At 68.3% G+C, this 54,213-nt stretch carries 61 protein-coding genes, 1 tRNA gene and 2 pseudogenes (1 of these 64 only partly in view); 34 read left to right on the top strand and 30 right to left on the bottom strand.

The window, feature by feature from the left end; genetic code table 11:
* The 7 genes from ABGB19_RS09980 to ABGB19_RS09950 form a co-directional block, all read right to left on the bottom strand.
* Positions 1-976 carry the 5' portion of a long-chain-fatty-acid--CoA ligase gene (locus ABGB19_RS09980; RefSeq protein ID WP_347685744.1) on the bottom strand. The gene continues 548 nt to the left of window position 1, outside the view, so the window shows 976 of its 1,524 coding nt (coding positions 1-976); it begins with the start codon at positions 974-976; its stop codon lies beyond the left edge, outside the window.
* 1 nt (position 977) lies between these two features.
* Positions 978-1,862: an SDR family oxidoreductase gene (locus ABGB19_RS09975; protein ID WP_347685743.1), complete on the bottom strand. Its 885-nt coding sequence runs from the start codon at positions 1,860-1,862 to the stop codon at positions 978-980.
* A 74-nt stretch (positions 1,863-1,936) separates the two neighbouring features.
* Complete coding sequence (locus tag ABGB19_RS09970) at positions 1,937-2,848, bottom strand: 1,4-dihydroxy-2-naphthoyl-CoA synthase (protein WP_347685742.1); 912 nt, start codon at positions 2,846-2,848, stop codon at positions 1,937-1,939.
* Positions 2,845-3,306: a nitroreductase/quinone reductase family protein gene (locus ABGB19_RS09965; protein ID WP_347685741.1), complete on the bottom strand. Its 462-nt coding sequence runs from the start codon at positions 3,304-3,306 to the stop codon at positions 2,845-2,847. The genes ABGB19_RS09970 and ABGB19_RS09965 overlap by 4 nt, the downstream gene beginning before the upstream one ends.
* 10 nt (positions 3,307-3,316) lie before the next feature.
* Positions 3,317-3,769 (bottom strand): nitroreductase family deazaflavin-dependent oxidoreductase, encoded by a 453-nt coding sequence (locus tag ABGB19_RS09960; RefSeq protein WP_347685740.1) that lies wholly within the window; start codon positions 3,767-3,769, stop codon positions 3,317-3,319.
* Positions 3,770-3,785: 16 nt separating this feature from the next.
* Entirely contained in the window at positions 3,786-4,472 is a 687-nt protein-coding gene (locus ABGB19_RS09955) for an HAD-IA family hydrolase (protein WP_347685739.1), read from the bottom strand.
* A gap of 11 nt (positions 4,473-4,483) precedes the next feature.
* On the bottom strand, positions 4,484-5,695 hold the full coding sequence (locus tag ABGB19_RS09950) for an RNA polymerase sigma factor (RefSeq protein ID WP_347686218.1): 1,212 nt from the start codon (positions 5,693-5,695) through the stop codon (positions 4,484-4,486).
* A gap of 116 nt (positions 5,696-5,811) precedes the next feature.
* Here ABGB19_RS09950 and ABGB19_RS09945 point away from each other — a divergent pair, with 116 nt between their 5' ends.
* Together ABGB19_RS09945 and ABGB19_RS09940 are read left to right on the top strand one after the other, a co-directional pair.
* Positions 5,812-6,054 carry a hypothetical protein gene (locus tag ABGB19_RS09945; protein WP_347685738.1) on the top strand — a complete coding sequence of 81 codons (243 nt, stop codon included), beginning with the start codon at positions 5,812-5,814 and terminating at the stop codon, positions 6,052-6,054.
* A complete protein-coding gene (locus ABGB19_RS09940; RefSeq protein ID WP_347685737.1) occupies positions 6,038-6,643 on the top strand; it encodes a nucleoside/nucleotide kinase family protein in 606 nt (201 codons plus the stop codon). The genes ABGB19_RS09945 and ABGB19_RS09940 overlap by 17 nt, the downstream gene beginning before the upstream one ends.
* Before the next feature lie 58 nt (positions 6,644-6,701).
* Here ABGB19_RS09940 and fadD8 read toward each other — a convergent pair whose 3' ends face one another.
* On the bottom strand, positions 6,702-8,312 hold the full coding sequence (gene fadD8 / locus ABGB19_RS09935; RefSeq protein WP_347685736.1) for a fatty-acid--CoA ligase FadD8: 1,611 nt from the start codon (positions 8,310-8,312) through the stop codon (positions 6,702-6,704).
* A 67-nt stretch (positions 8,313-8,379) separates the two neighbouring features.
* On the opposite strand from fadD8, the gene ABGB19_RS09930 reads away from it, so the two are divergent.
* Positions 8,380-8,622 (top strand): DUF3253 domain-containing protein, encoded by a 243-nt coding sequence (locus ABGB19_RS09930; RefSeq protein ID WP_347685735.1) that lies wholly within the window; start codon positions 8,380-8,382, stop codon positions 8,620-8,622.
* Positions 8,623-8,639: 17 nt separating this feature from the next.
* Here the strand turns inward: ABGB19_RS09930 and ABGB19_RS09925 are convergent, their stop codons facing one another.
* The gene (locus ABGB19_RS09925) at positions 8,640-9,107 is read right to left on the bottom strand and encodes a YciI family protein (RefSeq protein ID WP_347685734.1); all 468 of its coding nucleotides are present in this window, start codon (positions 9,105-9,107) and stop codon (positions 8,640-8,642) included.
* A gap of 148 nt (positions 9,108-9,255) precedes the next feature.
* On the opposite strand from ABGB19_RS09925, the gene ABGB19_RS09920 reads away from it, so the two are divergent.
* Together ABGB19_RS09920 and ABGB19_RS09915 are read left to right on the top strand one after the other, a co-directional pair.
* Positions 9,256-10,866 (top strand): amidohydrolase, encoded by a 1,611-nt coding sequence (locus ABGB19_RS09920; RefSeq protein WP_347685733.1) that lies wholly within the window; start codon positions 9,256-9,258, stop codon positions 10,864-10,866.
* Between the two features lie 29 nt (positions 10,867-10,895).
* On the top strand, positions 10,896-12,464 hold the full coding sequence (locus ABGB19_RS09915) for a long-chain-fatty-acid--CoA ligase (RefSeq protein ID WP_347685732.1): 1,569 nt from the start codon (positions 10,896-10,898) through the stop codon (positions 12,462-12,464).
* A gap of 109 nt (positions 12,465-12,573) precedes the next feature.
* On the opposite strand, the gene ABGB19_RS09910 is transcribed toward ABGB19_RS09915, so the two are convergent.
* Positions 12,574-13,191 carry a heme-binding protein gene (locus ABGB19_RS09910; protein ID WP_347685731.1) on the bottom strand — a complete coding sequence of 206 codons (618 nt, stop codon included), beginning with the start codon at positions 13,189-13,191 and terminating at the stop codon, positions 12,574-12,576.
* A complete protein-coding gene (locus ABGB19_RS09905; RefSeq protein ID WP_347686217.1) occupies positions 13,188-13,667 on the bottom strand; it encodes a TspO/MBR family protein in 480 nt (159 codons plus the stop codon). The genes ABGB19_RS09910 and ABGB19_RS09905 overlap by 4 nt, the downstream gene beginning before the upstream one ends.
* Before the next feature lie 217 nt (positions 13,668-13,884).
* Between ABGB19_RS09905 and ABGB19_RS09900 the strand changes: the two genes are divergently transcribed.
* Entirely contained in the window at positions 13,885-15,126 is a 1,242-nt protein-coding gene (locus ABGB19_RS09900) for an NAD(P)/FAD-dependent oxidoreductase (protein ID WP_347685730.1), read from the top strand.
* A 7-nt stretch (positions 15,127-15,133) separates the two neighbouring features.
* Here the strand turns inward: ABGB19_RS09900 and ABGB19_RS09895 are convergent, their stop codons facing one another.
* Entirely contained in the window at positions 15,134-15,625 is a 492-nt protein-coding gene (locus ABGB19_RS09895; RefSeq protein WP_347685729.1) for a DUF427 domain-containing protein, read from the bottom strand.
* A gap of 38 nt (positions 15,626-15,663) precedes the next feature.
* Between ABGB19_RS09895 and ABGB19_RS09890 the strand changes: the two genes are divergently transcribed.
* From ABGB19_RS09890 to ABGB19_RS09865, 6 genes and pseudogenes are all read left to right on the top strand, one after another.
* Positions 15,664-16,632 carry an o-succinylbenzoate synthase gene (locus tag ABGB19_RS09890; protein WP_347685728.1) on the top strand — a complete coding sequence of 323 codons (969 nt, stop codon included), beginning with the start codon at positions 15,664-15,666 and terminating at the stop codon, positions 16,630-16,632.
* 44 nt (positions 16,633-16,676) lie between these two features.
* Positions 16,677-17,630, top strand: coding sequence for an oxygenase MpaB family protein (locus tag ABGB19_RS09885; protein WP_347685727.1), 954 nt, complete (start codon positions 16,677-16,679; stop codon positions 17,628-17,630).
* A 5-nt stretch (positions 17,631-17,635) separates the two neighbouring features.
* Positions 17,636-18,223, top strand: a complete 588-nt coding sequence (locus ABGB19_RS09880; protein ID WP_347685726.1) for a helix-turn-helix domain-containing protein — start codon at positions 17,636-17,638, stop codon at positions 18,221-18,223.
* Between the two features lie 43 nt (positions 18,224-18,266).
* Positions 18,267-19,253 (top strand): GlxA family transcriptional regulator, encoded by a 987-nt coding sequence (locus tag ABGB19_RS09875; RefSeq protein WP_347685725.1) that lies wholly within the window; start codon positions 18,267-18,269, stop codon positions 19,251-19,253.
* A 14-nt stretch (positions 19,254-19,267) separates the two neighbouring features.
* A pseudogene (locus tag ABGB19_RS09870) lies at positions 19,268-19,995 on the top strand (DJ-1/PfpI family protein).
* Positions 19,996-20,051: 56 nt separating this feature from the next.
* Complete coding sequence (locus tag ABGB19_RS09865) at positions 20,052-20,582, top strand: nitroreductase/quinone reductase family protein (protein ID WP_347685724.1); 531 nt, start codon at positions 20,052-20,054, stop codon at positions 20,580-20,582.
* On the opposite strand, the gene ABGB19_RS09860 is transcribed toward ABGB19_RS09865, so the two are convergent.
* Together ABGB19_RS09860 and ABGB19_RS09855 are read right to left on the bottom strand one after the other, a co-directional pair.
* Complete coding sequence (locus ABGB19_RS09860; protein ID WP_347685723.1) at positions 20,545-21,027, bottom strand: MarR family transcriptional regulator; 483 nt, start codon at positions 21,025-21,027, stop codon at positions 20,545-20,547. The genes ABGB19_RS09865 and ABGB19_RS09860 overlap by 38 nt on opposite strands.
* A gap of 54 nt (positions 21,028-21,081) precedes the next feature.
* Entirely contained in the window at positions 21,082-22,260 is a 1,179-nt protein-coding gene (locus ABGB19_RS09855; protein WP_347685722.1) for an FAD-binding domain, read from the bottom strand.
* A gap of 151 nt (positions 22,261-22,411) precedes the next feature.
* Here ABGB19_RS09855 and ABGB19_RS09850 point away from each other — a divergent pair, with 151 nt between their 5' ends.
* Genes ABGB19_RS09850 through ABGB19_RS09840 form a run of 3 tightly spaced genes read left to right on the top strand, consistent with a single transcriptional unit; the run spans position 22,412 to position 25,373 of the window.
* Positions 22,412-23,197, top strand: coding sequence for an alpha/beta hydrolase (locus ABGB19_RS09850; protein WP_347685721.1), 786 nt, complete (start codon positions 22,412-22,414; stop codon positions 23,195-23,197).
* The gene (menD, locus tag ABGB19_RS09845) at positions 23,197-24,846 is read left to right on the top strand and encodes a 2-succinyl-5-enolpyruvyl-6-hydroxy-3-cyclohexene-1-carboxylic-acid synthase (protein WP_347685720.1); all 1,650 of its coding nucleotides are present in this window, start codon (positions 23,197-23,199) and stop codon (positions 24,844-24,846) included. Before ABGB19_RS09850 ends, menD begins: the two co-directional genes overlap by 1 nt.
* A gap of 23 nt (positions 24,847-24,869) precedes the next feature.
* The gene (locus ABGB19_RS09840; RefSeq protein WP_347685719.1) at positions 24,870-25,373 is read left to right on the top strand and encodes a DUF3592 domain-containing protein; all 504 of its coding nucleotides are present in this window, start codon (positions 24,870-24,872) and stop codon (positions 25,371-25,373) included.
* 12 nt (positions 25,374-25,385) lie between these two features.
* Here ABGB19_RS09840 and ABGB19_RS09835 read toward each other — a convergent pair whose 3' ends face one another.
* Positions 25,386-26,057, bottom strand: coding sequence for a thioredoxin domain-containing protein (locus ABGB19_RS09835; protein WP_347685718.1), 672 nt, complete (start codon positions 26,055-26,057; stop codon positions 25,386-25,388).
* 134 nt (positions 26,058-26,191) lie between these two features.
* Between ABGB19_RS09835 and ABGB19_RS09830 the strand changes: the two genes are divergently transcribed.
* Both ABGB19_RS09830 and ABGB19_RS09825 read left to right on the top strand, forming a co-directional pair.
* On the top strand, positions 26,192-27,319 hold the full coding sequence (locus tag ABGB19_RS09830; protein ID WP_347685717.1) for a glycosyltransferase family 1 protein: 1,128 nt from the start codon (positions 26,192-26,194) through the stop codon (positions 27,317-27,319).
* 154 nt (positions 27,320-27,473) lie between these two features.
* Positions 27,474-27,974, top strand: a complete 501-nt coding sequence (locus tag ABGB19_RS09825) for a nuclear transport factor 2 family protein (RefSeq protein ID WP_347685716.1) — start codon at positions 27,474-27,476, stop codon at positions 27,972-27,974.
* Positions 27,975-28,010: 36 nt separating this feature from the next.
* Here the strand turns inward: ABGB19_RS09825 and ABGB19_RS09820 are convergent, their stop codons facing one another.
* Positions 28,011-28,835: an SDR family oxidoreductase gene (locus ABGB19_RS09820; protein WP_347685715.1), complete on the bottom strand. Its 825-nt coding sequence runs from the start codon at positions 28,833-28,835 to the stop codon at positions 28,011-28,013.
* Positions 28,836-28,903: 68 nt separating this feature from the next.
* Between ABGB19_RS09820 and ABGB19_RS09815 the strand changes: the two genes are divergently transcribed.
* The 3 genes from ABGB19_RS09815 (at position 28,904) to ABGB19_RS09805 (ending at position 32,551) form a co-directional block, all read left to right on the top strand.
* On the top strand, positions 28,904-29,590 hold the full coding sequence (locus tag ABGB19_RS09815; protein WP_347685714.1) for a demethylmenaquinone methyltransferase: 687 nt from the start codon (positions 28,904-28,906) through the stop codon (positions 29,588-29,590).
* 85 nt (positions 29,591-29,675) lie between these two features.
* A complete protein-coding gene (locus ABGB19_RS09810) occupies positions 29,676-31,454 on the top strand; it encodes an FAD-dependent oxidoreductase (protein WP_347685713.1) in 1,779 nt (592 codons plus the stop codon).
* A gap of 41 nt (positions 31,455-31,495) precedes the next feature.
* Positions 31,496-32,551, top strand: coding sequence for an alpha/beta hydrolase (locus tag ABGB19_RS09805; protein WP_347685712.1), 1,056 nt, complete (start codon positions 31,496-31,498; stop codon positions 32,549-32,551).
* On the opposite strand, the gene ABGB19_RS09800 is transcribed toward ABGB19_RS09805, so the two are convergent.
* On the bottom strand, positions 32,548-32,772 hold the full coding sequence (locus ABGB19_RS09800; protein ID WP_347685711.1) for a hypothetical protein: 225 nt from the start codon (positions 32,770-32,772) through the stop codon (positions 32,548-32,550). The two genes, ABGB19_RS09805 and ABGB19_RS09800, sit on opposite strands and share 4 nt — an antisense overlap.
* Positions 32,773-32,894: 122 nt before the next feature.
* Positions 32,895-33,326, bottom strand: a complete 432-nt coding sequence (locus ABGB19_RS09795) for a GAF domain-containing protein (protein WP_347685710.1) — start codon at positions 33,324-33,326, stop codon at positions 32,895-32,897.
* 20 nt (positions 33,327-33,346) lie between these two features.
* Here ABGB19_RS09795 and ABGB19_RS09790 point away from each other — a divergent pair, with 20 nt between their 5' ends.
* Positions 33,347-33,571: a hypothetical protein gene (locus ABGB19_RS09790; protein ID WP_347685709.1), complete on the top strand. Its 225-nt coding sequence runs from the start codon at positions 33,347-33,349 to the stop codon at positions 33,569-33,571.
* Here the strand turns inward: ABGB19_RS09790 and menJ are convergent.
* Entirely contained in the window at positions 33,568-34,788 is a 1,221-nt protein-coding gene (gene menJ, locus ABGB19_RS09785; RefSeq protein ID WP_347685708.1) for a menaquinone reductase, read from the bottom strand. The genes ABGB19_RS09790 and menJ overlap by 4 nt on opposite strands.
* A 21-nt stretch (positions 34,789-34,809) precedes the next feature.
* On the opposite strand from menJ, the gene grcC1 reads away from it, so the two are divergent.
* Both grcC1 and htpX read left to right on the top strand, forming a co-directional pair.
* A complete protein-coding gene (gene grcC1 / locus ABGB19_RS09780) occupies positions 34,810-35,817 on the top strand; it encodes a nonaprenyl/(2E,6E)-farnesyl/geranylgeranyl diphosphat synthase (RefSeq protein WP_347685707.1) in 1,008 nt (335 codons plus the stop codon).
* Between the two features lie 76 nt (positions 35,818-35,893).
* A complete protein-coding gene (gene htpX / locus ABGB19_RS09775) occupies positions 35,894-36,775 on the top strand; it encodes a zinc metalloprotease HtpX (RefSeq protein WP_347685706.1) in 882 nt (293 codons plus the stop codon).
* 8 nt (positions 36,776-36,783) lie between these two features.
* Here htpX and ABGB19_RS09770 read toward each other — a convergent pair whose 3' ends face one another.
* On the bottom strand, positions 36,784-37,962 hold the full coding sequence (locus ABGB19_RS09770) for an NAD(P)/FAD-dependent oxidoreductase (protein ID WP_347685705.1): 1,179 nt from the start codon (positions 37,960-37,962) through the stop codon (positions 36,784-36,786).
* 168 nt (positions 37,963-38,130) lie between these two features.
* Here ABGB19_RS09770 and ABGB19_RS09765 point away from each other — a divergent pair, with 168 nt between their 5' ends.
* A complete protein-coding gene (locus tag ABGB19_RS09765) occupies positions 38,131-38,673 on the top strand; it encodes a hypothetical protein (RefSeq protein ID WP_347685704.1) in 543 nt (180 codons plus the stop codon).
* Here the strand turns inward: ABGB19_RS09765 and ABGB19_RS09760 are convergent.
* Together ABGB19_RS09760 and ABGB19_RS09755 are read right to left on the bottom strand one after the other, a co-directional pair.
* Positions 38,670-39,695 carry an NAD(P)H-dependent glycerol-3-phosphate dehydrogenase gene (locus ABGB19_RS09760; RefSeq protein WP_347685703.1) on the bottom strand — a complete coding sequence of 342 codons (1,026 nt, stop codon included), beginning with the start codon at positions 39,693-39,695 and terminating at the stop codon, positions 38,670-38,672. The two genes, ABGB19_RS09765 and ABGB19_RS09760, sit on opposite strands and share 4 nt — an antisense overlap.
* 57 nt (positions 39,696-39,752) lie before the next feature.
* Positions 39,753-40,556 (bottom strand): lysophospholipid acyltransferase family protein, encoded by an 804-nt coding sequence (locus ABGB19_RS09755; RefSeq protein WP_347685702.1) that lies wholly within the window; start codon positions 40,554-40,556, stop codon positions 39,753-39,755.
* 345 nt (positions 40,557-40,901) lie between these two features.
* Here ABGB19_RS09755 and ABGB19_RS09750 point away from each other — a divergent pair, with 345 nt between their 5' ends.
* Together ABGB19_RS09750 and ABGB19_RS09745 are read left to right on the top strand one after the other, a co-directional pair.
* Positions 40,902-41,711, top strand: coding sequence for an ABC transporter permease (locus ABGB19_RS09750; protein ID WP_347685701.1), 810 nt, complete (start codon positions 40,902-40,904; stop codon positions 41,709-41,711).
* A 13-nt stretch (positions 41,712-41,724) separates the two neighbouring features.
* Complete coding sequence (locus ABGB19_RS09745) at positions 41,725-42,570, top strand: ABC transporter permease (protein WP_347686216.1); 846 nt, start codon at positions 41,725-41,727, stop codon at positions 42,568-42,570.
* Between the two features lie 6 nt (positions 42,571-42,576).
* On the opposite strand, the gene ABGB19_RS09740 is transcribed toward ABGB19_RS09745, so the two are convergent.
* On the bottom strand, positions 42,577-43,068 hold the full coding sequence (locus tag ABGB19_RS09740; RefSeq protein ID WP_347685700.1) for a YajQ family cyclic di-GMP-binding protein: 492 nt from the start codon (positions 43,066-43,068) through the stop codon (positions 42,577-42,579).
* 81 nt (positions 43,069-43,149) lie between these two features.
* Between ABGB19_RS09740 and ABGB19_RS09735 the strand changes: the two genes are divergently transcribed.
* From ABGB19_RS09735 to ABGB19_RS09710, 6 genes are all read left to right on the top strand, one after another.
* Positions 43,150-43,232, top strand: a tRNA-Tyr gene (locus ABGB19_RS09735).
* Between the two features lie 180 nt (positions 43,233-43,412).
* Complete coding sequence (locus tag ABGB19_RS09730; protein WP_347685699.1) at positions 43,413-43,835, top strand: hypothetical protein; 423 nt, start codon at positions 43,413-43,415, stop codon at positions 43,833-43,835.
* 123 nt (positions 43,836-43,958) lie between these two features.
* Positions 43,959-44,318 (top strand): hypothetical protein, encoded by a 360-nt coding sequence (locus tag ABGB19_RS09725; RefSeq protein WP_347685698.1) that lies wholly within the window; start codon positions 43,959-43,961, stop codon positions 44,316-44,318.
* A 42-nt stretch (positions 44,319-44,360) separates the two neighbouring features.
* Complete coding sequence (locus ABGB19_RS09720; RefSeq protein WP_347685697.1) at positions 44,361-45,476, top strand: ATP-dependent 6-phosphofructokinase; 1,116 nt, start codon at positions 44,361-44,363, stop codon at positions 45,474-45,476.
* A 93-nt stretch (positions 45,477-45,569) separates the two neighbouring features.
* Positions 45,570-46,397: a patatin-like phospholipase family protein gene (locus ABGB19_RS09715; protein WP_347685696.1), complete on the top strand. Its 828-nt coding sequence runs from the start codon at positions 45,570-45,572 to the stop codon at positions 46,395-46,397.
* On the top strand, positions 46,394-47,356 hold the full coding sequence (locus ABGB19_RS09710; RefSeq protein ID WP_347685695.1) for a 1-acyl-sn-glycerol-3-phosphate acyltransferase: 963 nt from the start codon (positions 46,394-46,396) through the stop codon (positions 47,354-47,356). Before ABGB19_RS09715 ends, ABGB19_RS09710 begins: the two co-directional genes overlap by 4 nt.
* Positions 47,357-47,385: 29 nt before the next feature.
* Here ABGB19_RS09710 and ABGB19_RS09705 read toward each other — a convergent pair whose 3' ends face one another.
* The 3 genes from ABGB19_RS09705 to ABGB19_RS09695 all read right to left on the bottom strand — a co-directional run bounded on the left by ABGB19_RS09705 (position 47,386) and on the right by ABGB19_RS09695 (position 48,918).
* Positions 47,386-47,907 (bottom strand): hypothetical protein, encoded by a 522-nt coding sequence (locus tag ABGB19_RS09705; protein ID WP_347685694.1) that lies wholly within the window; start codon positions 47,905-47,907, stop codon positions 47,386-47,388.
* Positions 47,904-48,473: a hypothetical protein gene (locus ABGB19_RS09700; RefSeq protein ID WP_347685693.1), complete on the bottom strand. Its 570-nt coding sequence runs from the start codon at positions 48,471-48,473 to the stop codon at positions 47,904-47,906. Before ABGB19_RS09700 ends, ABGB19_RS09705 begins: the two co-directional genes overlap by 4 nt.
* A 169-nt stretch (positions 48,474-48,642) precedes the next feature.
* Positions 48,643-48,918 (bottom strand): helix-turn-helix domain-containing protein, encoded by a 276-nt coding sequence (locus ABGB19_RS09695; protein WP_347685692.1) that lies wholly within the window; start codon positions 48,916-48,918, stop codon positions 48,643-48,645.
* 166 nt (positions 48,919-49,084) lie between these two features.
* Here ABGB19_RS09695 and ABGB19_RS09690 point away from each other — a divergent pair, with 166 nt between their 5' ends.
* Entirely contained in the window at positions 49,085-49,327 is a 243-nt protein-coding gene (locus tag ABGB19_RS09690; protein WP_347685691.1) for a hypothetical protein, read from the top strand.
* A 7-nt stretch (positions 49,328-49,334) separates the two neighbouring features.
* Here the strand turns inward: ABGB19_RS09690 and ABGB19_RS09685 are convergent, their stop codons facing one another.
* Both ABGB19_RS09685 and ABGB19_RS09680 read right to left on the bottom strand, forming a co-directional pair.
* On the bottom strand, positions 49,335-49,817 hold the full coding sequence (locus ABGB19_RS09685) for a hypothetical protein (RefSeq protein WP_347685690.1): 483 nt from the start codon (positions 49,815-49,817) through the stop codon (positions 49,335-49,337).
* Between the two features lie 46 nt (positions 49,818-49,863).
* Complete coding sequence (locus tag ABGB19_RS09680; protein WP_347685689.1) at positions 49,864-50,250, bottom strand: DUF2237 domain-containing protein; 387 nt, start codon at positions 50,248-50,250, stop codon at positions 49,864-49,866.
* Positions 50,251-50,342: 92 nt separating this feature from the next.
* On the opposite strand from ABGB19_RS09680, the gene ABGB19_RS09675 reads away from it, so the two are divergent.
* Positions 50,343-51,593, top strand: a complete 1,251-nt coding sequence (locus ABGB19_RS09675) for a KasA/KasB family beta-ketoacyl-ACP synthase (protein WP_347685688.1) — start codon at positions 50,343-50,345, stop codon at positions 51,591-51,593.
* A gap of 6 nt (positions 51,594-51,599) precedes the next feature.
* On the opposite strand, the pseudogene ABGB19_RS09670 reads toward ABGB19_RS09675, so the two are convergent.
* Positions 51,600-52,472: pseudogene (locus ABGB19_RS09670) on the bottom strand (cyclopropane mycolic acid synthase family methyltransferase); the annotation flags it as partial.
* A gap of 80 nt (positions 52,473-52,552) precedes the next feature.
* Entirely contained in the window at positions 52,553-53,497 is a 945-nt protein-coding gene (locus ABGB19_RS09665; RefSeq protein ID WP_347685687.1) for a cyclopropane mycolic acid synthase family methyltransferase, read from the bottom strand.
* Between the last annotated feature and the right edge of the window lie 716 nt (positions 53,498-54,213).

Below are 54,213 nucleotides of genomic sequence, written 5' to 3'. Positions count from 1 at the left end.
AGGGGAACGGCTTGCCGCACGAGCGCAGCAGTTCGGGGTCGTGCTCGTCGAGTTGCGTGATGGAGCCGGTGGTTTCGGTCATCCCGTACACCTGCAGAAGGTCGCAGTTGAACCGGTCGAGCGCCTTGACCAGGACGTCGTCGGTGATCGGCGACGCGCCGTACACGATGGCCCGCAGGGCGGAGAAGTCCGTCGCCTCCACGCCAGGTGTCTCGAGTAATCGCTGGATCACCACCGGTACCAGCAGCATGTTGGTGATCCCATGGCGTGCAACGGCGTCCAGGATCGAAGCGGGGTCCACGTCGCGCAGCACGACGGTGCGCGCACCCTCGCACAGGCCGACCAGCGCCCAGCCCGAACCCGCCATGTGGAACATCGGCATCACCGCGAGGTTCACGCTGTCACCGTCGAAGCGCCACCGCTCGGCGATGCCGGTGGCCTTGCAGAAGTAGTTGTCGTTGGTCAGCATCACCCCCTTGGGTGCCCCGGTGGTGCCCGACGTGTACATCAGGAACGCGACATCGTCGGGTCCCGTTGTGACGCAGGGATCCTCGGCGGGATAGGCGGACAGCCAGTCCTCATAGTCGGCGATCGTCACAACGCGGACCGCCTCGAGAGCCTCCACGTGGCCGAAGAACTCCGCGCCGACGATCACCACGCGCACGCCGGCGTCGTCGAGGATGTGCTGCATCTCCGGCGCGGCCAGCCGCCAGTTGACCGGCACCATCACCGCGCCCAGCTTGGCCAGCGCGCAGACCACCTCGAAGAACTCGATGCCGTTCTTCTCGATGAACGCCACCCGGTCGCCGAAACCCACACCCGCTTCCCGGAAGGCTTGCGCGAGCCTGCTCGACCGGGCGTCGAGTTCGCCGAACGTCAGGGTGCGCTCGCCCGCGATCAGCGCCACGGCGTCCGGCCGTTCGGCGCCGTACACACGCGCGATGTCGGCGACCGTGGCGATGGCTGGGTGGGGCATGTCAGCTATTAGGTTGCACGCGTTGACGTTTCATCACGGCATCGACGACGGCGGGTGCCACGCTGTTCACCGCGTGCGCGGTGACGGCCATCCTCGGAGCGATGCGCACCGGTCGGGTGCGCGCGGCGGTGACCATCCAGTCGGCGGCCTCGGTCGCCGACAGGCCGGGCAGTCCGTCGTAGGCGCGGGTCGGTGCGATCATCGGGGTGAGCACCAGCGGGTAGAACAGCGTCGTCGAGTGCACACCGTCTGCCGCCCATTCGGTTTCGATGACCCGGCTGACCGCGGTGAGTGCCGCCTTCGACGCGTTGTACACCGCGAACAGCGGCGACGACTCGCTGAGCACGCCCCACGTCGAGACGTTGATGATGTGGCCGTCGCGGCGCTCGCGCATGGCGGGCGCGAGCCCGCGGATCAGCCGCAGCGGCGAGTAGTAGTTCAGCGCCATCGTCCGCTCGACGTCGTGCCAGCGCTCCAGCGATTCGGCCAGCGGCCGGCGAATGGACTTGCCGGCGTTGTTGATCAGGATGTCGACGCCGCCGAGATCCTCGGTGACCCTGGCCACCAGCTCGTCGACCGCGTCGAGATCGGACAGGTCGCAGGCGTGCGCCAGGGCGACGCCGCCCGCGCCGGTGATCCGGCCGACCAGGTCGTCGAGCAGCTCCTGGCGCCGCGCCGCCACGACCACGGTCGCGCCGCGACGGGCGAACTTCTCCGCCGCCGCCTCGCCGATGCCCGAGGACGCCCCGGTGAGCAGGATGCGCTTTCCCCTCAGGTCGACGATCTCGCGGCCGGGCTGGAAGGCCAGCAGCTCGGGCACGACGGGCGGGCGCATGCTGGCCAGCAGCAGCTGATCGGCCAGCCTACGCAGCGGGTTTCTGCTCACGGCACGCGAGTCTAGACGAGGGATCTGGGCGTGATTTCGTGCGCTGACCGCACGAAATCACGCCGAAATCACCACTAGAAGTAGCGCGGGAAGGCGGTCCAGTCGGGGTGGCGCTTCTCCAGGAACGCGTCACGGCCCTCGACGGCCTCGTCGGTCATGTACGCCAACCGCGTTGCCTCACCGGCGAACAACTGCTGGCCGACCAACCCGTCGTCGGTGAGGTTGAACGCGTACTTGAGCATCCGGATCGCCTGCGGCGACTTGCCGTTGATCGCCTCGGCCCACTCCAGCGCGACGTTCTCCAACTCGACATGGTCGACGACCGCGTTGACCGCTCCCATCGCGTGCATCTGCTCGGCGGTGTAGGGCCTGCCCAGGAAGAAGATCTCGCGGGCGAACTTCTGGCCGACCTGCTTGGCCAGGTACGCGCTGCCGTAGCCGCCGTCGAAGCTGCCGACGTCGGCGTCGGTCTGCTTGAACCGGGCGTGCTCGCGGCTGGCCAGCGTCAGGTCGCAGGTGACGTGCAGGCTGTGGCCCCCGCCGGCGGCCCAGCCGTTGACCAGGCAGATGACGGGCTTGGGCATGAACCGGATCAGACGCTGCACCTCGAGGATGTGCAGTCGCCCGGCGCGTGCGGGGTCCACGGACTCGGCGGTCTCACCCGAGGCGTACTGGTAACCGCTGCGGCCGCGGATGCGCTGGTCGCCGCCCGAGCAAAACGCCCAGCCGCCGTCCTTGGGCGACGGTCCGTTGCCGGTCAGCAGGATGACGCCGACGTCGGGCGACATCCGCGCGTGGTCGAGCACCCGATACAGCTCGTCGACGGTGTGCGGGCGGAACGCGTTGCGGACCTCGGGGCGGTCGAACGCCACCCGCACCGTCGGCCGGTCTGCGCCGTCGACCACGTGCCGGTGGTAGGTGATGTCGGTCAGATCGAAGCCGTCGACGGGTCGCCACAGCGACGGGTCAAATGGGCTGGGGCTCATGGGCCTACCGTATCGACCCGGAACACCGGGCAGCGTCCGGCCAGCTTCTCGAACTCGTCGGGATTCGGTCCGGTCACCAGGCCGGCGTTCTTCATGAAGCCGACGCCGGTGGGCACCTTGATCGGGAACTCGCGCAGCAGCGGCCGCGCTTCGTCCACCGGAATCTCGACCAAGCGAACGCGTTCGATGTGGCGGCCCTTGCGCACGGTGGCCTCGTCGGCCGCCCGCGCGTTGGCCGCCCAGTCCGAGCCGGGCAGGCCGCCGACAATGTACTTGGTGCCGTCGACGGTCATCGGCGTGACCGGAGTGTCGTAGAGCTTGCCGGACTTGCGGCCCGGGACGGTCAGTATCTCCGGGCCGTCGGCGCCGAACGACACGCCGCGCCGCTGCAAGGCGACCATCACCTTATTGACGTACTTCAGCCACCACGGCGGCCGGATACGCGAGCTGTCGGACATAGCAGCGACGCTACGTGATCTCCTCGATGCGGAACACGGGCAGTCGGCCCGCCAGGCCCTCGAGCTCGTCGGGAGTACCGGTCCTCAGCACGCCGGACCGTTTCATGAGGTCGACGCCGGTCTTGACTTGCGTGGGCAATTCACGCAGGACGGGCCGCGCCTGGTCCGGTGGCAGTTCGACCAGGCGGACGCGCTCACTGCGGCGGCCCTGAGTCAGCGTGACGCGGTCGGCGGCGCGCACGTTGTGCACCCAGTCCGCACCCGGGTAGCCGTTGACGACGTAGCGGTGCCCGTCGACGTGCATCGGCGTCACCGGCGTCGAACGCAGCCTGCCGGTGCGGCGCCCCGGCGCGGTCAGCACCACCGGCGACTCGCGCCGCGAGATCGGCACGCCGAGCCGCAGCAACACCATCAGCAGCTTGTTGACGTGCTTGAGCCACCGCGGCGGAGCGACGCGTGCCATACCGTGACCGTACTGCTCACACCGCGATACCGGACTGGCTCAGCGCAATTCGCAGACCATCGGTCCGTTCTGCGGTCGGCAGCGGGTCGACGAGGGCGAAGCCGCAGCCCAGCGCGCGGGCACCGCCGTCGGCCTCGTCGCTGTCACCGACCATGACCGCCCGCTCGGCAGGCACCCCCAGCCGGGTCAGCGCGGTTTGAAAGATCGCGGCGTCCGGCTTGACCGCCCCCACTTCGAACGACAGCACGAACTCGTCGACGAACTCCGCGGTGCCGATCGACTCGAAGGCCGGGCGCACGTCGAACGCGATGTTCGACACGACCGCGGTCTTGACGCCCTGCCGGTGCAGACCCTCCAGCACGCCGGCGGTGTCGGGGTACGGCGTCCAGTTCAACGGGTCGATCACCAGGCCGTACAGCGATTCGGCGTGCTCGTCGGCCAGGCCGGATTCACGCAGCACGTGCAGGTAGGCCTCGCGATGGAGATGCGGTGCGAGGTCGCGGTTGATCCACGCGTGGTAGGCGTCGGGGCCCATGTCGACGTGTTGGCCGGTCGGGGCGGTGAGCCTACGCATCAGTTCGGCCTGCACGTGCCCGTCGACCTGGCGGTCGTCGACCTCGATACCGTGAAACCAGCTTTCGTCCTCCTCGAGCTTGAACAGGGTGCCGGAGTAGTCGAACAGGACGGCGTCGATCTGAGTCATCACGAACCACCCTAACCGCGTGCCTGAGCGGCCTTGTCGCGCAGCACTTCTCGTTCGCGTTCGTTATCGGTCATGGCCGCGGCCCTGTCGAACTCGTCGGCGGCCTCGCCGGTGCGACCCAGTCGGGCCAGCAGTTCGCCGCGCACGCTGGGCAGCAGGTACGAGCCGTCCAGACCGGTCAACCCGTCGACGATCGCCAGCGCTTCGCCGGGGCCGGAGGCCATCGCGACCGCCACCGCCCGGTTCAGTCGCACCACCGGCGAGGGCGCCACCTGTACCAGGCCGTCGTACAGCACGACGATGCGGCGCCAGTCGGTCGCCGCCGCGGTCGGGGCGGTGGCGTGGCATTCGGCGATCGCGGCCTGCAGCGCATACGGACCCCAACCAGTACCCTTGCGCTGCACCGCCTTTGCAGCACGTTCGAGGGCGGCGACGCCACGCTGGATCTGGGCGCGGTCCCACCGGGCGCGGTTCTGGTCCTCCAGCAGGATCGGCCTGCCGTCGCTGTCGGTGCGCGCGGCAAAGCGCGACGACTGGAACTCCATCAGCGACACCAAGCCGTGCACCTCGGGCTCGTCGGGTACGAGCGCGGCCAGCACCCGTGCGAGCCGCAGCGCCTCGCTGCACAGTTCGTCGCGGATCCAGCGCTGCCCGAACGACGCCGAGTAACCCTCGTTGTAGATGAGGTAGATGACGGCCAGCACGGCCGACAGTCGCCGCGGGTACTCGGCGCGGTCGGGCACCTCGAACGGCGCGTCGGCGGCAGACAGCGTCTTCTTGGCTCGGGTGATGCGCGCGGCGATCGTCGGGGTCGACGCCAGGAACGCGCGGGCGATCTCCTCGGTCGTCAGACCGCCGACCACCCGCAGCGTCAACGCGATCTGTCCTTCACGCGAGAGCACCGGGTGCGTCGAGATGAAGATCAGCCGCAGCACGTCGTCGTCGATGCGGTCGGGGTCCCACGCCTCGGGAGAGTCGCGGACCTGGGTCTCCAATTCGTGCGCCATCACCGCGTACTTGTTGTCGAGGTTCTCCTGGCGGCGCCAGTGATCGATCGCCTTGCGTTTGGCCACCGTGGTCAGCCAGGCGCCTGCGTTGCGCGGAACCCCGGTGCGCGGCCACTGCTCGAGCGCGTCGACCAGCGCGTCGGCGGCCAGGTCCTCGGCGAGACCGACGTCGCCCACGGCGCGCGTCAGCGTCGCGACGATCTTGGCGGCCTCCATCCGCCATACCGCGTCGACGGTCTGCTTCAGCTCGTCGGTCACGTCGCTATTGTGCCGGTCACCCGTTCCGCCGAGCAGACAGAGAATCGCACCGACACGCCGACGCGAGTGCGATCGTGCGCCTGCTCGCGGTGGGACAGTTAACGGCGATGGCGCATCGCTTGGTTACCGCTTACCGGGAAGGCCGCAAGGCGTTCCCGCACACGCTCGCCAACCCGTATGCGGGACTGGGTGACCGGGCCGTTGCCCGGATGTGGCGGCTCGGCTGGCAGCGCGCCGCTGAGGACAACCGCGGTATTCCCAGCGAACAGGAACGGATTGCTCGGTTCGCCGCCGAGATCGATGCCCTCCTGGACTGACCGCCTTCAGGCGCTGCTGCACCGACACCGCCGGGTGCTCCTCGGCATCACCGGGCCGCCGGGCACCGGCAAGTCGACGCTGTCGCAGTCCATCGTCGCCGAAACCGACGGCGCCGTGTACGTGCCGATGGACGGCTTCCACCTCGCCGACTCCGAATTGGCACGGCTGGGCCGGCTCGAGCGCAAGGGCGCCCTCGACACGTTCGACGCCCACGGCTATCTCGCGTTGTTGCAACGCATCCGGAGCCAACGCGACGAGACCGTCTACGCACCGGCGTTCGACCGCGACATCGAGCAGCCGATCGCCGGCAGCATCGCGATCAAACCGGCCCATCGGCTGATCGTCACCGAAGGCAACTACCTCCTCGACGACGACGACCCGTGGCCCGCCGTCCGTGCGCGACTGGAAGAGGTCTGGTACGTCGACGCCGATCCGGAGGAACGCCGCCGCCGACTCGTCGCCCGCCACATCGAGTTCGGCAAGTCGCCGGAGCAGGCGCAGGCCTGGGTGCGCGACGTCGACGAGCCGAACGCCCGTCGCATCGAATCCGGGCGAGCCAAGGCGGATCTGGTGTTGACTCTGCGCTGAGGGCGCGAAAGGGCGCGTTATCGGCGCCGTGTGCGCAGAGTCAACAGAGTCAGCGGAACTACCCGACAGCGCGCTCGGCGCCCGCCCAGAACTGCGCGCGCACGGCCTTCTTGTCGGGCTTGCCCAGCGCCGTGACGGGCACCGAGTCGACGACGATCACCTGTTTGGGCGACTGCACCGAACCCTTGCGCTCCTTGACCGCGGCCTGGATCTCGGCGGTCATCGTCGCGATCGACTCCTCGTCGGAGGCTGCGTCGGGCCGCAGCACGACGACGGCCGTCACCGCCTCGCCCCACTTCTCGTCGGGGGTGCCGATCACGCAGACCTGCGCCACCGCGGGATGCTCGGCGACCACGTCCTCCACCTCGCGGGGGAACACGTTGAAGCCGCCGGTGACGATCATGTCCTTGGTCCGGTCGACGATGTAGTAGAACCCGTCGGAGTCCTCGCGGGCCAGGTCGCCGGTGTGCATCCACCCGTCGCGAAACGTCTCGGCCGTCGCCTCGGGCTTGTTCCAGTAGCCGCCCGACACCAGCGGCCCGGACACGCAGATCTCGCCGACCTCGCCCTGGGGCACCGGCTTGTCGTCCTTGTCGAGCAGCGCCACCCGCGCGAACACCGTCGGCCGGCCGCACGACGTCAACCGCTTCTCGTCGTGTTCGTGCTTGGCCAGATACGTGATCACCATCGGCGCCTCGGACTGGCCGTAGTACTGCGCGAAGATCGGGCCGAACCGGCGGATCGCCTCCGCCAGGCGCACCGGGTTCATCGCCGAGGCCCCGTAGTACACCGTCTCCAGCGACGACAGGTCGCGGGTGTGCGAATCAGGGTGGTCCATCAGCGCGTAGATCATCGACGGCACCAGCATCGTCGCGGTGATCTTCTGCTCCTCGATCACCCGCAGCACCTCGGCCGGGTCGAACTTCGTCAACACCACCAACTCGCCGCCCTTGATGATCGTCGGCACGAAGAATGCCGCACCGGCGTGCGAAAGCGGGGTGCACATCAGGAATTTCGGCCGCTCCGGCCATTCCCACTCGGCCAGCTGGATCGTCGTCATCGTGGTGATCGACTGGACCGTGCCGATCACACCCTTCGGCTTGCCGGTGGTGCCGCCGGTGTAGGCCATGCCGCCGATGTGGTCGGGCGGCAGGTCGGCCGCGACCAACGCCTGCGGCGAGTACTTGGCGGCTTCGGCGGTCAGGTCGACGGCTCTGACGTCGCTGCCCTCCAACTCCGACGGCACCGGTCCGATGGTCAGCACCTGTTCGAGCGCGGGCACCTTCTCCAGCAACCCCAGTGCCCGCTCGACGAACATCGGGTTGGGGTCGATGATCAGCGACGTGACGCCCGCGTCGTTCAACACGTAGGCGTGATCGTCCAGAGAACCGAGAGGGTGTAGTGCCGTGCGGCGGTAGCCCTGCGTTTGCCCGGCGCCGATGATCATCAGCACCTCGGGCCGGTTCAGCGACAGCAGGCCGGTGGCGCTGCCGGTGCCGGCGCCCAGCGCCTCGAAGGCCTGAATGTACTGGCTGATGCGCTCGGCGAGCTGGCCGCCGGTCAGCGTGGTGTCGCCGAGGAACAGCACCGGCTTGTCCTTGTTGCGCTTCAGAGCGCCGACGGTCAGGTGTCCGGAGTGGATGGGATGCCTCAGCAGCGAGTCGCTCATGGCATCAGATTAGAACGTGTTACAGATTTGGTGGCAAGGGCCGGGGGAGTCGGCTTGACTGGACGGGGTGAACCAACAGCTGCGGGACAAGTTCCTCGAGCTGTCGCGTGAGCGCGGACCGGACAAGAGCATCTGCCCCTCGGATGCGGCGCGCGCCGTCGGCGGCGAGGACTGGCGCGGCCTGATGGACGACGCCCGCGAGATCGCCAGGGACCTGGCCAGGCGGGGCGACGTCGAGATCACCCAGAACGGCGAGGTGCTCGACGCGGACGCGACGTGGCGCGGACCCATTCGGATCCGCGCCACGTAGCCGATTCCGGCCGCGTACTACTTGGCCAGCTTGTCGGCCTCGGCCCGGGCCTGCGCCGCGATCTTCTCGGCGAGGTCGGCCTTCCACTGGATCTCCTTGCGGACCCACGGGTTGTCCATCGGGAAGTCCTGCGTCTCCGAAACCCGGCGCACCTCGAGCCGGACGCCCTTGCCCAGCGGCACCCGTTGCGCCCACTGCTTGGCTTCCTGGATCGACGACACCTCGAGGATCCAGAAGCCGTTGAACAGCTCCTTGGCCTCGGTGTAGGGGCCGTCGGTGACCACCGGCGGGTCGGAGTCGAAGTCGACGACGAAGCCCTCCTCGGGTCCGGTCAGGCCTTCGCCGGCCAGCAACACCCCGGCCTTGATCAGTTCCTCGTTGAACCGGCCCATGTCCTCGATGATCTGGTCGAAGTCGATCTCCTGTTCGGCCATCGCGGCCTCGGCCTCGGGGGTGGACCGCATGATCAGCATGTATCGCGCCATTGTTCGTCTCCTTCTGTCGATGGTGAAGGGGCTCGCTCATTCTTGTCTGCGGTGCCCCTCGCAACTACGTCGAACGGCAGCCGCCTCAAATCGACACCATCGGCGAGAAAACTTCAAAGAAATTTCCCGCGCCTGCGAGTATGACCGTATGACGGCCGCTGACCTGGTCATTCGTGGAACCGTGCTCACCGTCGACGACGCCCAGCCCACCGCCGAAGCGCTCGCCGTCGCCGACGGTCGCATCGTCGCGGTCGGCTCCCGCGCCGACGTGGACACCTGGGTCGGCCCCGGCACCCGGACCCTGGACCTCGGCGACGGCTGTGTCATGCCCGGCCTCGTCGAGGCGCACGGGCACCCGCTGATGGAGGCGATCGTGCTGTCCGAGCGCATGGTCGACATCCGGCCGGTGACGCTGCGCGACGCGGCCGCCGTCGTCGACGCGATCACCCACGAGGTCGCCGCGCAGGGCAGCGCCGGTGCCTACCTCAACGGGTGGGATCCGTTGCTTCAGCCGGGACTGCCCGACCCCACCCTCGACTGGCTGGACGCCCAGGCGCCTGACACCCCGCTGGTGATCGTGCACAACTCCGGGCACAAGGCTTTCTTCAACAGCGTCGCGGCCCGCAAGTCCGGGCTCACCCGCGACACCCCCGACCCCAAGGGCGCCCGGTACGGCCGCGACGCCGACGGCGAGCTCGACGGCACCGCCGAGGAGATCGCCGCGGTGTTCAGCCTGCTCGGCGGCGTCATCGACCCGGCCGACTATCCGGCGATGCTGCACGCCGAATTGCGCAGGCTCAACAAGGCCGGCCTGACGACGTGCTCGGACATGGCCTTCGACCCGGTCTTCTGGCCGGTGCTCGAGCGGGTGCGCAAGGACCTGACCGTGCGGCTGCGGGTCTACGAGGTCTCGACGGCCCAGATGCACACCGAGATGACGCCTGCCAACGGCGACGATCTGCTCCGGCAGGTCGGCATCAAGATCTGGGTCGACGGGTCGCCGTGGGTGGGCAACATCGATCTGTCGTTTCCCTATCTCGACACCGAGGCCACGCGCACCATCGGCGTCGCGCCGGAGTCCTGCGGCCACGCCAACTACACCCGCGCGCAGCTGACCGAGATCGTGCATGCGTACTTCTCCAAGGGTTGGCCGATGGCCTGCCACGTCCACGGAGACGCCGGGGTCGACACGATCCTCGACGTCTACGAAGAGGCGCTGCGGCGCTGGCCGCGCGACGACCACCGGCTTCGGCTCGAGCACGTCGGCGCGATCAGCGACGAACAGCTGCAGCGCGCCCACGCCCTCGGCGTCACGTGCAGCCTGTTCGTCGACCAGATCCACTACTGGGGTGACATCATCGTCGACGGGCTGTTCGGGCCCGAACACGGAAGTCGTTGGATGCCATGCGGTTCCGCGATCGCCACCGGGATGCGCATCTCGCTGCACAACGACCCGCCCGTCACCCCGGAGGAGCCGCTGCGCAACATCGGCGTCGCGGCCACCCGCACGGCGCCCAGCGGGCGCGTGATCGGGCCGGAGCAGCGGATCACGGTCGAGCAGGCCATTCGGGCGCAGACCCTCGACGCCGCGTACCAGTTGTTCGCCGACGACGTGGTCGGGTCCCTGGAGGTCGGCAAGTACGCCGACATGGTGGTGCTCTCGGCGGATCCGCGCGCCGTGCGGCCGGACGAGATCGCCGACCTCGACGTGCGGGCCACGTTCCTGGCGGGACGGCAGGTTTACCCGAAAGAGGACTGACACAACGGTGGCCATGGCAGGCTCGACGCATGGCTGAGCTGGCAGATCCCCGCTTCCTCGACGAACGCACCGCCCACTGGGCCGAGACCAAACCCGACGAGGAGGCGATGACCTACCTCGAGCGGACCTGGACCTGGGCCGAGTGGAACGACCGGGTGCGACGGCTCGCGGGCGCGCTGAAGGAGCGGGGCATAAAGCGCGGCGACGTGGTGGCGTTCCTCGACAAGAACCACCCCGCCTGCGTCGAGCTGACCCTGGCCGCCGCGTCGCTGGGCGCGGCCAACGCGATCATCAACTTCCGCCTCGCCGCCGACGAACTCGACTACGTGCTCAACGATTCCGGTGCCAAGCTGCTGATCGTGGGTCAGGAACTCAAGCCCGGCATCGACAAGATCCGCGACAAGCTCGCCGGCGTCGAGCACATCATCGAGGTGACCCCCGAGGGCGGGGAAGGTGACGAGTACGAGGCGATGCTGGCGGCGTCGACGCCGGTCGGGCGCGCCGACGACGTGGATCCCGACGACGTGGCGATCATCATGTACTCGTCGGGCACCACCGGTCGGCCCAAGGGTGTTCAGTTGACGCATGCAAACCTGATCGCACACACCATCAACGCCCACGAAGGCTTCGACTTCGACGAGGGCGACAAGAGCATGGTGTCGATGCCGCTGTTCCACGTCGGCGGATCGTCGTACGTGCAGTTCGGAATTCACGACGGCGTGCCGAGTGTGATGACACGTGAGGTCGACGGGCTGTCGCTGGCCGGTGCCATCCTCAAGGGCGCGAACCGGACCTTCCTGGTGCCCGCCGTGCTGGCCAAGGTGCTGGAGTCCGGAGAGGACGCCGTCAATCTGTTCGGCGCGCTCAAGACGTTCGCCTACGGGGCGTCGCCGATGCCGCTTCCGCTGCTGCGCCAAGCGCTTCAGGCATGGCCGAACACCGACTTCATGCAGGCCTACGGGCTGACCGAGGTGTGCGGCGTGATCAGCCATCTGCTTCCCGAGGCGCACCGTGACCCGGGCAAGGAGGAGCGGTTGACCAGCGCCGGGACGCTGGTGCCCAACGCCGAGGTGCGTGTCGTCGACCCCGACACCCTCGAGGACGTCCCGGTCGGTGAGCAGGGCGAACTCTGGTTCCGCTCACCGCAATTGATGAAGGGCTACCACAACAAGCCCGACGCGACGGCCGAGGCGATCACCGAGGACGGCTGGTTCCGCACCGGCGACATCGGCCGCATCGACGAGGGCGGCTACATCTTCGTCGAGGACCGCCTGAAGGACATGATCATTTCCGGCGGCGAGAACATCTACTCGATCGAGGTCGAGCGGGTCCTGGCCGAGCATCCGGCGGTGACCGACGTCGCGGTCATCGGCGTTCCGGACGAGAAGTGGGGCGAGGTGGTCAAAGCCGTTGTCTCCGTTGAGGGCGAAGCCACGCCGGAGGAGATCATCGCCTTCTCCCGCGAGCGGCTGGCGGCCTACAAGTGCCCGAAGACCGTCGACATCACCGACGAACTGCCGCGCAACCCCACCGGCAAGATCCTCAAGAAGGAACTGCGCAAGCCGTACTGGGAGGGCCGCGACCGCTCGACGGTCTAGGGCTTGGCCTCAACCGTCACGAGTGTGAACGTGCTGCGAAACCCCAACCGAAATCTCGCAACAGGTTCACATTCGGCGGTCGGAAGGCGGTAGCGAATGCCAGGGTCGCCTACCGCCGCACGGGGATCGCGATCTCGTTGCGCCGCCGGAACGGCAGCGTCCACGGCGGGTCGAAGAACCAGGCCACCGCCTGACCGGTGGCTTCGACGCCACACTGGCGCAGCGTCTCCATGAGCTCCCTGGTCTGCGCCGCGACGGCCTCCGGGCTGCGGTCACCGCTGAAGCGCAGCACGGCGTACGACTGAGCCGGCACCTCGACCAGGGTCACGTCGTCGTCGTCGGGTTCGGGCAGCGTCTCCATGGTCCACTTGGACGGCATGAAGAACCGAATCGTCCAGCGGTTCTCGGCGTCGCGCGCCTGCACGACCGGCGCCGTCATCGCGATGCGCTCACCCGACTGCGCGACGGGCGCGGTCATCGCGATCTTCTCGGCGCGGTGGTTCGCCCCGAAGATGTAGCGGGCCAGCCGGCGGAAGCCGATGTTGCGGGCGCGGTCCTCGTCGGCGTCCACCGTCGTCTCGGCGGCGATCCGTGGCCCGTACCGGCGGATCTCCACCGAGTCGGTGAGCTTCGTGGACAGGTAATGCGGCTCTTCGGTGCCGGTCCGGATGCCGACGATCGAGAGCACCGATTCGGCCACCTGGCCCGGGATGTCGAGGAGTCTCATCGGTTCAGGATCCAGATGTGGGTGGACAGCGCGGTCGCGAACGCGCACCACGCCGCATACAGGCCCATCGGCGCCGCCGACGCGCCGCGCACGGCCACGGCGCGACGGGTCAGATCGGCGCTGCTGACGGCCAGCACCCCAGCGGTGACCGCGGAGGTGCCCAGCATCCGCCGGTTGAAGAACAACCACGACCAGCTGCCGTTCAGCACGAGGTTCGCCGCGAGCGCGGCCAGGTAGCGGCGACGTTCATCGGTCGCACCCCGCCGCTCGAGCTCGTCCAGCGTCGCCGACGACACCAGCGCGATGTCGGCGTACAGCACCGGCCACACGATCGGAAACGCCTGCCGCGGTGGCTGATACGGCGGCTTCTTCAGCTTGGCGTACCACCGCGACTGCGCGGGCCGGCTGGCCAACCCACCAGCGACCGCGGTCGCCGTCACCGCTAGTGCCGACGGGATCAAAGTCTTGCGCTGCACCATGCTCCTAGGGGACTTCTCGTTGTCTTCTTGGTACCGGACGTGGTGGCGACGCCAGAATGGGCTTTCGTCACTTTTCGACGCGGCGTCCAATTGGTTAAGTAACTGAACAGTACCCTCCGGGGAGCCGATCAAACCGCGGGACGCTTGCTTACCGATCTGTGACGTCGGCGGAGCGCATCGGAGGGCGCAGTGGCCCAGGGGTACGTTCGGGCCCATGCAGGGGTCGAGGTGCGACGTGGTGGTCATCGGCGCCGGGCTGGCGGGGCTGCGGTGCGCGACCCTGCTTGCCGCGCACGGCCGCGACGTCGCGGTGTGGGAAGCGGCCGGACACGTCGGTGGCCGCGTTCGCACCCACGATATTGACGGTTTCCGCTGCGATCACGGCTTCCAGGTGCTCAACCCGGCCTATCCGGAACTCAAACGCGCCGTTGATGTTTCGCTACTGAGCCTGCAGCCGTTCGACGTCGGGATCGGAATCCGCCGCCAGCACGACTCCACGCAGTGGATGCATCCGCTGCACCACCCCGGCCGGGTGCCTTCGATGCTGTCCGGCGGCGAAATCGGCGCACGCGATGTGCTGGCGCTGGCGCGCTGGGCCGCACCGGCACTGCGCCCCAAGGCGGTGAAGAGGGGCCGCGACACGTCGCTCGCCGCGGCGCTGGACCGCAGCGGTGTGCGCGGACTGCCTCGCACAGTGCTCGAGCGCTTCCTGGCCGGCGTCGTCCTCGAGGACGAGGGCGCGACGTCCAACGCGTTCGTCCTGCTGCTGGCGAGGGTGTTCGCGCTCGGCGCCCCCGGCCTGCCCACCGACGGCATGCGAGCGCTGCCGCGCGCGATGGCCGCGCCGATCCGCGGTCGAATCACCCTCGACCGCAAGGTGATCGACATCGTCCGGGACGGCGACGGCTGGATGGTCTGCGGGGAGACGCACGCCGTCCGCGCACCCGAGGTCGTGGTCGCCACCGATCCGGTCACCGCGGCGTCGCTGACCGGCTCACCGCCACCGCCGATGCACGGCGTCGTCACCGACTGGTGGGCCACCGAGCGCGTCGTGCCGGGTCCGGCACTGCTGTGGGTCGACGGGCGCGCCGACTCGCCCGGACCCGTCCTCAACACCACTGTCATCAGCAAGGCCGCACCCAGCTACGCGCCGCCCGGACAGCACCTCGTCGCCGCGTCGGCGTTGCTCGGCGCGGACGGTCACGCGCCCGGGGAACCGGTCGTGCGCGCGCACGCCGCCGACATCCTCGGCGCCGACCCGGCCGACTGGACGCCGCTGACCCGCCACGTCATCCCGCACGCCCTACCGGCCCAGTTGCCTCCGCTGCAGGTCCGCAAGAACGTCCGCACGCCCGACGGGCTGTGGGTGTGCGGCGATCACCGCGACACCGCGTCGATCCAGGGTGCGCTGGTGAGCGGACGTCGCACCGCCGCAGCCGTGCTGCGCCACCGCTGACCGGCCGTCACCAGCCCGTCGAGCCCGGGACGCCCTTGACCGGCCCCGCGATCCAACTGGTGATCCAGCCGCCGTAGAAGCCGCCCGGCTGCGGAATCACCTGCTCGCCGTTGACCGTGCAGCGGTCGACCAGCGCGGGCATCACCGCGACGGCGCCGGCGAGCGCGGCGAACCCGGGTGTCGGTTTCAGGTAGGTCCACGCCGCGCGCGGTGCGACGGCCGCGGGAGTCACCAGGTCGTAGTAACTGGCCTGACCCTTCCACTCGCACCACGACGAGCCGTCGGCCTCCCGCAGGCTGCCCTCGACGAAGCAGTCGCGTGGCAGGTAGTACGTCGGCGGATGGCTGGTCTCCAGTACCCGCCAGGCGCGCGTCGTCGATGCGATGGTCTGACCGCCGAGTTCGACGGTGATCGAGCCGCGGAACTCCTCGAGCCGGGGCGGGCGCGGGTAGTCCCACACGGACTCCTGTCCCGGCTGCGGCCGGTCGGGTATGGGCATGTCACCCACTGTAGGCGCGGGAACCGGCAGGATGGACCGTGATGAACGGAGTGCCGCAGCTCGACGATATTCTCGACCGTCTCCACGTCGTCGCGCTTCCGATGCGAGTTCGCTTCCGCGGCATCACCGTTCGCGAGGTGGCGCTGATCGACGGCCCCGCCGGGTGGGGCGAGTTCGGTGCGTTCCCGGAGTACGGCCCGGCCGAGGCCGCGCACTGGCTCGCGTCGGCGCTGGAAGCCGCATACGAGCCGCCGCCCGCCGTCCGGCGCGACCGGATCGCGATCAACGCGACCGTGCCTGCCGTCGACGCGGCACGGGTGCCCGAGGTGCTGGCCCGGTTCCCCGGCACCCGCACGGCCAAGGTCAAGGTCGCCGAGCCCGGGCAGACGCTGGCCGACGACGTGGCGCGGGTCGACGCCGTCCGCGCCCACGTACCGACGGTCCGGGTCGACGCGAACGGCGGCTGGACCGTCGACGAAGCGGTCCGCGCCGCAACGGCTTTGACCGCCGGTGGCCCGCTGGAATATCTCGAGCAGCCATGTGCGACGGTCGCGGAGCTGGCCGAACTGCGGCGCCGCATCGACGTGCCCGTCGCCGCCGACGAGAGCATCCGCAAGGCCGACGATCCTCTGCACGTGGTGCGGGCCAAGGCGGCCGACGTCGCGGTGCTCAAGGTGGCCCCCCTCGGCGGGGTGCGCGCGATGCTCGGCATCGCCGAGCAGATCGACATCCCCATCGTGGTGTCCAGCGCACTGGACTCGGCGGTCGGCATCGGCCGGGGCCTGCTCGCGGCCGCGGCGCTGCCCCGCCTCGAGCACGCGTGCGGACTCGGCACCGGCAGCCTGTTCGCCGACGACGTCGCCGAACCCGCGCGACCGGTCGACGGGTGCCTGCCCGTCGCGCCCGCCGTTCCGGACCCGCACCGGCTCGAGACGCTGGCCGCCGTACCCGAGCGCAGGCAGTGGTGGATCGACCGCGTGCGCGTGTGCCACCCATTGACACGTTGACACAGATCATTAATCTGTGTGTCAACCGCATCTGTGGAGGCGCCATGACCGAGACGGCCCAGGCACTGCCCGAACAACGCGACGATGTCCGTCCCGAGGTGATCGCCGAGTTCCGCAAGCACAGCGGCAGCGCGCTGGGCGGCTTCTTCGGCGCCGCGGCCTTCGACGAGGTGGCGCTGGTGCCGGTCGCCGCCGCGGTGGACAAGACCGGCCGGTTCGCCGCCAACTTCGCCGATCGCGGTGTGCGCAGCGGGTTTTCCTCGTTCCTCGCGATCTGGGGTGACCCGGCCGACCGGGCCGCCGAGGGGGAGCGGCTCAAGCGGATGCACCAGGAGGTGCGGGGCCGCGGCAAGGGCGAGTTCGCCGACGTGCGCTACAGCGCGCTGGATCCCAAGTTGTGGAACTGGATCGCGGTCAGCGGCCTGTTCCTGGTGCTCAACTCGTTCACGCCGTGCACCGGTGTCACCATGTCGCCGGCCGAGAGGGAAGTGGCCTACGAACAACTGCTGGAAGCGTTCCGGTCGCTGGAACTGCCCGGCAAGAACGCCGGGCTGCCCGCCACTTACGCCGAAGCCGTGCAGTACTACGACACGATGGTCACCACCGAACTGAGGGCCAATCCGTTTCTGTACCGCGTCACCGCCGACCTGACCCGGCTTCCGCTGCCGACGCTGATGCTGTCCCCGCCATTGCGCCGCGCGCTGACACCGCCGTGGCTGCTGCTGCGGCCGATCGCCGGCCGGGTCGTCAAGGTCTGCTCGTTCGGGATCCTGCACCCCGGAGTGCGCGAGCTCACCGGATTCCAGTGGACCGCGCGCCATGACGTCGAGTTCGAGCTCTACACCCGGATGCTGCAGCTGGCCTGGCGGGTGTTGCCCGACCGGGTGCGGTTGATCCCGTTGGCGCGCAACCGGTTGGAGTACGAGAAGCTGGTTCGGTTGCACCGCTCGGTCGCGCTCGAGTCGTTCGCGCCACCGCCCGGCTGCCCGGTCGGCTGACGGCCATGCGACGGCTCCGCAACAACGACACCCCCACCGAGCAGGAGGCGGCGATCCTCAAGGCAGCCGCCGAAGAGGTCGCGATGGTCGGCGTCGGACGGGCCAGCGTGGACGTCATCGCCCGGCAGGCCGGTGTCAGCCGCAGCACGCTGTACCGGCGGTTCCCCAGCCGCGACGCGCTGATCACCGAATTGGGCCGCCAGACCTTCGATTTCGCGATGGCGCGGCTGCAGACGGTTGGGATCGACTCGGGTGCCAAGGATGCCGCGGTCGCGGCGTTCTGCGAAGGGGTGCGGCTGCTCACCGGCGAACCGATCATGCGCAGGTTCCTGCAGCTCGACGGTGACCTGACCGCGATGACGGGCATGTTCGACGAGGCCGAGGAGTTCCTGGCGAGCGCCGCGGCGGCCATGGCCAAGGGTTTGCGCGCCGCGGGCGCGACGATGCCCGACCCGGACCTGCTGGCGGTCAGCGAGCTGCACATCCGGCTGGCATGCTCACTGGCACAGGTCCGCACACCGGTGCTCGACGTCACCGACGACGCGGCCGTGCGGGCGTACGCGCGCAGGCACCTCGCCCCGCTGGTGTGGTGACCCGGCCCGTGTCCTGATCCGTGGGGTCCATGTCATAGACGCCATGGCGTCGCTGGCCGACACTGGGTACGTGCGATCGGTGGTGATGCTCGGGTTCGCGGGCGTCCAGGCGTTGGACCTGGTCGGCCCGTTCGAGGTGTTCACCGGCGCGTCGATGTATCTGACGGGGCGAGGCCGCGACGGCTACGACGTCGGCATCGTCACCCGCGACGGCGAGCCGGCGAGCACCGGGACCGGCCTGGCTCTCGTCGGGCGCCCCCTGCCCGACCCGCGCCGGCCCATCGACACGCTGATCCTGCCGGGCGGCTACGGCGTCGACGACGCGCGCCGCGACCTCGACGTTGTCGCGTGGGTCCGCGCCGCCGCCGAGCATTCGCGCCGCGTCGTCAGCGTCTGCACGGGCGCGTTCCTCGCCGCGCAAGCCGGCCTGCTCGACGGCTGCCCCGCGACCACGCACTGGGCGTTCGCCGACTGGATGGCACGCGAATTCCCCTCGGTGCGGGTCGATCCCGAACCCATCTTCGTACGCAGCAGCGAGCGGGTGTGGACGGCCGCCGGTGTCACCGCGGGGATCGATTTGGCGCTGTCACTCGTCGAGGACGACCACGGCACCGACGCCGCCCAGACGGTGGCCCGCTGGCTGGTGATGTACCTGCGCAGGCCCGGCGGTCAGACGCAGTTCGCCGCGCCGGTGTGGATGCCGCGCGCCAAGCGGGAGCCGATCCGCGAGGTCCAGGAGTCGATCGAGGCCGAACCCGGCGGCGCACACAGCATTCCGGAGTTGGCGCGGCGCGCCGCGATGAGCCCGCGCCACTTCACCCGCGTGTTCACCGACGAGGTCGGCGAGGCTCCCGGCGCCTACGTCGAGAGGATTCGCACCGAGGCCGCCCGTCGCCAGCTCGAGGAGACCGACGACACCGTCACCGTGATCGCCACGCGGTGTGGGTTCGGCAGCGCGGAGACGTTGCGCCGCAACTTCGTTCGCCGCCTCGGCATATCGCCCGACCAGTACCGCAGAACGTTCGCCTGAGACGAGGAGACGACATGCAGATCGCGATCATGGTGTACCCCGGGTTCACCGCGCTCGACTTCATCGGCCCGTATGAGGTGCTGCGCAACCTGCCCGACGCCGAGGTGCGGTTCGTCTGGCACGAGCCTGGCCCCATCACCGCGGACTCCGGTGTGCTGCTGATCGGGGCGACGCACTCGTTCGACGAGACCCCCTCGCCCGACATCGTCCTGATCCCGGGGGGCATGTCGAGCTTCCAGCATGCGCGCGACGAGAAGGTGCTCGACTGGGTCCGCAGCGCGCACGCGACGTCGACCTGGACGACGTCGGTGTGTTCGGGCTCGGTGATCCTGGCCGCCGCGGGCGTGCTCGACGGCCGCCGCGCCACCTCGCACTGGCTGGCGCTGCCCATGCTCAAGCCGTTCGGTGTGCAGACCGTCGGCGATCAGCGGATCGTGCACGAGGACAAGATCGTCACCGCCGCGGGTGTCTCCGCGGGCATCGACCTCGCGATGTGGCTCTTCGGCCGGATCTGCGGCGACGCGAAGGCCAAGGCGGTGCAGTTGTCATCGAATACGACCCGCAGCCGCCCTACGACTCCGGTCACGTCTCCAAGGCGTCGGCGTCGACAAGGGCGACGGCGACCGCGCTGCTGAGCAGGGACACCGTCAAGCAGGGCCAGTTGCTGCCGTCGGTTCAGCTGCTCTGGGACGCCGCCGTCAAGCGGGTCCGCAACCGCACCAAGAAAGCGATTTCGGCGTGATTTCGTGCGCTGAGCGCTCGTTATCACGCCCAAGTCGCTGAGATACCGTCGACGGCGTGGGGATACCCGAAGTTCAGCCGACCCGGCCGTCCGCTCTGTTCCGCGCGGGAGCCAAGCTCATGGGCACGAATTCGGCCCGACGGTTCCTGCGCAGCTACGGCTGGCGCATCGACCGGGCCGTCATCAAGCTGACCAACGGGCATCTCTCCATGTCGCTGGTGCTGCCCGAGGTGCTGCTCACCCACACCGGCGCGAAGACCGGCAAGCAGCGCAGCACGCCGCTGACCTACTTCACCGACCGCGGCCGCGTCATCACCATCGCCTCCAACTACGGCGGGGACCGTCATCCGGCCTGGTATCACAACGTCAAGGCCCATCCGCGCGTCACGCTGTCGGCCCGCGGCTACACGGGCGCCTTCGACGCCGAGGAGGTCACCGGCGCCGAACGCGACCGGCTGTTCGACCTGGCCAAGCAGTTCGTGCCGAACTACGCCGACTACGAGAAGATGGCGGGCGGCCGGCAGATCCCCGTCGTGGCGTTCACCGAGGTCACCGGTCCCCGGCCAGTTCACGGTGGGCAGCGGTGAACGCCCGGGTGCCCTGGATGAGCGCGGCGAGATCGGCCTGAGTCATGCGCCGGGTCACCGCACCGAAGGCCTCGACACGCAGGGCGATCAGCTCGTCGAGCACCGCACGGCCGGCATCGGTGAGCTCCAGGAGGGTCGCGCGCCGGTTGGTCGGCGAGACGCGGCGGGTGATGTAACCGGCATCGGCCAGCCGGTCGCTGAGCCGGCTCGCCGTCGACGGCAGCAGGCCGAGATCATCGCCCAGCTCCGTCACCAGGCTCGGGCCCAGCCGGTCCAAAGCCTGCAAGGCGCGCAGCGGCGCGAGGCCGATCCGCTTCTCCAGGCGCTCGAGAGCCGACACGTTCAACGCGAGCAGCCCGCGTGTGGCCAACTCCAGCTGCGTGAGGAACTCGGTGGACTGTCCGACCGAATCGGTCTGCGCGTCACGGTTCGTCGTCGACGGCATCGGCTCCCTTTCCTTCGATCCGGACGGTACTGCGCGCCGGGTGACCGCCGGTTCTCACAACCCATAGTCCGGGGGTTCGATGTCGTCGCGAAGTGTGCGACTCATGATCAGGTCCCCGACCGGCCCGATGTTGAATGCGCGCATCGCGTGGTTGCGCAGCCAGATACCGAGCCGGGTCCTGGCGGCGAAGAACGAGATGAACCCCGTCGCGCTGTCCTGCTTGGCCTCGATGAACCCGCGCAGCCGAGCCTCGTAGGCGGCGAACGCGCTGCCGATATCACCGTCGGCCCTGGCCAATTCACCGGCGAGAACGTACGCCTCGGCGATGGCCAGGCCGGTGCCTTCGCCGGCGAGTAACGAGACGCATGCCGCCGCATCGCCGATCAGCGCGACGCGACCGGACGACCACCGGTCCATGCGAATCTGACTGACCACGTCGACGTAGATGTCGTCGACCCCGTCGAGGGCGTCGAGGATCTGCCGGCATTCCCAGCCGCCGTCGGCGAATTCTCTGCGCAGCAGGGACTTACCCGCCGCCAGATCGCGGGGAACGGTGGGAGCCGACGATCGGAACACGAACAGCACGAGGGTGCGATCCTCGCGTAGCGCGAACCGGCCGAGTTGCCGGCCCGGCAGGTTGTGCGTCACGTACACCAGCTCGTCGCGCGGCCGGTAACCGTCGAGCACGCATGCCGCCACCTGACAGTCCAGATAGTGCTCGTATCGCGACTCGGGCCCGAACTCGAGCGCCCTGACGTTGGAGTGCAACCCGTCTGCGCCGATGACCATGTCGAACTCGCGCGGCGGACAGTGCTCGAATTCGACTGCGGCACAATCTGGTTGGTTGATGATGGCGGTGATGCTGTCGGAGTAGACCGTCTCGACGTCGTCCTCGACCGTGCGGTAGATCGCCGCTGCAAGATCACCGCGCGGCAGGCTCGTGTACAGATCGTTCGTCGCTCGGCGGATGGCGTCGACACGGAGCCGGGCGGCCGGGCGTCCGGTCCCGTCGACAGCGCGAAGCTCGCGCACCTGATATCCGGCGGCGCGGATCTCCTTCTCGATTCCCATCTTCTCCGCGATGCGGTAGCCGAGCCCCCAGAAGTCGATCACGTAGCCGCCCGTGCGAAAACCCGGGGCCGTCTCGATCAGCGTCACGTCGTGCCCACCGCGCACCATCCAGTGGGCGAACGCCGGGCCCGCCACACCGGCGCCGCTGATCGCAATTCTCATTCGGCGTCCTCCTGGCAGTCGGCGCGAAGCGGCGTGGCGACGACCATCCTATCGGCATGTCGTGCATCACGCATGATTTGCGTTAACCACGACATGCATCCCGCTGCGGGCTCCGTCCGGAGAAGCGTGCCTGTCCAGTAGCGTCGTCGAGGTGAATCTGGCCTACGACGACCGCGGCAGCGGTCCTGCAGTCCTGTTCATCGCGGGTCGCGGTGGCGCAGGACGCACGTGGCACCTGCACCAGGTCCCGGCGCTCCAGCGGGCGGGCTATCGCTGCATCACCTTCGACAACCGCGGCATCGGCGCCACCGAGAAGGCGACCGGCTTCACCGCCGAGACGATGGTCGCCGACACGGCGGCGCTGATCGAGAAGCTCGACGCCGCGCCGGTGCGCCTGGTGGGGGTGTCGATGGGCTCGTACATCGCCCAGGAGCTCATGCTGGCCCACCCGGAGCTGGTCGACCGGGCCGTGCTGATGGCCACCCGCGGCCGCGCGGACCGCGCCCGCGAGTTCTTCCGCAACGCCGAGTGGGAGCTCGCCGAGTCCAGGGTCCGGCTGCCACCGAACTACGACGCGAAAGTCCGCCTGCTGGAGAGCTTCTCGCCGAAGACCCTCAACGACGATGCGAAGGTGCGCGACTGGATCGACATGTTCACCATGTGGCCCACCAGGATGACACCGGGGATGCACACCCAGATCGGCATCGGCCCCCAGGTCAACCGGCTGCCCGCTTACCGAAGTATTACGGTGCCCACGCTGGTCATCGGGTTCTCCCACGACGTGGTGTTGCCGCCGCACCTGAGTCGGGAGGTCGCCGACGCCATCCCCACGGGCCGCTACCTGGAGGTCCCCGACGCCGGTCACCTCGGCTTCATCGAGCAGCCCGAGACGGTCAACAAGGCGGTGCTCGAGTTCTTCGCCGATAGGCTGGTGTGATGAACCCCTCGACCGCGCAGGCCCGCGTGGTCGTCGACGAACTGATTCGCGGCGGCGTGCACGACGTCGTGCTGTGTCCGGGTTCGCGCAACGCCCCGCTGGCCTTCGCGCTGGCCGACGCCGACCGCGCAGGCCGCCTGCGACTGCACGTGCGCATCGACGAGCGCACCGCCGGGTTTCTCGCGATCGGCCTGGCGATCGCCGAACGCGCGCCCGTCTGTGTCGCGATGACATCGGGTACCGCGGTGGCCAACCTCGGGCCTGCGGTGGTGGAGGCGAACTATGCGCGTGTGCCGCTCGTCGTGCTCAGCGCCAACCGGCCCTACGAGTTGCTGGGCACCGGTGCGAACCAGACCTTCGAGCAACTCGGCTACTTCGGCACCCAGGTGCGGGCGTCGATCAGCCTGGGCCTGGCCCCTGGGTCTGCCGAACACCTCGACGAGCTCAACGCCCAGTGGCGTTCGGCTGTGTGCCGAGTCCTGGTGGCGGCCACCGGTTCTCGCACCGCCAATGCCGGCCCCGTGCAGTTCGACATCCCGCTGCGCGAGCCGCTGGTGCCCGACGCCGACACGTCGGGCGCCTACGCACCGGAGGGCCGCCCCGGCGGACGGCCGTGGACCTACACGCCGCCGGTGACGTTCGACCAGCCCCTCGACATCGACCTCACCCCGGACACCGTGGTGATCGCCGGGCATGGCGCGGGGGAGCACCCCAACCTGGCCGCCCTGCCGACCGTCGCCGAGCCGACCGCCCCACCCGCCGACAACCCGCTGCACCCGTTCGCGCTGAAGCTGGTCCGGCCCAAGCAGGTCATCATGCTCGGCCGCCCGACGCTGCACCGACCGGTCTCCGCGCTGCTGGCCGACTCCTCGGTGCCGGTGTACGCGCTGACGACGGGCCCGCGCTGGCCCGACGTCTCCGGCAACTCGCAGGCCACCGGGACTCGCGCCGTCACGACCGGCGCTCCGGATCAGGCTTGGCTCGATCGGTGCGCCGAGGTGCACCGGCACGCGATGGAGGCGGTCCGCACCCAACTCGCGGCCCATCCCCTCAAAACGGGGCTGCACGTCGCCGCCGCGGTGGCCGAGGCCGTCCGCCCCGGCGACCAGTTGGTGCTCGGCGCGTCCAACCCGGTGCGCGACGCCGCCCTGGTCGGCCTGGACACGCACGGCGTCAAGGTCCGCTCCAACCGCGGCGTGGCGGGCATCGACGGCACGGTGTCGACGACGATCGGCGCGGCCCTGGCGCACGAGCGGGGGGCGGGCGGGGGCAAGCCGGGCCGCACAATCGCACTGGTCGGCGACCTGACGTTCGTGCACGACAGCTCCGGGCTGCTCATCGGCCCGACCGAGCCGACCCCGCGCAACCTGACCATCGTCGTGTCCAACGACAACGGCGGCGGCATCTTCGAACTGCTCGAGCAGGGTGATCCGCGGTTTTCCGATGTGTCGTCGCGGATCTTCGGCACCCCGCACGACGTGGACGTCGGCGCCCTGTGCCGGGCATACCACGTCGAGAGTCGACAGCTCGAGGCCGACGAGCTGGTCGATGCGCTGGGCGAGCCCTACGACGGGATGCGGGTGCTGGAGGTGAAGGCCGACCGGTCGTCGCTGCGGGCACTGCACGCGTCCATCCGGGCCGCACTGTGAGCGGTGCGAACAAAGCGGCCGGGGTGAGCAAGTGGTCGGCGCCGTTGCGGTGGGTGCGCGTGCTGGTCCCCCGACTGTCGCCGGATCCGAGCGAGACCCGTTCGCAGCGGGTGTTTCGCCGGCTCCGCATCGGCATCGTGGTGGTCGCCTGCCTGGTGACGCTTCAGTCGGCGCTGATGGTGTTGGGCGCGTGGCGAAACGACCGCCAGATCGAACGGCACATGGGCGTCGCCGCGGCCGAGGTGCTCAGCGCCGGGCCGCGCCGGTCGACGATCGAGTTCGTCACCCCCGACCGAGTGACCTACCGGCCGGAGTTGGGGGTGCTGTACCCGTCCGAACTCGAGGCGGGGATGAACATCTACGTCGAATACGACACGAACAACCCGGATCTGGTGCGGGTGCAGGACCGCAACGCCTCGCTGGCGATCATCCCGGCCGGTTCGATCGCCGTGGTGGGCTGGCTGGCCGCCGTGGCCGCACTGGGCGGGGTCACGCTTGTGGAACGCCGGCTTTCTCGGCGAACGTGAACACGTTCGCGCTCAGGACTGGACGAGCTTGGTCAACCAGTTGTCGTCGTAGATGTCGAGCTTCTCGTCGGTCGTGGGGTCGAAAACCGTTGGCGTGCCGGTCTCCAAAGGGTCGATCTCGTACAGGTAGTCGAAATTGGCGACGTCCATCTCCGCGACGTTCACCGCGGACCCGCCGCTTGCGATGCGCGTGACGGCGTCCTGCGGCATGCCCGCCGCCTCGGCCATGTCGGCCATCTCGTCGTCGCTGGGGCCCGCCCCACCGGGTTCCTGGTTGTCCCAGAGCTCTTCGACGAACCGCTGAAACTGTGTGCCGGTCGCATCGCCGTCGGCGGCGAGGAACAGCGCGTTGCTCACCCGGGCCGAGTGGCCGTCGTCGACCTCGTCGAGGAAGACCATCGGCCGGTAGGTGACCTTCAGTTGCCCGACGCCGATGTAGTAGGCCAGTTGATCGCCGAAGTCGGCCTGCAGGTCCGCGCAGTGGTTGCACTGCGGTTCGGTGAAGATCTCGATCCGCACCGGGGCGTCGTCGAACCCGGCGACGATCCCGAAGCCGTCCTCGCTGAGGGTCAGCGGAGGCTGCGCGGAGTCACGGTGCGCGCTGCCGGCGACCTGTTTCGTGCAGCCGGCGACGGCGAGCAGCGCGGTCAGCACCAGCACCCCCACTGCACGGTGAATCCGCATGTCAACCGCCCTTCTCTGGTGCGCACCATACGCGATACGCACCCCGGTGGACGCTGGTTCACCGGCACGAGGTCTTCGCGTGACATATGCCTGGGCGAAACCTTGGCGACAGCCTCCACTGAAACGATCTGGGCGTGCGCGTTGCAATCGTCGCAGAGTCGTTCCTCCCGAATGTCAACGGCGTCACCAACTCGGTGCTCCGGGTGGTCGAGCACCTCCGCCGCACCGGCCACGAGGCGCTCATCGTCGCCCCGGACACCCCGCGCGGCGAGCCGGCCGCCGACAAGCTGTACGACGGGATCCGCGTCCACCGGGTGCCGTCGCGGATGTTCCCGAAGATCACCTCGTTGCCGCTCGGCGTGCCGCGACCGCGGATGGTGGGGGTGCTGCGGGGTTTCGACCCCGACGTGGTGCATCTGGCCTCACCGGCGCTGCTCGGCTACGGCGGGCTGCACGCCGCGCGCTACCTCGGCGTGCCGACCGTGGCCGTATTCCAGACGGACATCGCGGGTTTCGCGGAAAGCTACGGAATCGGCTTCACCGCCCGCGCAGCGTGGGCGTGGACGCGGCACCTGCACAGCCGGGCCGACCGGACCCTGGCACCCTCGACCGCGGCGATGGAAAACTTGACGGCACATCGTGTTCCGCGGGTGCACAAGTGGGCTCGCGGCGTCGACATCACCGGCTTCGCCCCATCGGCGCGCGACGACGCGTTGCGGCGTCGATGGTCGCCGGACGGCAGGCCGATCGTGGGTTTCGTGGGTCGGCTGGCCCCCGAGAAGCACGTCGAGCGGTTGGCCGTGCTGGCCCGCCGCGACGACCTCCAGCTGGTGGTGGTCGGCGACGGCGTCGATCGGGCCAAGCTCGAAAGGGTCATGCCGACAGCGGTGTTCACCGGTGCGCTGTACGGCGACGAGCTCGCGACGGCCTACGCCAGCATGGATGTCTTCGTCCACCCCGGCGAACACGAAACGTTCTGCCAGGCGGTGCAGGAGGCGATGGCCTCGGGTCTGCCGGTGATCGCGCCGAACGCCGGCGGCCCACGCGACCTCGTCGCGCCCTACCGCACCGGTCTGCTGCTGTCGGTGGACGAGTTCGAGGCCCGGCTGCCGGAGTCCGTCGACCATCTCGTCGCGGAGCGGCACCGCTATTCGGTGGCCGCCCGGCGCAGTGTGCTCACCCGGACGTGGCCGGCCATCTGCGACGAACTGCTCGGCCACTACGACGACGTGATCGGCCAGCGCCGCCTCAAAGCGGCCTGACCACCACCGCGCGTACCACCCCGCGAGCGGCCGGGTCTGTACGTTCGCACGTCATCGAGGGCCGGGCGAACCGCATTCACCCGTGCTGGACCGCGCCACCGATTCTCGAGGAGACTGTGCTTGACCGCACGACCCTCTCAACAGGAGTTGCGATATGGAGACACCATCGCGTGAGTGGTTGGACCGAGCTTCAATACAAGATCTCATCTACCGATACTCGGACGCGGTGACGCGGGCGGACTGGAAGCAATGCGAGGCGGTGTTCGCTCCCGACGCGATCTGGGAAAGCCCAGTGTTGGGCCTGCGCTATGAGAGCCGCGAGGAGTTCCTCGCTACATTGAGGCCGACGACGGCATTCGATCTGCTGATCCAGACACCCCATGCTCCGGTCGTCACTCTGGTCGGGTCGAACCAAGCACAGGCGACAACCACCATCCACGAGATGACCCGGGGCACAGCGGAAACGAACAGTGACCTCGGCGCCCGTGGAACCGATATCAATATCGATACGTACGGGATCTATTACTACGACCTAGCTCGCATCGATGAAGAGTGGAAGTTCACGCATCGACTCTTCGTGCCGTTCTACCTGTCCACCGGGCGCGTTACCGGCGACGTGCTCACTCGGAGATCCGACTTGTTGCTTGTGAACTGACCGTCAGCACGGGACATCAGCCCGACGATCCGGAACTCAGCCCTGCGCCTCAACGGCGACCGGCTGCCACTGTTCCCACGTCGCCAGCCGGCTCTCGTAGTCGGCCTTGGCCAGCTGTAGCGGGAGTTCGCCGAAAAACACTCGCAGCGGCGGCTTCTCGGCATCGACCACCTTCATCAGCGCTCGCGCCGACGCCTGCGGATCACCCGGCTTGGCCACCCGCCGGCTGCGGATCCGGTCGGCCTCCTCGTGCACCTCGCGGTAATCCGGCAGCGGCTCCGACCGCTTCGACGACGACCCCGCCCAGTCGGTGGCGTAACCACCCGGCTCGATCAACGTGACATGCACGCCGAACGACGCGACTTCGGCCGCCAGCGCCTGCGAAAACCCCTCCAGCGCCCACTTCGACGCGTGATAGATGCCGACGTTCTGGAATGCGGTGATCCCGCCGATCGACGACACCTGGATGATGTGCCCGCTGCGCTGCGCCCGCAAATACGGCAACGCCGCCTGCGTGACCCACAGCGCGCCGAACACGTTGGTCTCGATCTGGTCGCGGGCCTCCCGTTCGGTCAGCTCCTCGATGAACCCGAAGTGGCCGTAGCCGGCATTGTTGACCACGATGTCGAGCCTGCCGAAGTGGTCGTGTGCCCGCTCGACCGCGGCGAAGTCCGCGTCGCGATCCGTCACGTCCAGCGCGATCGGCAACAGAGCAGAGCCGTACTTGGCGAACAGATCGTCCAGACGAGACGTGTCGCGCGCCGTCGCGGCGACCTTGTCGCCCCGCTCCAGCGCGGCAATCGCCCACTCGCGCCCGAAGCCCCTCGATGTCCCGGTGATGAACCACACTTTTTCGCTCATGGTTCCTATATGCCCGATGGCGCCCTCGGCATTCCCGACCCCAACATGTTCACAGCTACGGTGGCAGCATGAGCCGCGCAACGCTGGAGAAGGACCCACACGATGTGGCGTCGATGTTCGACGCGGTGGCCCGGCGCTACGACCTGACCAACACCGTGCTCTCGCTCGGCCAGGACCGGTTCTGGCGACGCGCGACCCGCGCGGCACTCGGCATCGGGCCGGGGAACAAGGTGCTCGACCTCGCGGCGGGTACCGCGGTGTCGACGGTGGAGCTCGCGGCGTCGGGTGCCTGGTGCGTGGCGGCCGACTTCTCGGTCGGCATGCTCGCCGCGGGACGTGACCGCCCGGTGCCCAAGGTCGCCGGCGATGCGACGCGACTGCCGTTCGCCGACGGGGTGTTCGACGCCGTGACGATCAGCTTCGGCCTGCGCAACGTCGTCGACCACGCCGCCGGCCTGCGCGAGATGGCGCGGGTCACCCGGCCGGGGGGCCGGCTGGTGGTGTGCGAGTTCTCGACGCCGACGAACCACCTGTTCGCGACGGCGTACAAGGAGTACCTGATGCAGGCGCTGCCGCGGATCGCCCGCGCGGTGTCGTCGAATCCGGAGGCCTACGTCTACCTCGCCGAGTCGATCCGCGCCTGGCCCGACCAGGCCGACCTCGCCCGGCAGATCGCCGACGCGGGCTGGTCGGCCGTGCGGTGGCGCAACCTGTCGGGCGGCATCGTGGCGCTGCATGCCGCCACGAAGCGGTAACTCCGTTTACGGCCAAGCCGCCGTCAAGAGGTGTTTTCCGGCGTGTCGCGCCGACGGAGCCGAGAATCGCCATTAACTTAGGGGCATGTCGGGTGGCGGCCTGCGCAGCCTGTCTCGCCGATCGTTCCTGGCGGGGACGGCGACCGCTGCGGCGCTGGCGAGCCTGCCGCCGATGGCCCGCGCCGCTCCCGGCAGGTCGGTCGCGGTGTTCGGCGCCGGCATCGCCGGGCTGACGGCGGCGCACGAGCTCGTCGAACGCGGTTACCGTGTGACGGTCTACGAGCGCAAGGCGCTCGGCGGCAAGGCCCGGTCGATCCCGGTGCCGAATTCGGGTGCGGCACCGCTGCCCGCCGAACACGGATTCCGCTTCTTTCCGGGCTTCTACCGCAACGTGACCGACACGATGCGGCGAATCCCGTTCCCCGGCAACAACGGCGGCACCTGGGGCAACCTGACGAGGGCCACGTCCTATCTGCACTCGGGGCTCAATCGTTCGGATCTGACTGTGCCGCTGCCGTTTCCGCTGCCGACAATCCCGAACCCGATCACGCCCAAGGCGTTCATCGAATCGGTCACCTCCGTCTTCGAGACGCTGCTCCGGCTGCCTCCGTGGGAGGCGCTGTACGCGGCGCAGAAACTCGCGGTCTATGTCACCAGCAGCAACGATCGCAAGCTGGGGCAGTGGGAGAACCTGACGTGGGAGGACTACATCGGCGCGAACAGGAAGTCCGCCGAGTACAACCGTTATCTGGCCGACGGGATCATCCGCAATCTTGCCGCGTCGAAGTCCCGTGACGCCAGCGCGCATTCGATCGGCCTGGTCGGCGAGGCCTCGGTCTGGTCGATCCTGTTGCTCGGCAACGACATCGACAACAAGGGCTTCGACCGGGTGCTCAACGGGCCGACCAGTTCCCAGTGGCTCGATCCGTGGGTGGAACACCTGCGCGGCCTGGGGGTGACCTTCCATGTCGGCCAGGCGTTGGCGCGGCTCACCCCGAACGGCAGGCACATCGAGTCGGCGACCGTCGTCAACGCGGCCGGCATTCCGAGTCAGGTGGCCGCCGACTGGTACGTCTCCGCGGTGCCCTGCGACAAGCTGGCGGCGGTGCTCACACCGGATGTGATCGAGGCAGATCCCCAGTTGGAGAACATCGCCCGACTGCGCACCGAGTGGATGAACGGCCTGATGTTCTACCTCAAGAAGCGCGTCGACGTCACCAAGGGCCATGTCAACTACGTCGACTCCGGCTGGGCGATCACGTCGATCAGCGAGGAACAGTTCTGGAAGCGCAGCCTGACCACCTACGGCGACGGCACAGTCAAAGACTGCCTGTCGGCGATCATCTCGGACTGGACGACACCCGGCAACTTCAACGGCAAGAGCGCCAGGGATTGCCTGCCCGAGGAGATCGCCAGGGAGGCGTGGACCCAGATCAAGGCGCACCTCAACGACACCGACAGGGTGCTCACCGACGACATGCTGCACTCGTGGTTCCTCGATCCGTCGATCATCGGTCCGGGCACCCCGAACGTCCGCAACGACGAACCGCTGTTCATCCAGGATCCTGGGTCGTGGAACCGCAAGCCCACCGCGGTCACCGCCATCGACAACCTGTTCCTGGCCGGCGAGTGGATCAAGACCGACCAGAACGTGACGACGATGGAGGGCGCGAACGAGGGCGGGCGCTACGCCGCCAACGGCGTGCTGCAGGCGTCCGGCTACTCCGGGGCGATGGTGAAGATCGTCGAGCTGTTCCAGGCGCCGTGGTGGGCCCCGTTCAAGTCGGCCGACCGGGCCCGCTACCGTGCCGGCCTGCCGCACATCCTCGACATCTTCGACACGCGCTATCCGGTCCGACGCTGAAACCGGACCATCGCTCCGAGACCACGCTGTACGGTCGCGGCATGTATGGACGGTTGGCCGATCCCGATCACACCCTGGGCACCGATCCGCGATCCGATCCGCGAATGGTCAAGGCGTTCGAGTCCTTCGGTCTCGACGGCCGGTTGCCCGCCGCACCGCTGACGGTCGACGCGCCGCTGGAGGAGCGCATCGCGTTCGCGACCATGAGCGAGGAGGGGATGGGCGCGATCTTCGTCGCGCTCTCGGCGGACCTACCCGTCGCTTCGAGCGTCACCACCACGACCACGACGATCACAGGGCCGGACGGCAACGACATCACGCTGTTCGTCAGCCGTCCCGACGACGCGTCCGGTGCGCTGCCCGCCGTCGTTCACCTGCACGGCGGCGGCATGGCCATCGGCAGCGCGGCCGACGCCGGATATATCAGGATTCGCGAATACCTCGCCGCCACCGGGGTTGTCGTGGTCGGTGTCGAGTTCCGCAACTCGGGCGGCAAGCTGGGAGCGCACCCGTTCCCCGCCGGACTCAACGACTGCGCGGCCGCGATCCGGTGGGCGGCGGCCAATCGCGACGAACTCGGGGTCTCCCACCTGATCGTGTCCGGCGAGTCCGGCGGCGGCAACCTCACGCTGACCGTCGCGCACAAGGCCAGGCGGGAGGGCTGGCTGGACGAGATCGCCGGCTTCTACGCCCAGTGCCCCTACATCTCCAACCGCTGGCTCGAGGACTGCGAGGACCTGCCGTCGCTCAAGGAGAACGACGAGTACTTCGTCAGCTGCCACCAACTCGCGCTGCTGGGGTCGATCTACAACCCGGACGGGTCACATGCAGACGACGCCACCTGCTGGGCCGCCGTGGCGTCCGACGACGAACTCACCGGCCTACCGCCACACGTCATCTCGGTCAATGAACTCGACCCGCTGCGCGACGAAGGGCTGCAGTACTACCGCCGCCTGGTGCGCGCGGGCGTTCCCGCGGTGGGACGGGTGGTGGCCGGCACCTGCCACGGCGGCGACCTGTTGCTGGGCGCCTTCATGCCCGAGGTCTTCGAGGCCTCGATCCGGGACGTCAGTGGATTCGCGAAATCGCTTGGCTAGCCGACGGTTTGAAAGCCGCTGTTGCCGTCGGGAATAATGACCTCGCCCATGCCCTGTTGCGAGGGACGGTTCGGCTGGTTGCGAAGTGTCTCGCACACACCGACATAGGTGACGTTCTCGCAGGGGCCCGTCGGCGCCGCGGCCGCGGTGGCGGCGGAACCCAGCGTGGCGGCGGCGATGGCCAGTGCGGCGAACCCGGTTCGTAGTGTCAGACCGCGCATCGTGGATCCTTCCGTCGATGCTGTGATCAACGCCTGCACAGTCCAGCGTAATCCCGGCGAGCCGCCCTGAATAGCTCGTCTAGCTGGGCTTATAGTTAGCTCGGCTGCACAAGAAGGCCGTCTCAGACGGCTCGCATCGCCCACACCCGAGCGGTCTGCGCACCGACGTCGGGGGAGTGCGTCCGCTGAAAGTTGCGCCCGCCCCGGTCGAACATCGCCACCACGGCGGCGGGGATGTCGGGTTCACCGACGGGCTCGGCGAGCCACCGGCACGGGCGCACGTGCACGAGGTCGACGACGGCCGCGGCGTCGGCGTCGTCACGGCGGTACGGCCCGGCGATCCGGCCCAGCCAATAGAACCCGTCACCGTCGCGGGTCCAGACGAACGCCCCGTCGTCGACGCGCGCGAAGCGGGCGATCCGGCGGGACAACCGGTCCCCGGTCTCCGCGTCGCCGAATCCGACCAGTCCCAACCGCAGCGCGCGCTCCACCGCCGCCGCGGCGTCGATGCGATCGTCACGTGATCGCATCGGAGCGCGGTACACCTCGGTCACTCGCGATATTCTGCACCGAAATGGCTACGTTCAAGCGGTACCTTGCATTTCAGGTGATGACGTTCGTCTTCGGCATCGTCGGGCCGATCTTTCTGATCATGTACTTCGCCACGCAGCCCGACCCGACGGTCCGGTGGGCCTACTGGTGGGGCCTGTTCATCACCGCTGCCGACGTACTCATCGCGCTCGGCCTCACCAACTCGACGACACCGAAAGCGCAAGCAGCCAAACCAAAGAACGACTAGCTGAACGGGGGCCGTTCGTCGACCCGACGCGACAGCAGGCCGGCGCCGCGCCACAGCCGCGCGACCCAGTCCTCGTCCTCCTCGGTGACGAAATTGCCCATCACCCGCACCGCGAACGTCATCAGGAACCGCGACCTCATCGCGAGCGGCCCCGTCGACGGCAGGAACCGCGGAATCGTCAGCAGCAGCGCCAACCGCCGCGCGACGGAGAAGCCCCGCGCGTAGTGCTCCGACAGCACCGCGGGCCACGCCGCCGTCAGGTCCCCGGAGCCCAGCAGTTCGGCCGCCAGCCGGCCCGTCTCCAGCCCGTAGTCGATGCCCTCGCCGTTGAGCGGGTTGACGCACGCCGCGGCGTCGCCGATCAGCATCCAGTTCGGCCCGGCCACCCCGGAGACGGCGCCGCCCATCGGCAGCAGCGCGGACAGGCCCGCGCGCGGTTCGCCGACGAAGCCCCACTCCTCGCGGCGCAGGCCGGTGTAGTACGACATCAACGGCCGCAACGCCGCGTCGGCGGGCCGCTTCGCCGTGGCCAGCGCACCCACGCCGATGTTCACCTCGCCGTTGCCCAGCGGGAAGATCCACCCGTAACCGGGCAGCACCTCGCCCCGCGGCGAGCGCAGTTCCAGGTGCGACGTGATCCACGGCTCGCCGGCCCGCGGCGTGGCGATGTACCCGCGCACCGCCACGCCGTACACCGTCTCCTGATGCCATTCGCGGCCCAGCGCACGGCCCAGCGTCGAGCGTGCGCCGTCGGCCACGATCAGCTCCGTGCACCCGATCTCGGCGCCGGAGTCCAGTCGCACCGCCGACACCCGACCGGACGAGTCATGCGATACCGCAACGACTTTCGCGCCCAACAGCATCTTGGCGCCCTCGTCGGCGGCCACCATGCGGATGCGGTCGTCGAGCTCGACGCGCGGTACGGCGCTGGAGGTCGCGGGGAACGACGGGCCCGGCCATTCGATCTCGACGTCGGCGCCGAAGCCCGACAACCGCAGGCCGCGGTGCTGCACCCTGCCGGCCAGCCACGGCCCCAGCCCGAGCCGCCGCATCTCCTGGACGGCGCGCGGGGTGAGCCCGTCACCGCAGGCCTTGTCGCGGGGGAACTGCGCCGAATCGATGACGAGCACCTCGCGGCCGCCGCGCGCGGCCCACGCCGCGGCGGCCGAACCGGCCGGTCCGGCCCCGACGACCACCACGTCGGCTCGCGTATCCATGGTTCCCAGTATGTTGGCACTGTGAGGACACCAGCGACCGTGGTGGCAGGCGTCGACTTCGGAGACCCCGATTTTGCGCAGGATGTCCGCGATGGCGTGGCCCGCATCGAGGACCTGATGGCCACTGAGCTGGGCAAAGCCGACGAGCTGATGGCCGACGCTGTTCAGCACCTATTCCAGGCCGGCGGCAAGCGGTTCCGCCCGCTGTTCACCGTGCTGTCGGCCAGGCTCGGTCCGGAGCCCGACGCGTGGCAGGTCACCGTCGCCGGAGCCGTCATCGAGTTGGTGCATCTGGCGACGCTGTACCACGACGACGTGATGGACGAGGCGCAGGTCCGCCGCGGCGGCGACAGCGCCAACGCCCGGTGGGGCAACAACATCGCGATCCTGGCCGGCGACTACCTGTTCGCCACCGCCTCGCGTCTCGTCAGCAGGCTGGGCCCCGACGCGGTGCGCATCATCGCCGACACGTTCGCCCAACTGGTGACCGGCCAGATGCGCGAAACCCGCGGCGCCGCCGACCACGTCGACAACGTCGAGCACTACCTCAAGGTCGTCTACGAGAAGACCGCCTGCCTGATCGCGGCGTCCGGACGGTTCGGTGCGACGTTCTCCGGCGCCGACGAGGAGCAGATCGAGCGGTTGAGCCGGCTCGGCGGCATCGTCGGCACCGCGTTCCAGATCTCCGACGACATCATCGACATCGACAGCGACCCGGACGAATCCGGCAAAGTGCCCGGCACCGATCTCCGTGAGGGCGTTCACACGCTGCCCGTGCTCTACGCGCTGCGCGAGACGGGATCCGATGCCGACCGGCTGCGGGAGCTGCTGGCCGGGCCCGTCGACAACGACGACGACGTCGCCGAGGCGCTGCGCCTGCTGCGGGCGTCGCAGGGCATGGTCAAGGCGAAACAGACCGTCGCACAGTACGCGGCCCAGGCCCGCGAGGAGCTGGCCAACCTGCCCGGGGGCCCCGGCCGGCAGGCGCTGGCCACGCTGGTCGACTACACGGTGAACCGCCACGGCTGACGCGGGCCGGAACCTGTGGAACCCGGCTGAGCGTTGAGTCTCTCGGAGACTTCGGTCGGACAGAGGAGGAGGCGCGATGACCTGGCATCCGCACGCGAACACCGCCAAGACGTTTGCGTTACTGGTGGGGTTCTCGGCGCTGATCGTGTTCATCGCGGCGCTGTTCCGCAACACCGCGCTCATCGGCCTGGCGGTGCTGTTCGCCGTCGGCATGAACGCCTACATGTACTTCAACAGCGACAAGATCTCGCTGCGGGCCATGCACGCCCAGCCGGTCACCGAGATGCAGGCGCCGGTGATGTACCGAATCGTGCGCGAACTGGCGACCACCGCGCGCCAGCCGATGCCGCGGCTCTACATCAGCGACACCGCCGCGCCCAATGCCTTCGCGACGGGCCGCAACCCGCGCAACGCCGCGGTGTGCTGTACGACGGGCATCCTGCAACTCCTCAACGAACGTGAACTGCGCGCCGTGCTCGGCCACGAACTGAGCCACGTCTACAACCGCGACATCCTGATCTCGAGCGTCGCCGGGGCGATGGCGGCGGTGATCACCGCGCTGGCCAACATCGCGTTCTTCGCCAGCATGTTCGGTGGAAACCGGGATGGCGGCACGAATCCCTTTGCGATCCTGTTGGTTTCGCTGCTCGGCCCGATCGCGGCGACAGTGATCCGGCTGGCCGTTTCGCGGTCGCGGGAGTACCAGGCCGACCAGTCGGGCGCCGAGTTGACGGGTGACCCGCTGGCGTTGGCCAGCGCGCTGCGCAAGATCAGCTCCGGCGTCGAGCAGGCGCCGCTGCCGCCCGACCCCAAGCTCGCCGACCAGGCGCACCTGATGATCGCCAACCCGTTCCGGGCCGGCGAGCGCATCGGCAAGTTGTTCTCGACGCACCCGCCGATGCCGGAGCGCATCGCGCGGCTGGAGGCGATGGCGGGCCGCGGCCCGAGCCAGTACTAGGCGTCGCTCTACTGTCGCAGGATGTCGTCGTCCGGCGTTGAGGTCCGGCGCTTCGAACCCGCCGACTGCGTGGCGATCTCGTCGGCGACGCGGCGGGCCAGAGCGCCGACGAACTTGGTCAGGCCGGGCCGGTACACGTATCCGACGAAACGCAGCCCCGGCATGACCTCGCCGCCGCGTCCGTCGCGCGGCATGCCGCGCTCGGTGAGGACATTGAGGTGGCCGACGATGGCTTCCAACCCGGTCCGGTAACCGGTGGCCGCGATGACACTATCGATCCGCACCGTGGTGCCGTCCGCCAGCACCGCCCCGTCGGGCCCGAGTCGTTCGACGGCCGCCACCACGCGCAGCGAACGGGCGCGGATCGCGTCGACCACTTCGCGGTCGACGATCGCCGTGCCGGCGCCGCGTCGTTTGAGCCCGGCGATCGGGCCCTCCACAGGTGCGGCCAACCCGAAGCCGCTCAGATCGCCGACCACCCGGCGCTGCATCGCGAGCAGCAACTTGTCGACAAGCGCGGTGGGCAGCCGCAGAAACAGCGGTACAGGTAGGTCCGCGGGCAGCCCGCCGATCTCCCGCAGCAGGATGTTCGGCGGCGTGCGGACCGACAGCGACACCTCCGGGCAGCCCGAGCGGCTCAGCTCGTAGGCGATCTCGAGCCCGGTGGACCCTGCCCCGACCACCAGCACGCGTTCTCCGGCGAAGGGGCTGGCGTTGCGGTAGTGCGCGGCGTGCACCACGCGACCCGCGAAATCGTGGCCGTCGGCCCAGGCGGGGAGCGCGGGCCGGTTGAAGATCCCCGTGGCGATCACCACGTGTCGAGCCCGACGTGTGCCCCGATTGGTGACGACGTCCCAGCCCCCGTCGGCATTCGGGTCGAGCCGGCTCACCTCAACACCGTGCTCGACGGGCACCTGCCTGTTGCTCGCATATGTCTGTAGGTAGTCGACGTACTGGTCGCGGGTCGGGAACTGGCCGAATTGGCGCGGGAACCGCGCGCCCGGCAGCGTCGAGTTGTGACGGCAGGTGTTGAACCGCAGCGCGTCGTAGCGATGCGCCCAGGCTGCGGCGGTCAGCTCGCCGCGCTCGAGGACCGTCGCGTCGACTCCGCGCACGAGCAGTTCGGCGGCGCACGAAAGACCGGCCGGACCGCTGCCGACGACCAGCACCGGGTGTGGGTCCGCCACGGTTCCTCCTCTGCTTTCCCCTCAGCATCGTCCCCGGAGGCGCGAGGCGCCACCCCGTAGATGGGGGGTTGCCCGTTGCGCGGTGACCGCGTGGGTAACGCCCGCGCGACCGGGGCCGATGTGCCTACTGTGCTGCGAGTCGCAAACACACCCTCTAGGGTGTGCACCGTGCTGAACAGAGTCCTGATCGGCGTCGTCGGGTTTGCGGGGGCGGCCCTGATCGGCATGCCGCCGGGTATCGCCATGGCGCAGCCACCGGAGCCGCCGCCGCGGCCACCTCTGCCCAACGTCAACGCCCTGGCGCCGGTGAAACTGTCCGAGTACGCGGTGATGGACAACCAGTGGTACGCGTTCAAGACTCCGGACGGGGCGACGTGCGTGCTGCAGCGTTCCGGCCAGTACGGCTGCAGCGGCCCCATACCCGCGGCGCCGAACGGCGCGAACCTGGTGAGCGGCTCGATGGGTGGCGTGCCCGGCTTCGCCGCCGCCAACGCCGACGTGTTCCCGGGACTGGGCGAGGTGAAGCCGCTGCCGCCCGGATCGCGGATCAGCTACCAGACGGTCAGCTGCGGTGTCGACGGCGGAGCGACCTCGTGCGTCGACACCCGCAACCAGTCGGGCTTCGTCCTCAGCCCCGCAGGCAGCTTCATCCTCAACCCGACGAACCCGCTGCTGGACCGGCCCGAAGGCACCAACCCGTACTTCAACTAGAACCCGGCGCCGTACACCTCGTGCCCGGGCTTCTCCGCGACCAGTCCGCGGTAGGCCTGCTCGACGGTGGAGCCGTGGTTGATGACGCCGTCGACCTCACGGGCGATCGGCATGTTGATCCCGTACTTGTCGGCGAATTCCATGATGACGCTGGCGGCCTTGACACCCTCGGCGACCTGGTTCATCGACCCGATGATCTCGTCGATCGGCTTACCGGCACCGAGCTGCTCGCCGACGTGCCGGTTGCGGCTGCGCTGCGACGTGCACGTGACGATGAGGTCGCCCAAACCGGCCAGGCCGGCGAACGTGTCGCGGTGACCGCCCGCCGCCTCGCCGAGCTTGGACATCTCACGCACCGCACGGGCGATCACCATCGCGCGCGTGTTCTCGCCGATGCCAAGGGAATAGCCCATGCCGACGGCGATGGCGTAGACGTTCTTCAGCGCCCCGGCCATCTCCACACCAACCACATCGTCGGTGGTGTAGGTACGGAATCGCTTGGTGCGGAACAACTGTGCCAGATTCGCCGCGAGGCGCTGATCGGGCATCGCGAGCACCGCTGCGGCGGCGTACCCCTCGGCCACCTCGCGGGCGATGTTCGGCCCGGCCAGGATTCCGGCCGGATGCCCGGGCAGCACCTCGTCGACGACCTGGGACATCCGGTAGTTGGTGCCCTGCTCGAGGCCCTTGACCAACGAGACCACCGGCACCCACGGCCGTAGCTCCTTGGCCAATTCGGTCAGCACGCCGCGGACGCCGTGCGACGGGACCCCCATGACGATCACGTCCGCGCATGACGCCGCCTCCGAGAAGTCGGTGGTGGCCTTCAGGCTCGGCGGCAGCGCGACCTCGTCGCCCAGATATTTCGAGTTGCGACTGCGCTCGTTGATGTCCTCGGCGGTCTCCGCCGAACGCACCCACTGCAACGTGGGCCCGCGCCGCGCGCAGATGGACGCCACGGTGGTGCCCCAGGAGCCTCCGCCGAGGACGACGACCCGGGGTTCGCGTTGCGCAGGTGCCATGCCGATCAGCGTAAGTCCGCTGCCTGCCGTTGAGGGCCGGTTTGCGAACGACGCCGGTCAGCCGAGCACCGGAAACCGTCGCTCGCGGGCGAGTCGGTCGAGCGCGGCCTGCATGACCGACCGGACGTGTGCGTCGACCTCGTCGGCGTCGGGGTTCTTGCCGAACTTCCGCACGTCGATCGGTTCGAGCACCTGGTCAACGATCTTGGCGGGCAACGGCATATTGGCCGGGAAGAAGGTGGTCATGCCGAAGGGGATGCCCGCGGTGATGGGCAGGATGTCGAGTTGGATCCGGTGCAGGCCCAAGCGCTTCGCCAGCCGATTGCCGCGGGTCAGGAACAGCTGGGTCTCCTGGCCTCCGATCGACACCACGGGCACGATCGGCACCCCGGTCTCGATCGCGACCCTGGCGTAACCGGTGCGGCCCTCGAAGTCGATGACGTTCTGGCTGCGCGTCGGCCGGTAGGAGTCGTAGTCGCCGCCGGGATAGACCAGCACGACCGCACCCGAACGCAACGCCGTCGTCGCCGCCGTAGGGCTGGCGTGCACGACCCCGACGCGGTTGAGGTATCCGCGCAGTGGAGTGAAGAACACGCCGTAGTGGGCCAGCGTGTACAGCGGGCGGTCGTAACCGAACTTCTTGAAGAAGGCCGGTGCCAGAACGAGGACGTCGGGGGTGAGCATCCCGCCCGAGTGATTGGACACCGCCAACACGCCGCCGGCAGGGGGGAAGGATTCCAGGCCCCGCACCTCGACCCGGAAGTACCGGTTGATGATCGGCGCGATCAGCTTCGTCGCCCTGGCGGTGAACGCGGGATCCCACTTCGCGAGCTCCGGATTGTCGGAGTCGTTGCCGCTCATTTGTTCCTCCGCACGGAGGTGCTGGCGAGGTTGACGCCATCGGGTAGGTGCCAATTTACTCTCGGGTAAGGCTCGCGCGGCGGAAAACATCAGCCTTCCCTGCGGTTTCGGCTACGGGGCAACCATCACGGGTCGATCGAGGACCAACGCCTTCGGATCCGGTGACCAAGGACTCCTAGGCGACTGAGGCAGGGCCCTTAGCGTTCGTGATAGCTGGTTCATCGGCGCGGGCCCAGGTCTATCACGCATCAGCCGCCGCGGCCGACGGGTGTCGAGCGGGACGCCCACCCGTCGGTGACCCAACTGCATTGCCGGCCAGGGTCATTCGTGGGAAACGGGGAATCGATGAAGACGCGAGGGACTCACCGGCCTGCCGACCTACCCGCGTCGAGCCGGGATGTCACGGGATCGCTCGCGGCGGTTGGGGGCTTGTTCGTGATGACCGTCGACGCGGTGAGATTCATCTTCCACCGCCCCTTTCAGGTCCGAGAGTTCTTGGAGCAGTGCGCGTTCATTGTGCGGGTGGCTCTCCTCCCGACGATGCTGGTGGCCGTCCCGTTGACGGTTCTGGTCAACTTCACCCTCAACATCCTGCTGCGTGAGCTCGGCGCGGCCGACCTGAGTGGTGCAGGCGCGGCCTTCGGCGCGGTCACCCAGGTCGGGCCGATAGTGACCGTGCTGGTCGTCGCGGGGGCCGGCGCCACAGCGATGTGCGCAGACCTGGGGTCGCGAACCATCCGCGATGAGATCGCCGCGATGGAGGTCCTCGGCATCAATCCCGTCCAGCGGTTGGTGACGCCCCGCATGCTCGCCGCCGGGTTGGTGGCCCTCCTGCTCAACAGCCTGGTCATCATCATCGGTGTAGTGGGCGGCTACGTCTTCTCGGTGTTCATCCAGGACGTCAACCCCGGCGCGTTCGCCGCCGGTGTCACGCTGCTCACCGGAATTCCCGAGTTGCTCATCTCGGGGGTCAAGGCCGCCCTCTTCGGTCTGATCGCCGGCGTGGTCGCTTGTTACCGGGGACTGGTCATACGGGGAGGCGGTGCGCAGGCCGTGGGCAACGCCGTCAACGAGACGGTCGTCTACGCGTTCATGGCGCTGTTCGTGGTCAACGTGGTCGTAACCGCGATCGGCGTCCAGTTGACGGGTGGATGACATGAAGGCCGTCATGCACCTGCCGCCCCTCTATCCACGCCTGACCCGGGAAATCGCCCGACCCATCGGCGCGTTGGGCCGAATCGGTGATGAGACTGCGTTCTGGGGCACGTCGCTAGCGGGCATTCCGTACGCGGTCAGGTATTACAGGCGTGACATCGCGCGCCTCATCGCCGAGATCGGGATGGGCGCGGGCACCTTGGCGATGATCGGTGGCACCGTGGCGATCGTGGGGTTTCTGACCCTGGCGACCGGCGGAACGCTGGCGGTTCAGGGGTACAGCTCGCTCGGAGACATCGGGATCGAGGCATTGGTCGGATTCTTGTCGGCGTTCATCAACGTCCGCATCGCCGCTCCGGTCGTCGCCGGGATAGGGCTGGCGGCCACGGTCGGCGCGGGTGTGACCGCGCAATTAGGCGCCATGCGTATCAACGAGGAGATCGACGCATTGGAAGCCATGGCGATCCGGCCTGTCTCGTTCTTGATCAGCACCAGGCTGGTCGCCGGGTTGATCGCGATCACGCCGTTGTACGCCATCGCCGTCATCCTGTCGTTCGTCGCTAGCCGGTTCACGACGGTCGTCCTTCTCGGACAGTCCTCAGGGCTCTACGACCACTATTTCTCGACGTTCCTGAACCCGATCGATCTGCTGTGGTCGTTCGTCCAGGCGATCGCCGTCGCCCTCGCGATCCTGTTGATCCACACCTATTACGGCTATACCGCCACCGGCGGACCGGCCGGTGTCGGCGTCGCGACGGGCCGGGCGGTGCGTGCATCGCTCGTGGTGGTGGTGTCGGTCACGCTGCTGGTGTCGCTGGCCGTCTACGGAACGGCCGGCAACTTCAACCTGGCGGGCTGAGCGGCGTCAGCGGTAGTTGACGAATTGCAGCGCGACGTCCAGGTCGGCGCCCTTGAGCAGGCCGATCACGGCCTGCAGATCGTCACGCTTCTTCGAGCTCACGCGGATCTCCTCGCCCTGGATCTGCGCCTTGACACCCTTGGGGCCGTCGTCGCGGATGAGCTTGGTGATCTTCTTGGCCTGCTCGCTGCTGATGCCCTGCTTGATCTGCCCGCTGACCTTGTAGGTCTTGCCCGACGCCTGCGGCTCACCGGCGTCGAACGCTTTCATGGAGATGTCGCGACGGATCAGCTTCTCCTTGAACACGTCGACGGCGGCCTTGACGCGCTCCTCCGTCGAGGACGTCAGGACGATGGTCTCCTCGCCCTGCCACGCGATGGACGTGTCGGTGCCGCGGAAGTCGAAACGCGTGGCCAGCTCCTTGGCGGCCTGGTTCAGCGCGTTGTCCACCTCCTGGCGGTCGACCTTGCTGACGACGTCGAACGATGAATCCGCCATTGGATCCGGTCCTCCTCGGTGGTTGGCTCGATTTGGGTCTGAGGTACATCCTCGTTGTATTCTGCGATGCGCACCAAACCAGGCAGGTTGCCCGAGCGGCCAATGGGAGCGGACTGTAAATCCGTCGGCTTACGCCTACGCAGGTTCGAATCCTGCACCTGCCACCCATGTCAGGAGTTCTGACCGAATCGCGTTTTGAGGCTTCTCCCACCTGCCTCGGCAGGAGTTGAATGGTCACAGCTGTGGTCATCGAATCACGGACAGTGGGAGGTCCCTCATGGCAGGCGGCGTCGCCCGCGTCACCGACATCAGCGCCACATCGGCCGGCGGCTAGGAAGATCTCGGTGTATCTGCAGTTCCGCGAGGAGTTCGACCTTCCTGCGGATCGCATCTTCGGGTACTTCGCTACCCCTGCCGACTGGGCCACGCTCTACGGCGCGGCCGGCGACACCAAGGTCAAGGGGGATGGCTGGTACGCCGTTCCGTTGAAACGTTTCCCGTTTCCGCTCGCGGCTCGAAACGTGAAGACGGAGCCTGATCGACTCGTGCGGTGGGTCTTTGGTGGGTTCTGGCGCGGTGTGGGCGAGGTGCGGTTGATCGAGTCCGGCGATGTCACCGTCGTCGAGGGGTTCGAATACATCACCGCGCACGGTCTTTGGGTGCTGGCGAGGCACTTCGAGGATCGGTTCATGACCGCGGAGTTCGAGCGGATCTGGGCGCTCGGCTGGGAGCGTATCCGCCGGAACGAACAAGAGAACCGCGGCTGACCGGCCTGCGTCGTCCGTTCGGCTACGGGTGCGGCCGCGCGCGATTAACATACGCATTCCGGCACGGGGGTCTGCGAAGCCAGGCGGGCGGGGAGTGTCGGACGTATCGCAAGAAGGATCAATATGAGTACGTCAGCCCGTGGTGTCGCCCCGTCGCTTCTTCTTGCCATCGCTGCGGCCGTCTGGGGGCTCGCGATGGCCACTCCGGCCGTCGCGGAGCCGGGTGATCCCGCCGACCTGGGTCCCGCCGTCGCGGATTCCACCGCCCTACCCCTGATGCGCGCGGTCGATCCGGTGATCGGCAGCGTCGATGGCATGTGGAACCAGTTCGTCCCGCCGAATGCGATAGTGCCGTGGAGCCCGGTCGCTGCGTTCGAGCAGTTCGTCGAGCCGTTCATTCCGACCACCACCCAGGTCAGCGACTTCGGCCGGTTCATCCAGCAGTGGCGATCGCCCGCACTGATCACACCGCCCACCGGATGACTTGTAACCCGCGATGGTCGAAGCGGACGTACGCTCGGCCGCGTGGCTGAGACTAATCCTCCGATCAAGCGCATCGCCGTGTCGACCGGGGGCGGTGACGCCCCGGGCCTGAATGCCGTCATCCGGGCGGTGACGCTGGCCGGGCGCAATCGCGGCTGGGACGTCGTCGGCATCCGCGACGGCTTCGCCGGACTGATGCACCCCGAGGAGTATCCCGACGGCGGCCTGATCGAACTGACGCGAGAGTCGGTGCGCGGCATCCTGCACCGCGGGGGCACGATCATCGGCACGACCAACCGCAACAACCCCACGGCTTACCCGGTGCCCCAGCCGGACGGCAGCTACCTCACGGTCGACCGCACGGCCGAACTGGTGCAGATGTTGCGGGACCACGCGATCGACGCACTGGTGACCGCCGGAGGAGACGGTTCGCTCGCCATCGCGTACCGGCTCTACCAGGCGGGTATGCGCGTCGTCGCGGTCCCCAAGACCATCGACAACGACCTCGACAAGACGTATCAGACCTTCGGCTTCGACACGGCAGTGAGTTTCGCGTGCGAGTGCATCGACCGGTTGTTCACCACGGCCACCTCCCACGGCCGCGTCATCGTCGTTGAGGTGATGGGCCGCTACGCCGGCTGGATCGCGCTGGAAGCGGGGGTCGCATCGGGGGCGCACGCGATCCTCATCCCCGAAATCCCCTTCGATCTGGAGTCGGTGGCCGCCACCATCATGGAGCGCGATCGTCGCGGCGCCAGGTTCTCCATCGTGGTGGTCGCCGAGGGGGCGGCGCCCCGGGGCGGGCAGACAGCCGTGCTGACTCACAAGGTGGGGGAAGCCGAGCGCCTCGGCGGAATCGGGGCCCAGGTGGCGGCCCGACTCGAAGAGCTCACCGGCAAGGAGTCGCGCACCGTCGTGCTCGGTCACCTTCTGCGGGGCGGGTCACCGACGGCATTGGATCGGGTTCTCGGCTTGCGCTTCGGGGCCGCGGCCGTGCGAGGCCTCGCCGAGGGCGCCGACGGCGTGATGGTGGCGCTGAATCCGCCGATCGTCGACTACGTGCCGCTCGCCGAGGCGACGCAGCGTATGAAAAGGGTTCCGCTCGACGGGGATGCGGTGCTCACGGCCCGCGAAATCGGGGTGAGCTTCGGCGACTGACGCCGAGCCAGGTCGCTCGGCGCGGATTTGGTGCATACCTGGCCGACTTCCGGCCAGCGCGTCGACAACGGCTGTGTGGGTATATCTCCTGGCGTGACGTGCACGGCGTTCGTGCTCGGCGGCGGCGGGGTTCTCGGCGCCGCAGAAGCCGGCATGGCGCGCGCACTGCTGGAAGCCGGCGTGCGCCCCGATCTGGTGTGCGGTACGTCGGTCGGCGCGATCAACGGTGCCGCGATCGCGGCCGACCCCACCTTGCACGGGGTCGACCGCTTGCTGGATATCTGGGGCAGCCTCGCCGAACACGGTGTGCTCGACGGGTCGCTGCTCCGACGAACCGCACATGTCGTGCGCCGCAGGACGTCGCTGCACGGCAACGGCCCGCTTCGGCAGATGTTGCGAGATCGGTTGCCCGCACGAACCTTCGAGGAACTCGCCGTGCCGTTCGAGTGTGTGGCGGCCAGCATCGAGCGGGCCCGCGAGCAGTGGTTCGACAGCGGTGATCTCATCGAGCCCGTTCTCGCGTCGTGCGCGCTGCCGGGTGTGTTCCCCCCTGTCCAGATCGGTGACGAGCACTTCTTCGACGGTGGGCTGGTGAACAGCATCCCCCTGGACCACGCTGTGGCCCGCGGCGCCGACACCGTGTGGGTGCTTCACGTCGGGCGAGTTGAGGAGCAGCTCAAGGCGCCGCGGTTCCTGTGGGAAGTGGCGTTCGCGGCTTTCGAGATTTCCCGTCGGCATCGATTCCACGGTGACCTTGAACGGGTGAGCTCCGCCGTGACCGTGCATGTGCTTCCGACCGGCTTGCCTCCGCGCTCGGCCACGACGTGGTCGAACCTGCGCTACCGCGACGCCACTCGAACCACCCGGCGCGCCGAGTTGGCATACGCGGCGACCCGCGACTACCTCGAGGCCCTGCCATGACTCTGCTGCGCCGATCCGTGACGGTACCGCTGGTCGCCGTGCTCACGGTGGCCATCCTGGTGTCGGGTCCGGTGCTGCTGGCGATCACGGCGGTGGCGGGGCTGGCGATGCGGTCGAGTCGCCCGACGCGCACCGTCGCGGTGATGATGGCTTACGCCGCAATCGAATTACGCACCCTGGCTCGGCTGATGTGCGGAAACCGGGACGGCGATCGGTTGGTGCGGGGCTTCCTCGACACTGCCTACACCGCCGTGCGGCGCATCTTGGACGTGGAGGTGGTGCTGGACTCGGCATCGGCGTCGCCGGAGGGGATACCCCGCCAGGAGCCGCTGATCGTGCTCTCACGCCATTGCGGACCCGGCGACAGCGTGTTGGTGGCCTGGCTGCTCACGATCCGCTACGGGCTGCAGATTCGGGTGGCGCTCAAGGCCGTTCTCCGCTGGGAGCCGGTCCTGGACTTCGCCGGCGACCTGGGCTGCCTGTGCTTCCTGGCGCGGGGTGGCCGTGCCCGCCGCCAGATTCACGAGCTGGCCGGGTCGTTGACCGGCGGGCAGGCGCTGCTGCTGTTTCCCGAGGGAGCGAACTTCAGCTGGCCGCGGTGGCGCAAGGCCATTCACGAACTGCGCTCGGCGGGCCGGATGCGCGCCGCGAGGCGGGCTCTGCGACAGTCGTACACCTTGCCGCCGCGTACCGGCGGAGCCGCCGCTGCGCTGAGCGGCGCGCCCAGAGCCAATATCCTGGTGCTCACCCATAGCGGGTTCTCGCCCGATGGACGGGACCGCCCGTGGTGGAAGTTGCCGGTACACCACCGGATGCTCGTTCGTACGGTCCTGGTGCCGCCCACCCAACTCCCGCAGCCCGATCAACTCACTGGATGGTTGGAGCGGACGTGGAGCAGTGTCGACGCCTGGGTCGCGATGAACACTGACCGTAGCCCGGACAGTGTCGAATACCGTTGAGGTCGAATACCGTTGAGCACCTACCGTATTCAGGTCACCTGCTGGCCCTCTGGTGACTGATGCTCGACCGGTCGATCGTGATGCTCGCGTTTCGTGTCGTCCACCGAGAGGAGCCGCTGGAAGAACTCACGATAGCGCTGAAGCGCGAGACGGAGTTCCTCCGTGGAGGCGTCCTCGCCCCGGGCCCATTGCTCCTCGAGCCGCGACCGGGCGTGGGCGAAGGCGGCTGTGAGCCGTTCGACGACATCCGAAACGAGGCTGTCTGCCTTCTCCACGCATTGTCTGGGATCGTCGACGAAACCGGCCTGAACGTCGTCCCAGCGCGACCGTAACCCGGTCAGCAGACCTTCACCGAAGAGCGATTCGTCGGTGGACGAGCCTGCTCGCGCAGCCGGAGATTCCGAAGGCCGGCTAGCTGAGTCGACCGGCGTGACGCCGGAGGATTGGCTATGCCGGCTCTCCGCCTGCATCGCCTCATTGCCAGGCCCGACGTGCTCTGCCGGTCCGGCGGCTTGCTGGTGCTGGTCATGGTTTGGATCGGGAGTTGTCATGCTCGCGCCTCCTCTGGCTTGCCCTTGTCGGTCTCGAGTAACTTTTCGAACAGCACGCGGTAGTGGACGAACGCCTCACGTTGTTTCTCCGTGCCGACATCACTGCGCTCCTGGGAGAGGTGAATGCCGTGTGCGGCGCGGTAGTTCTCGACGACCTCGGGATGGTCGACCGATATGTCGGACGCCTGCTGCTCGAAATCCTCGACCGGGTAGCCGCGTTCACGCATGACCTGGCTGACGAGTCGGTCGGCTTCACCTACCGCTCCGGACGGGTTGTCGACGAACGCGGTCTGCACCCGCCGCCACTGCGCGGCATAGTTCGCATGCGCCTGCGGCGACAACGCGACGATGTCGAGCTTCTTGCGCTTCTTCTCCCGGGCCGCGAGCTCGTCTTCGGCGACGCGTGGGTCTCCGGAGGTGACGACGGCTCTCTCGTACTCGGGGCCGAAGTGTTCCTTGAGTCGCTCCGATCGTCTGCGAGAACTCGTGGCGCGGACGGCGACGACGATGGCGACCACCGCGATCACGGCGAGGACTGCGATCAGAATCCAACCCCACGTAGGCATATCTCGAACCTCCTGTGCTCCCCCGGGGTACCCCGGAGCAGTTTTCGGAAACGTCAATTGCCGTCCCGGGCCAGGCGTCTGCGCACGGATCATGCGGTGTCGCGGGTAGTCCGCAAGGTGCGACGGGTTGCCGTCAATTGGCCGTGCTGCCAGCGATTCTCGGCTTCGCTCAGGCCGGGTGAGCGGCCTCCACGTCGGCCAGCGCCCGATAGACGGTCGGCCTGCTGACACCGAGCGTCCGCGCGATGGCGGACTTGGACACGCCGAGCGCATGCAACCGGTTCACCAGAGCGACTTTCTCGGCGTCCAGGGCCCGCGGCCGGCCAACCGGCCGCTTGCGCGCGTCCCCGGCCGAGACTTGGTGAAGGTGAGGAGATCGAGCGGCCGCGGGCGGCGTGGAGTCTCCCGCAGCGGCAGCACCACCGTCGATGCTCGAAATGTGCACCTGGGGTCCCTTCGGCTTGGCGCCGGCAAGCCAGCGTTCGGCCCCTCGTCGGGAACAATTTACGGTCCTGCAATTACCGGTGGGCAAGGGCAAACGGCATGCATCTTGAGGACCGAAGTCCCTTGCGGCGCGGTGGCCGTCGCCCCACGGCACCCATAATGGGGACGTGGGTGATCACGTACTCACACTGATCGCTTACGCGGGCATCGGTGTGGCCACCGGCTGGTGGTTCTGGCGGGCGCACGCCGGCGTACTCCGGCCGGCGGCTCACGCCCTGGTGGCGGTGATGTTCGGGCTGTTGTGGCCGGTTTCGCTACCGTGGCGCGCGCTCGTGCACGTGGTGTCGCGCGCGATCGCCAAGTCCCGGGCGCGACGGGTCCGCGCCGACCGCCACGTGATCGACACGTAGCTCCCGGTCAGGCCGGACTGAACCGAACCGCGACGAAACGCTCCCGCCGAGCGGCATCGGCGAACTCCTCGACCGTCGGGATGCGCCCGTCACGGAACTTCATCCCCATCATGGTCTGCGCCCGTTTCGGTCCGTACGACTGCGCGCAGCGGTGTGACAACTCGGCCACCGCCGACGGGTCCGTCACCAGTTCACCGCGCATGGCCGTCGCCCGGCCGTCGTGCAGCACCTCGGCCACGGCGCCGTCGCGGAAGTTGTTCTTCCACGGCGCGCTCGTCAACGCGTACAACGACCCGTCGATCTGGTGCGCGCTCAGCGGGATCGAATACCGTCGCCCCGACTTTCGCCCCGCCACGTCGATGACCATCATCTGCTTGCGCAGCGACCCGGCCAGGGGAGTGCGCAGCAGCCGGCCGATCAACGGATTCACCATGCGCAGCAGCGCGGCCGGCGGATGCGACGGCGTCACCGCGGGGACCTGTTCAGTCATGGTTTCACGGTAGGCCCCGGTGCTGAGGCCCGCGCCAGGTTCCGCCCTACAGCCCGCCGAGGTCGTCGGGCACGTCGACCGCGTTCTCCCGCAGCGCGTCCATCGGCACCACCTCGAGCGTGCGCTCGTGGGTCGACGCGAGCACCACCGGGGCGGCGAAGCCGTCCTGGTACGCCTTGAGCCAGTTCACCGCGGTGACGCACCACCGGTCGCCGGGTCGCAGCCCGGGGAACCGGTACTCCGGTCGCGGCGTGGACAGGTCGTTGCCGATCGAGCGCTGATGCGCCAGGAACTCGGCAGTGACGACCGCGCAGATGGTGTGGCTGCCGATGTCCTCCGGCCCGGTGGAACAGCAGCCGTCACGGTAGAAGCCCGTCATCGGGTCGGTGCCGCACGGTTCCAGCGGAGCGCCCAACACATTGAGTTCAGCCACGAACGATCCAACCTCGATCAGGGAGTTTTAAGGTAACAAGAGATACCCCAACATATTCAGCTCGCGAGTGGACGGATTAAGGAGTACCGGGCATGGCCGCGCTGAGGACCGGCGACGGGTTTCCCGATGTCGTCGTCACTGCTGTCGTGTCGACCACGGCAGTGGCGGCGGACGCCGAAGACACCTGGCTGCAGTTGCAGCAGGGCGTCAGCGGCATCCGCGCGCTCGACAAGTGGTTCGTCGGCGAGTTGGACTCGCCGGTGCGTATCGGTGGTTCCCTGGTGGACGACTTCGACAAGCACCTCACCCGCGTCGAGCAACGCCGCACGTCGTTCATGCAGAAGATGTCCACGGTGCTCGGGCGCCGGCTCTTCGATGTCGCCGGGTCCCCGGAGGTCGACACGCGGCGTCTGACCGTCTCCATCGGGCTGGCTCTGGGGTCGACGGAGGAGATCCCCGCCCAGCACGACGACTGGCGGCAGAAGGGGCTGCGGGCGGTGTCCCCGCTGACGATCCAGATGTACATGCCCAACGGGGCCGCCGCCGCGGTCGGGTTGGACCACCAGGCCAAGGCGGGCATCCTCTCGCCGGTGATGGCCGACGCATCCGGTGCGGCGGCGATCGCCTACGCCTGGCGGCAACTGGTCATGGGCGAGGCCGACGTCGCGATCTGCGGCGGCGTCGAGACCCACATCGAGGCGGTGCCCGTCGCGGCGTTTCTTCAGCAGGGGATCCTGTCCACCAACAACGACGATCCCGCAGGCGCGTGCCGTCCGTTCGACGAGGACCGCGATGGCATGGTGCTGGGGGAGGGCGGTGCCCTGCTGCTGATCGAAACCGAGGAGCACGCCGTGGCGCGGGGCGCGCGCCCGCTGGCCCGCCTCATGGGCGCGGGCATCACCTCCGACGGCTACGACTTCGTCGTACCCGAACCCAGTGGCGAGAGTGCCGCCGACGCGATGGTGCGGGCCGCTCAGCTGGCCGGCCTGGAGCCGGCCGACATCGACCACGTCAACGCCCACGCCACCGGGACCAGGGCCGGCGATCTCGCGGAGGCGCACGCGATCCGCCGCGCATTCGGCGGTCACAATCCGGCGGTGTACGCGCCGAAGGCCGCGCTAGGGCACTCGCTGGGCGCCGCGGGGGCCATCGAGGCGGTGCTGACCGTGCAGGCGCTGCGCGACGGCGTCATCCCGCCCACGCTCAACCTGACGCACCTCGACCCCGCGATCGACCTCGATGTCGTCACCGAGCAGCCCCGCCGCGGGCGGTACCGCTACGCGCTGAGCAATTCGCTCGGCTTCGGCGGCAACAACGTCACGCTGGCCTTCGGCGCGTACTGAGCGCAACTTGACGAGGGTGAACTGCCCGACGTAGCTGACGTTGCGCTGGAAGAAGTCCGAGCAGCCGACCAGGTAGCGCATGTAGCGGTCGTAGATCTCCTGCGACGTCACCGCGATCGCCTGGTCCTTGGCGGCCTCCAGCTTCTCCGCCCAGGTGTCGAGTGTGCGCACGTAGTGCGGGGTCATCGTGTCGAGGGCCTCGACGGTGAAGCCGGCGTTGGTGGAGTACTCGATGACGTCCTCGTCGCAGGGCACCGAACCGCCGGGGAAGATCTCCTTGGCGATGAACCGCATGAACTTCAGGTCCGACATGACGATCGGGATGCCCATCTCCGGCCAGCGCTTGAGCGGGTGACCCATGATCGTCTGCAGCACCATCCGGCCGTCGTCGGGCATGATCCGGTAGCAGGTGTCGAAGAACGCTTTGTAGCGCGACTTCGGGAACGCCTCGAACGCCTCAATGGACACGATGCGGTCGACGGGCTCGTCGAACTCCTCCCAGCCGCGCAGCAGCACCCTCCGCGAGCGTTCGGTCTCTACGGCGTCGAGGATCTGCTGGCCCAGCGCGCACTGATTGCGGCTCAGGGTCAGGCCGACGACGTTGACGTCGTAGCGCTCGATCGCCCGCTTCATCACCGAGCCCCAGCCGCAGCCGACGTCGAGCAGCGTCATCCCCGGGCGCAGGTCCAGCTTGCCGAGCGCGAGGTCGATCTTGGCGAGCTGCGCCTCTTCGAGCGTCATGTCGTCGCGCTCGTAGAACGCGCAGCTGTACGTCCTCGTCGGATCCTGGAACAGGCCGAAGAACTCGTTGGAGATGTCGTAGTGAGCCTGGACGTCCTCGTAGGCCACCTTCATCGTCGTCCCCGAACTATCCGACATCTCTTGGTGGCCTCCTCCGAAGGTCTGATCAAAATGCGACGAGTCAGGCTAATTGATATAACGCACTTTTCATAAATCGGCTAAGCAGGCGACTTTTCGCAGGTGAACTGCGCAACGTCGGTGTAGCCCTTGCGGAACAGGTCCGCGCAACCGGTCAGGTATTTGCGGAACCGCTCGTAGACCTCTTCGGACGTGATGGCGATCGCCTCGTCCTTCTTGGCTTCCAGGTTGGCTGCCCAGGCGTCCAGCGTCTTGACGTAGTGCGGCTGCAGGTGCTGCTCGCGGGTGACCGTGTAGCCGTTGCGGTGCGCGGCATCGGTAACCTGCGCGGCCAGTGGCAAACGGCCGCCGGGATAGATCTCGTCCATGATGAACTTGATGAACCGCACATTCGACATGGTCAGCGGCAGCTTCTTGGCTTTGATCTCCTCGTCGCTGGGGATGATGATCGTGTGTAGCAGCATCACCCCGTCGTCGGGCATCCAGCTGAAGGTTTTCTTGAAGTAGTCGTCGTACTTGTTGAAGCCGAAGTGCTCGAACGCGCCGATCGACACGACGCGGTCGACCTTGCCCTCGAAGTCCTCCCACGGTTGCAGCCGCACCTCCATGTTCCGGTCGCTCTTGAGGTTGGCGAACCAGTAGTCCTCGATGTGTTGCTTCTGGTTCTCCGAGAGCGTCAGGCCGATGACGTTGACGTCGTACTTCTCCACCGCGCGGGCGATCGTCGAGCCCCAGCCGCACCCGATATCCAGCAGCGTCATGCCTGGTTGTAGGCCCAGCTTGCCGAGCGAGAGGTCCACCTTGGCCCTCTGCGCCTGCTCGAGGGTGTAGTCGTCCTTCTCGAAGTACGCGCAGCTGTAGGTCTGGGTCGGGTCCTGCCAGAGCTTGAAGAAGTCGTTGGAGATGTCGTAGTGGAACTGGACTTCTTTCTTGTCCGATCCGCGGGTCTGCGACGCGGACTTCGACAGCCACTTCGATTGCGCTTGCGTTGACGAGCTTTGTGTTGCGTTTGAGGTTTCTGTCACGGTCCACCCTTTAGGAGCTCGAGGGATCGGCTATTTGACTATCGCGCAGGTTTTTTCGACACGATGCCCTGACCATACCTCCCGAGGTCGGGACTCCGTCGGCCAGCGCCGAGCATGTTTTGTGGTTCGATTATCGCCTGTTCGCCCCCGCAATCGGTGGAGATAACCGGGAAAATTTCGCACGCGTCATCGCCAGGGCCGAAAAGCTGCCGTACACGCCCTGTTCGCGTGGCCGAACGATCCCGTGCGGACACCGTACGACCGGGGGCACCGACCGGGCATACGGCTTGCTGACACTCGGCCGTGTCTGTGCGCCCCAGCCGTCGGACGGTGCTCGAAGGGGCGGTGGTGCTCGCCGCGCTCCCGCTGGCCGGGTTCACCGCCGACCGTCGTCTCGGCCCGGTACCCGCCGACGCGGACGGGGGCGTCGTTCGTGGTACCGGGCCCTGCACGCGCTCTAGATCGCGCCGAAACTGAAGTTGTGCGGCCATTCGAGGTGGCAGATTCATACGGTCACTGCAATATCGCCGTTTGGAGGTTGCAATGCCGTCTGGATACCCCGTCCCATTGGCGGTGCGGAGACAGTTCGTCGACCTGGTGTGTGCCGGCACTCCGGTGCTCGAGGCCGAGCGACAGGTAGGTGTGTCGCGCAACGTCGGTTCAGCCTGGTGGCGCAAAGCTGGGGCGATGGAACTGCGAAAAGGTGCACGTGCAAC

Origin of the sequence: Mycobacterium sp. B14F4 (assembly GCF_039871645.1) — a bacterium.
Classification (GTDB): Bacteria; Actinomycetota; Actinomycetes; order Mycobacteriales; family Mycobacteriaceae; genus Mycobacterium.
This window is presented reverse-complemented; position numbering and strand designations above follow the sequence as displayed.

Excerpts from the sequence above, each read along its gene's own strand:
- ABGB19_RS09970 (WP_347685742.1), bottom strand. The coding sequence starts at position 2,848 with ATGAGCCCCAGCCCATTTGACCCGTCGCTGTGGCGACCCGTCGACGGC.
- ABGB19_RS09965 (WP_347685741.1), bottom strand. The coding sequence starts at position 3,306 with ATGTCCGACAGCTCGCGTATCCGGCCGCCGTGGTGGCTGAAGTACGTC.
- ABGB19_RS09960 (WP_347685740.1), bottom strand. The coding sequence starts at position 3,769 with ATGGCACGCGTCGCTCCGCCGCGGTGGCTCAAGCACGTCAACAAGCTG.
- ABGB19_RS09955 (WP_347685739.1), bottom strand. The coding sequence starts at position 4,472 with ATGACTCAGATCGACGCCGTCCTGTTCGACTACTCCGGCACCCTGTTC.
- ABGB19_RS09950 (WP_347686218.1), bottom strand. The coding sequence starts at position 5,695 with ATGGAGGCCGCCAAGATCGTCGCGACGCTGACGCGCGCCGTGGGCGAC.
- ABGB19_RS09940 (WP_347685737.1), top strand. The coding sequence starts at position 6,038 with ATGCCCTCCTGGACTGACCGCCTTCAGGCGCTGCTGCACCGACACCGC.
- fadD8 (WP_347685736.1), bottom strand. The coding sequence starts at position 8,312 with ATGAGCGACTCGCTGCTGAGGCATCCCATCCACTCCGGACACCTGACC.
- ABGB19_RS09925 (WP_347685734.1), bottom strand. The coding sequence starts at position 9,107 with ATGGCGCGATACATGCTGATCATGCGGTCCACCCCCGAGGCCGAGGCC.
- ABGB19_RS09920 (WP_347685733.1), top strand. The coding sequence starts at position 9,256 with ATGACGGCCGCTGACCTGGTCATTCGTGGAACCGTGCTCACCGTCGAC.
- ABGB19_RS09915 (WP_347685732.1), top strand. The coding sequence starts at position 10,896 with ATGGCTGAGCTGGCAGATCCCCGCTTCCTCGACGAACGCACCGCCCAC.
- ABGB19_RS09910 (WP_347685731.1), bottom strand. The coding sequence starts at position 13,191 with ATGAGACTCCTCGACATCCCGGGCCAGGTGGCCGAATCGGTGCTCTCG.
- ABGB19_RS09900 (WP_347685730.1), top strand. The coding sequence starts at position 13,885 with ATGCAGGGGTCGAGGTGCGACGTGGTGGTCATCGGCGCCGGGCTGGCG.
- ABGB19_RS09895 (WP_347685729.1), bottom strand. The coding sequence starts at position 15,625 with ATGCCCATACCCGACCGGCCGCAGCCGGGACAGGAGTCCGTGTGGGAC.
- ABGB19_RS09885 (WP_347685727.1), top strand. The coding sequence starts at position 16,677 with ATGACCGAGACGGCCCAGGCACTGCCCGAACAACGCGACGATGTCCGT.
- ABGB19_RS09880 (WP_347685726.1), top strand. The coding sequence starts at position 17,636 with ATGCGACGGCTCCGCAACAACGACACCCCCACCGAGCAGGAGGCGGCG.
- ABGB19_RS09875 (WP_347685725.1), top strand. The coding sequence starts at position 18,267 with ATGGCGTCGCTGGCCGACACTGGGTACGTGCGATCGGTGGTGATGCTC.
- ABGB19_RS09860 (WP_347685723.1), bottom strand. The coding sequence starts at position 21,027 with ATGCCGTCGACGACGAACCGTGACGCGCAGACCGATTCGGTCGGACAG.
- ABGB19_RS09855 (WP_347685722.1), bottom strand. The coding sequence starts at position 22,260 with ATGAGAATTGCGATCAGCGGCGCCGGTGTGGCGGGCCCGGCGTTCGCC.
- menD (WP_347685720.1), top strand. The coding sequence starts at position 23,197 with ATGAACCCCTCGACCGCGCAGGCCCGCGTGGTCGTCGACGAACTGATT.
- ABGB19_RS09835 (WP_347685718.1), bottom strand. The coding sequence starts at position 26,057 with ATGCGGATTCACCGTGCAGTGGGGGTGCTGGTGCTGACCGCGCTGCTC.
- ABGB19_RS09825 (WP_347685716.1), top strand. The coding sequence starts at position 27,474 with ATGGAGACACCATCGCGTGAGTGGTTGGACCGAGCTTCAATACAAGAT.
- ABGB19_RS09820 (WP_347685715.1), bottom strand. The coding sequence starts at position 28,835 with ATGAGCGAAAAAGTGTGGTTCATCACCGGGACATCGAGGGGCTTCGGG.
- ABGB19_RS09815 (WP_347685714.1), top strand. The coding sequence starts at position 28,904 with ATGAGCCGCGCAACGCTGGAGAAGGACCCACACGATGTGGCGTCGATG.
- ABGB19_RS09810 (WP_347685713.1), top strand. The coding sequence starts at position 29,676 with ATGTCGGGTGGCGGCCTGCGCAGCCTGTCTCGCCGATCGTTCCTGGCG.
- ABGB19_RS09805 (WP_347685712.1), top strand. The coding sequence starts at position 31,496 with ATGTATGGACGGTTGGCCGATCCCGATCACACCCTGGGCACCGATCCG.
- ABGB19_RS09800 (WP_347685711.1), bottom strand. The coding sequence starts at position 32,772 with ATGCGCGGTCTGACACTACGAACCGGGTTCGCCGCACTGGCCATCGCC.
- ABGB19_RS09790 (WP_347685709.1), top strand. The coding sequence starts at position 33,347 with ATGGCTACGTTCAAGCGGTACCTTGCATTTCAGGTGATGACGTTCGTC.
- menJ (WP_347685708.1), bottom strand. The coding sequence starts at position 34,788 with ATGGATACGCGAGCCGACGTGGTGGTCGTCGGGGCCGGACCGGCCGGT.
- htpX (WP_347685706.1), top strand. The coding sequence starts at position 35,894 with ATGACCTGGCATCCGCACGCGAACACCGCCAAGACGTTTGCGTTACTG.
- ABGB19_RS09760 (WP_347685703.1), bottom strand. The coding sequence starts at position 39,695 with ATGGCACCTGCGCAACGCGAACCCCGGGTCGTCGTCCTCGGCGGAGGC.
- ABGB19_RS09755 (WP_347685702.1), bottom strand. The coding sequence starts at position 40,556 with ATGAGCGGCAACGACTCCGACAATCCGGAGCTCGCGAAGTGGGATCCC.
- ABGB19_RS09750 (WP_347685701.1), top strand. The coding sequence starts at position 40,902 with ATGAAGACGCGAGGGACTCACCGGCCTGCCGACCTACCCGCGTCGAGC.
- ABGB19_RS09745 (WP_347686216.1), top strand. The coding sequence starts at position 41,725 with ATGCACCTGCCGCCCCTCTATCCACGCCTGACCCGGGAAATCGCCCGA.
- ABGB19_RS09740 (WP_347685700.1), bottom strand. The coding sequence starts at position 43,068 with ATGGCGGATTCATCGTTCGACGTCGTCAGCAAGGTCGACCGCCAGGAG.
- ABGB19_RS09725 (WP_347685698.1), top strand. The coding sequence starts at position 43,959 with ATGAGTACGTCAGCCCGTGGTGTCGCCCCGTCGCTTCTTCTTGCCATC.
- ABGB19_RS09710 (WP_347685695.1), top strand. The coding sequence starts at position 46,394 with ATGACTCTGCTGCGCCGATCCGTGACGGTACCGCTGGTCGCCGTGCTC.
- ABGB19_RS09705 (WP_347685694.1), bottom strand. The coding sequence starts at position 47,907 with ATGACAACTCCCGATCCAAACCATGACCAGCACCAGCAAGCCGCCGGA.
- ABGB19_RS09700 (WP_347685693.1), bottom strand. The coding sequence starts at position 48,473 with ATGCCTACGTGGGGTTGGATTCTGATCGCAGTCCTCGCCGTGATCGCG.
- ABGB19_RS09685 (WP_347685690.1), bottom strand. The coding sequence starts at position 49,817 with ATGACTGAACAGGTCCCCGCGGTGACGCCGTCGCATCCGCCGGCCGCG.
- ABGB19_RS09675 (WP_347685688.1), top strand. The coding sequence starts at position 50,343 with ATGGCCGCGCTGAGGACCGGCGACGGGTTTCCCGATGTCGTCGTCACT.